Source organism: Novosphingobium sp. SG919, assembly GCF_012932495.1.
Classification (GTDB): Bacteria; Pseudomonadota; Alphaproteobacteria; order Sphingomonadales; family Sphingomonadaceae; genus Novosphingobium; species Novosphingobium rhizosphaerae.
The window spans coordinates 393,973-449,364 of the sequence record NZ_JABCNG010000006.1; the positions used below are offsets into that span (position 1 = coordinate 393,973).

52 protein-coding genes (1 of these 52 only partly in view) are annotated in these 55,392 nt (G+C 66.2%); 23 read left to right on the forward strand and 29 right to left on the reverse strand.

Features of this window, described 5'->3' with window-relative positions; all coding sequences use genetic code 11:
• Window positions 1–163 carry the 5' end (the start) of an SDR family oxidoreductase gene (locus FHT19_RS21960; RefSeq protein ID WP_169476801.1) on the reverse strand. It extends 593 nt beyond the left edge of the window, so 163 of the gene's 756 nt are visible here — the first part of the coding sequence; its start codon is at window positions 161–163; the stop codon falls past the left edge of the window.
• A 146-nt stretch (window positions 164–309) separates the two neighbouring features.
• On the opposite strand from FHT19_RS21960, the gene mtgA reads away from it, so the two are divergent.
• On the forward strand, window positions 310–1,023 hold the full coding sequence (mtgA, locus tag FHT19_RS21965) for a monofunctional biosynthetic peptidoglycan transglycosylase (protein ID WP_168556181.1): 714 nt from the start codon (window positions 310–312) through the stop codon (window positions 1,021–1,023).
• Window positions 1,024–1,381: 358 nt separating this feature from the next.
• Here mtgA and FHT19_RS21970 read toward each other — a convergent pair whose 3' ends face one another.
• The 3 genes from FHT19_RS21970 to FHT19_RS21980 all read right to left on the reverse strand — a co-directional run bounded on the left by FHT19_RS21970 (window position 1,382) and on the right by FHT19_RS21980 (window position 5,263).
• Window positions 1,382–3,994 carry a TonB-dependent receptor gene (locus FHT19_RS21970; RefSeq protein ID WP_168556180.1) on the reverse strand — a complete coding sequence of 871 codons (2,613 nt, stop codon included), beginning with the start codon at window positions 3,992–3,994 and terminating at the stop codon, window positions 1,382–1,384.
• Between the two features lie 173 nt (window positions 3,995–4,167).
• Window positions 4,168–4,401: a hypothetical protein gene (locus FHT19_RS21975; RefSeq protein ID WP_169476802.1), complete on the reverse strand. Its 234-nt coding sequence runs from the start codon at window positions 4,399–4,401 to the stop codon at window positions 4,168–4,170.
• 16 nt (window positions 4,402–4,417) lie between these two features.
• Window positions 4,418–5,263, reverse strand: coding sequence for a metallophosphoesterase family protein (locus tag FHT19_RS21980; RefSeq protein ID WP_248290605.1), 846 nt, complete (start codon window positions 5,261–5,263; stop codon window positions 4,418–4,420).
• 222 nt (window positions 5,264–5,485) lie between these two features.
• Here FHT19_RS21980 and FHT19_RS21985 point away from each other — a divergent pair, with 222 nt between their 5' ends.
• Window positions 5,486–6,280, forward strand: a complete 795-nt coding sequence (locus FHT19_RS21985; protein WP_168556178.1) for a TorF family putative porin — start codon at window positions 5,486–5,488, stop codon at window positions 6,278–6,280.
• Between the two features lie 117 nt (window positions 6,281–6,397).
• On the opposite strand, the gene FHT19_RS21990 is transcribed toward FHT19_RS21985, so the two are convergent.
• The 3 genes from FHT19_RS21990 to FHT19_RS22000 are packed head-to-tail and all read right to left on the reverse strand — an operon-like array spanning window position 6,398 to window position 12,359.
• On the reverse strand, window positions 6,398–7,969 hold the full coding sequence (locus tag FHT19_RS21990; RefSeq protein ID WP_169476803.1) for an efflux transporter outer membrane subunit: 1,572 nt from the start codon (window positions 7,967–7,969) through the stop codon (window positions 6,398–6,400).
• Window positions 7,966–11,145: a CusA/CzcA family heavy metal efflux RND transporter gene (locus tag FHT19_RS21995; protein WP_169476804.1), complete on the reverse strand. Its 3,180-nt coding sequence runs from the start codon at window positions 11,143–11,145 to the stop codon at window positions 7,966–7,968. The genes FHT19_RS21990 and FHT19_RS21995 overlap by 4 nt, the downstream gene beginning before the upstream one ends.
• Entirely contained in the window at window positions 11,145–12,359 is a 1,215-nt protein-coding gene (locus tag FHT19_RS22000; RefSeq protein ID WP_248290606.1) for an efflux RND transporter periplasmic adaptor subunit, read from the reverse strand. Before FHT19_RS22000 ends, FHT19_RS21995 begins: the two co-directional genes overlap by 1 nt.
• A 384-nt stretch (window positions 12,360–12,743) precedes the next feature.
• On the opposite strand from FHT19_RS22000, the gene FHT19_RS22005 reads away from it, so the two are divergent.
• On the forward strand, window positions 12,744–14,054 hold the full coding sequence (locus tag FHT19_RS22005) for a dicarboxylate/amino acid:cation symporter (RefSeq protein ID WP_169476805.1): 1,311 nt from the start codon (window positions 12,744–12,746) through the stop codon (window positions 14,052–14,054).
• A 3-nt stretch (window positions 14,055–14,057) separates the two neighbouring features.
• On the opposite strand, the gene FHT19_RS22010 is transcribed toward FHT19_RS22005, so the two are convergent.
• From FHT19_RS22010 to dapB, 3 genes are read right to left on the reverse strand one after another with little or no spacing between them, the layout of a single operon-like run.
• Window positions 14,058–14,483, reverse strand: coding sequence for a hypothetical protein (locus FHT19_RS22010; RefSeq protein WP_168556173.1), 426 nt, complete (start codon window positions 14,481–14,483; stop codon window positions 14,058–14,060).
• 41 nt (window positions 14,484–14,524) lie between these two features.
• The gene (nth, locus tag FHT19_RS22015) at window positions 14,525–15,214 is read right to left on the reverse strand and encodes an endonuclease III (protein WP_169476806.1); all 690 of its coding nucleotides are present in this window, start codon (window positions 15,212–15,214) and stop codon (window positions 14,525–14,527) included.
• A gap of 5 nt (window positions 15,215–15,219) precedes the next feature.
• A complete protein-coding gene (gene dapB / locus FHT19_RS22020; protein ID WP_169476807.1) occupies window positions 15,220–15,954 on the reverse strand; it encodes a 4-hydroxy-tetrahydrodipicolinate reductase in 735 nt (244 codons plus the stop codon).
• A gap of 324 nt (window positions 15,955–16,278) precedes the next feature.
• On the opposite strand from dapB, the gene FHT19_RS22025 reads away from it, so the two are divergent.
• A complete protein-coding gene (locus FHT19_RS22025; protein ID WP_248290607.1) occupies window positions 16,279–18,006 on the forward strand; it encodes a HAMP domain-containing methyl-accepting chemotaxis protein in 1,728 nt (575 codons plus the stop codon).
• On the opposite strand, the gene FHT19_RS22030 is transcribed toward FHT19_RS22025, so the two are convergent.
• Complete coding sequence (locus FHT19_RS22030) at window positions 18,007–18,900, reverse strand: LysR family transcriptional regulator (protein WP_169476809.1); 894 nt, start codon at window positions 18,898–18,900, stop codon at window positions 18,007–18,009.
• A gap of 106 nt (window positions 18,901–19,006) precedes the next feature.
• Here FHT19_RS22030 and FHT19_RS22035 point away from each other — a divergent pair, with 106 nt between their 5' ends.
• Together FHT19_RS22035 and FHT19_RS22040 are read left to right on the forward strand one after the other, a co-directional pair.
• On the forward strand, window positions 19,007–20,056 hold the full coding sequence (locus tag FHT19_RS22035; RefSeq protein WP_169476810.1) for an NAD(P)-dependent alcohol dehydrogenase: 1,050 nt from the start codon (window positions 19,007–19,009) through the stop codon (window positions 20,054–20,056).
• A 58-nt stretch (window positions 20,057–20,114) separates the two neighbouring features.
• The gene (locus FHT19_RS22040; RefSeq protein ID WP_169476811.1) at window positions 20,115–20,834 is read left to right on the forward strand and encodes an NAD-dependent deacylase; all 720 of its coding nucleotides are present in this window, start codon (window positions 20,115–20,117) and stop codon (window positions 20,832–20,834) included.
• A gap of 161 nt (window positions 20,835–20,995) precedes the next feature.
• Here FHT19_RS22040 and FHT19_RS22045 read toward each other — a convergent pair whose 3' ends face one another.
• Window positions 20,996–21,772, reverse strand: coding sequence for a HesA/MoeB/ThiF family protein (locus FHT19_RS22045; RefSeq protein ID WP_169476812.1), 777 nt, complete (start codon window positions 21,770–21,772; stop codon window positions 20,996–20,998).
• Between the two features lie 80 nt (window positions 21,773–21,852).
• On the opposite strand from FHT19_RS22045, the gene FHT19_RS22050 reads away from it, so the two are divergent.
• The gene (locus FHT19_RS22050) at window positions 21,853–22,014 is read left to right on the forward strand and encodes a hypothetical protein (protein ID WP_169476813.1); all 162 of its coding nucleotides are present in this window, start codon (window positions 21,853–21,855) and stop codon (window positions 22,012–22,014) included.
• Window positions 22,015–22,246: 232 nt separating this feature from the next.
• On the opposite strand, the gene dnaA is transcribed toward FHT19_RS22050, so the two are convergent.
• The 6 genes from dnaA to FHT19_RS22080 form a co-directional block, all read right to left on the reverse strand.
• Window positions 22,247–23,686: a chromosomal replication initiator protein DnaA gene (gene dnaA, locus FHT19_RS22055; RefSeq protein ID WP_246866114.1), complete on the reverse strand. Its 1,440-nt coding sequence runs from the start codon at window positions 23,684–23,686 to the stop codon at window positions 22,247–22,249.
• A gap of 687 nt (window positions 23,687–24,373) precedes the next feature.
• Window positions 24,374–24,634, reverse strand: a complete 261-nt coding sequence (gene rpsT, locus FHT19_RS22060; protein WP_168556163.1) for a 30S ribosomal protein S20 — start codon at window positions 24,632–24,634, stop codon at window positions 24,374–24,376.
• A 293-nt stretch (window positions 24,635–24,927) separates the two neighbouring features.
• Window positions 24,928–26,103, reverse strand: coding sequence for a cytochrome P450 (locus FHT19_RS22065; RefSeq protein ID WP_169476814.1), 1,176 nt, complete (start codon window positions 26,101–26,103; stop codon window positions 24,928–24,930).
• 95 nt (window positions 26,104–26,198) lie between these two features.
• The gene (gene hemH, locus FHT19_RS22070) at window positions 26,199–27,251 is read right to left on the reverse strand and encodes a ferrochelatase (RefSeq protein ID WP_169476815.1); all 1,053 of its coding nucleotides are present in this window, start codon (window positions 27,249–27,251) and stop codon (window positions 26,199–26,201) included.
• Window positions 27,251–29,599: a molybdopterin cofactor-binding domain-containing protein gene (locus FHT19_RS22075; protein ID WP_169476816.1), complete on the reverse strand. Its 2,349-nt coding sequence runs from the start codon at window positions 29,597–29,599 to the stop codon at window positions 27,251–27,253. The genes hemH and FHT19_RS22075 overlap by 1 nt, the downstream gene beginning before the upstream one ends.
• A 14-nt stretch (window positions 29,600–29,613) precedes the next feature.
• Window positions 29,614–30,591 (reverse strand): Mrp/NBP35 family ATP-binding protein, encoded by a 978-nt coding sequence (locus tag FHT19_RS22080; protein ID WP_169476817.1) that lies wholly within the window; start codon window positions 30,589–30,591, stop codon window positions 29,614–29,616.
• 175 nt (window positions 30,592–30,766) lie between these two features.
• Here FHT19_RS22080 and FHT19_RS22085 point away from each other — a divergent pair, with 175 nt between their 5' ends.
• The 4 genes from FHT19_RS22085 (at window position 30,767) to FHT19_RS22100 (ending at window position 35,001) form a co-directional block, all read left to right on the forward strand.
• The gene (locus tag FHT19_RS22085) at window positions 30,767–31,978 is read left to right on the forward strand and encodes a protease modulator HflK (protein ID WP_169476818.1); all 1,212 of its coding nucleotides are present in this window, start codon (window positions 30,767–30,769) and stop codon (window positions 31,976–31,978) included.
• On the forward strand, window positions 31,978–32,820 hold the full coding sequence (locus FHT19_RS22090; RefSeq protein ID WP_169476819.1) for a protease modulator HflC: 843 nt from the start codon (window positions 31,978–31,980) through the stop codon (window positions 32,818–32,820). Before FHT19_RS22085 ends, FHT19_RS22090 begins: the two co-directional genes overlap by 1 nt.
• Window positions 32,821–32,937: 117 nt before the next feature.
• A complete protein-coding gene (locus tag FHT19_RS22095; RefSeq protein WP_168556156.1) occupies window positions 32,938–34,497 on the forward strand; it encodes a Do family serine endopeptidase in 1,560 nt (519 codons plus the stop codon).
• 156 nt (window positions 34,498–34,653) lie between these two features.
• A complete protein-coding gene (locus FHT19_RS22100) occupies window positions 34,654–35,001 on the forward strand; it encodes a hypothetical protein (protein ID WP_168556155.1) in 348 nt (115 codons plus the stop codon).
• 51 nt (window positions 35,002–35,052) lie between these two features.
• Here the strand turns inward: FHT19_RS22100 and FHT19_RS22105 are convergent, their stop codons facing one another.
• The 3 genes from FHT19_RS22105 to msrB all read right to left on the reverse strand — a co-directional run bounded on the left by FHT19_RS22105 (window position 35,053) and on the right by msrB (window position 38,167).
• Entirely contained in the window at window positions 35,053–35,298 is a 246-nt protein-coding gene (locus tag FHT19_RS22105; protein WP_168556154.1) for a hypothetical protein, read from the reverse strand.
• Window positions 35,299–35,406: 108 nt separating this feature from the next.
• Window positions 35,407–37,635, reverse strand: a complete 2,229-nt coding sequence (locus FHT19_RS22110; RefSeq protein WP_169476820.1) for a PBP1A family penicillin-binding protein — start codon at window positions 37,633–37,635, stop codon at window positions 35,407–35,409.
• Between the two features lie 133 nt (window positions 37,636–37,768).
• Window positions 37,769–38,167, reverse strand: a complete 399-nt coding sequence (gene msrB / locus FHT19_RS22115; RefSeq protein ID WP_169476821.1) for a peptide-methionine (R)-S-oxide reductase MsrB — start codon at window positions 38,165–38,167, stop codon at window positions 37,769–37,771.
• 153 nt (window positions 38,168–38,320) lie between these two features.
• On the opposite strand from msrB, the gene FHT19_RS22120 reads away from it, so the two are divergent.
• Entirely contained in the window at window positions 38,321–38,824 is a 504-nt protein-coding gene (locus tag FHT19_RS22120) for a helix-turn-helix domain-containing protein (RefSeq protein ID WP_169476822.1), read from the forward strand.
• Window positions 38,825–39,067: 243 nt separating this feature from the next.
• Here the strand turns inward: FHT19_RS22120 and FHT19_RS22125 are convergent, their stop codons facing one another.
• Window positions 39,068–39,436, reverse strand: a complete 369-nt coding sequence (locus FHT19_RS22125) for a UrcA family protein (protein WP_168556150.1) — start codon at window positions 39,434–39,436, stop codon at window positions 39,068–39,070.
• Between the two features lie 341 nt (window positions 39,437–39,777).
• Between FHT19_RS22125 and FHT19_RS22130 the strand changes: the two genes are divergently transcribed.
• From FHT19_RS22130 to FHT19_RS22140, 3 genes are all read left to right on the forward strand, one after another.
• A complete protein-coding gene (locus FHT19_RS22130; RefSeq protein WP_169476823.1) occupies window positions 39,778–40,044 on the forward strand; it encodes a hypothetical protein in 267 nt (88 codons plus the stop codon).
• An 85-nt stretch (window positions 40,045–40,129) separates the two neighbouring features.
• Complete coding sequence (locus FHT19_RS22135; RefSeq protein ID WP_169476824.1) at window positions 40,130–40,981, forward strand: diacylglycerol kinase family protein; 852 nt, start codon at window positions 40,130–40,132, stop codon at window positions 40,979–40,981.
• A gap of 56 nt (window positions 40,982–41,037) precedes the next feature.
• Window positions 41,038–41,886 carry a metallophosphoesterase gene (locus tag FHT19_RS22140; protein WP_169476825.1) on the forward strand — a complete coding sequence of 283 codons (849 nt, stop codon included), beginning with the start codon at window positions 41,038–41,040 and terminating at the stop codon, window positions 41,884–41,886.
• A 68-nt stretch (window positions 41,887–41,954) separates the two neighbouring features.
• Here the strand turns inward: FHT19_RS22140 and FHT19_RS22145 are convergent, their stop codons facing one another.
• The 4 genes from FHT19_RS22145 to secB form a co-directional block, all read right to left on the reverse strand.
• Window positions 41,955–42,620, reverse strand: coding sequence for a DUF4136 domain-containing protein (locus FHT19_RS22145; RefSeq protein WP_168556147.1), 666 nt, complete (start codon window positions 42,618–42,620; stop codon window positions 41,955–41,957).
• 209 nt (window positions 42,621–42,829) lie between these two features.
• On the reverse strand, window positions 42,830–43,846 hold the full coding sequence (trpS, locus tag FHT19_RS22150; protein ID WP_168556146.1) for a tryptophan--tRNA ligase: 1,017 nt from the start codon (window positions 43,844–43,846) through the stop codon (window positions 42,830–42,832).
• 13 nt (window positions 43,847–43,859) lie between these two features.
• Window positions 43,860–45,446 (reverse strand): murein biosynthesis integral membrane protein MurJ, encoded by a 1,587-nt coding sequence (gene murJ / locus FHT19_RS22155; RefSeq protein WP_169476826.1) that lies wholly within the window; start codon window positions 45,444–45,446, stop codon window positions 43,860–43,862.
• A 50-nt stretch (window positions 45,447–45,496) separates the two neighbouring features.
• Window positions 45,497–46,024, reverse strand: a complete 528-nt coding sequence (gene secB / locus FHT19_RS22160; protein WP_168556144.1) for a protein-export chaperone SecB — start codon at window positions 46,022–46,024, stop codon at window positions 45,497–45,499.
• Between the two features lie 345 nt (window positions 46,025–46,369).
• Between secB and FHT19_RS22165 the strand changes: the two genes are divergently transcribed.
• The 3 genes from FHT19_RS22165 to FHT19_RS22175 all read left to right on the forward strand — a co-directional run bounded on the left by FHT19_RS22165 (window position 46,370) and on the right by FHT19_RS22175 (window position 48,894).
• A complete protein-coding gene (locus FHT19_RS22165; RefSeq protein WP_169476871.1) occupies window positions 46,370–47,050 on the forward strand; it encodes a Tim44/TimA family putative adaptor protein in 681 nt (226 codons plus the stop codon).
• Between the two features lie 69 nt (window positions 47,051–47,119).
• Window positions 47,120–48,310: an MltA domain-containing protein gene (locus tag FHT19_RS22170; RefSeq protein WP_168556534.1), complete on the forward strand. Its 1,191-nt coding sequence runs from the start codon at window positions 47,120–47,122 to the stop codon at window positions 48,308–48,310.
• Complete coding sequence (locus FHT19_RS22175) at window positions 48,307–48,894, forward strand: Smr/MutS family protein (RefSeq protein WP_169476827.1); 588 nt, start codon at window positions 48,307–48,309, stop codon at window positions 48,892–48,894. Before FHT19_RS22170 ends, FHT19_RS22175 begins: the two co-directional genes overlap by 4 nt.
• 274 nt (window positions 48,895–49,168) lie before the next feature.
• On the opposite strand, the gene FHT19_RS22180 is transcribed toward FHT19_RS22175, so the two are convergent.
• Window positions 49,169–49,345 carry a hypothetical protein gene (locus FHT19_RS22180; RefSeq protein ID WP_169476828.1) on the reverse strand — a complete coding sequence of 59 codons (177 nt, stop codon included), beginning with the start codon at window positions 49,343–49,345 and terminating at the stop codon, window positions 49,169–49,171.
• A 144-nt stretch (window positions 49,346–49,489) separates the two neighbouring features.
• On the opposite strand from FHT19_RS22180, the gene FHT19_RS22185 reads away from it, so the two are divergent.
• The 3 genes from FHT19_RS22185 to FHT19_RS22195 all read left to right on the forward strand — a co-directional run bounded on the left by FHT19_RS22185 (window position 49,490) and on the right by FHT19_RS22195 (window position 52,340).
• Window positions 49,490–49,972, forward strand: a complete 483-nt coding sequence (locus FHT19_RS22185; RefSeq protein ID WP_169476829.1) for a thermonuclease family protein — start codon at window positions 49,490–49,492, stop codon at window positions 49,970–49,972.
• Between the two features lie 86 nt (window positions 49,973–50,058).
• On the forward strand, window positions 50,059–51,852 hold the full coding sequence (locus tag FHT19_RS22190) for a bifunctional metallophosphatase/5'-nucleotidase (RefSeq protein WP_169476830.1): 1,794 nt from the start codon (window positions 50,059–50,061) through the stop codon (window positions 51,850–51,852).
• A 65-nt stretch (window positions 51,853–51,917) separates the two neighbouring features.
• Entirely contained in the window at window positions 51,918–52,340 is a 423-nt protein-coding gene (locus FHT19_RS22195) for a DUF983 domain-containing protein (RefSeq protein WP_169476831.1), read from the forward strand.
• A gap of 7 nt (window positions 52,341–52,347) precedes the next feature.
• Here FHT19_RS22195 and FHT19_RS24495 read toward each other — a convergent pair whose 3' ends face one another.
• Together FHT19_RS24495 and FHT19_RS22205 are read right to left on the reverse strand one after the other, a co-directional pair.
• Window positions 52,348–52,506: a hypothetical protein gene (locus tag FHT19_RS24495; protein ID WP_248290608.1), complete on the reverse strand. Its 159-nt coding sequence runs from the start codon at window positions 52,504–52,506 to the stop codon at window positions 52,348–52,350.
• 238 nt (window positions 52,507–52,744) lie between these two features.
• Complete coding sequence (locus FHT19_RS22205) at window positions 52,745–53,428, reverse strand: glutathione S-transferase family protein (protein ID WP_169476832.1); 684 nt, start codon at window positions 53,426–53,428, stop codon at window positions 52,745–52,747.
• Window positions 53,429–53,535: 107 nt separating this feature from the next.
• Between FHT19_RS22205 and FHT19_RS22210 the strand changes: the two genes are divergently transcribed.
• Both FHT19_RS22210 and FHT19_RS22215 read left to right on the forward strand, forming a co-directional pair.
• Entirely contained in the window at window positions 53,536–54,315 is a 780-nt protein-coding gene (locus tag FHT19_RS22210) for a universal stress protein (protein WP_168556137.1), read from the forward strand.
• 100 nt (window positions 54,316–54,415) lie between these two features.
• The gene (locus FHT19_RS22215) at window positions 54,416–55,177 is read left to right on the forward strand and encodes a class I SAM-dependent methyltransferase (protein ID WP_169476833.1); all 762 of its coding nucleotides are present in this window, start codon (window positions 54,416–54,418) and stop codon (window positions 55,175–55,177) included.
• The last annotated feature ends 215 nt before the right edge of the window (window positions 55,178–55,392 follow it).

The following is a 55,392-nucleotide window of genomic DNA, read 5'->3' on the forward strand; positions in this document are numbered from 1 at the left end:
TGGCATAAAGACCTTCGCGCCCGGCCACGGTTTCTTCCAGGCTGGCCAGGGTGCGACCGGTGACGATCACGGTGTTGCCCGCTGCGTGCCAGGCTTGCGCCAGCGCGCGCCCGATGCCGCTGCCACCGCCGGTGACGAGAATGGTGTTGCCGCTGGTTTTCATGGGCCATGGTTCCTTTGACTGGTGGCCGCAACGTGGGGGTTGCAACGCGGCTGCGCAACGCCATGGAAAAAAGATCATGCGCGCAGATCTGTAGATCGGCTGCGTGCGGATTGATTGCCATCCCGCAGCGCGGCATAAAGCATCCCATGTTCAAGCAACTGATGCCGTCCCGCCCCACCCAGGAACGCTCGCTGGCCTGGCGGCTGGGCTGGTGGCTGGGCCGGGCCATCATCGTGTTCCTGGTTGGCAGCGTGCTGTGGGTGCTGGTCTACAAATGGGTGCCCGTGCCGATCACCGCCACGATGGTGATGGATGGAAATGGCATCACCAAGGACTGGACGCCGCTGACGCGGATCGACCGCAGCATGGTGGATGCGGCGATAGCAGGCGAGGATTCGCGCTTTTGCAGCCACCATGGCTTCGATCAGGCCGCAATGCTCCAGGCGTTCGAGCGCAACCAGCAGGGGGGCCGTATCCGAGGCGGCTCCACCATCAGCCAGCAGACCGCCAAGAACGTGTTCCTGTGGCAGGGCGGCGGCTATTTCCGCAAGGGCCTGGAAGCCTGGTTTACCGTGCTGATCGAGCAGATCTGGGGCAAGCGGCGGATCATGGAAGTCTATCTCAACGTCGCCGAAACCGGAATCGGCACCTACGGGGTCGAGGCCGGCGCGCAGCGTTATTACAACAAGGGCGCGCTGCATCTGTCACGGATCGAGGCGGCGCGCATTGCCGCCGCCTTTCCCCAGCCCAAAGTGCGCGAGGTCACCGGCGCCAGTGGCTTCGTGCGCCGCCATGGCAATGCGATTGCCGCGCGTTCGGCCGTGGTGCGCGGGCAGTACGATACCTGCGTCTACCAATAACGTCCCACGCGAAAGGGCCGCTTCCCGTTTTGCGGGAAGCAGCCCCCTCCAGCGTGTAAGCCGAGCCGCCGGATAACGCATCGTGGCAGGCAGGGCTTGCCCCCTTCTTGCCGCATGATCACGCAATAAACCGCATCTACTATGCTGCAACGCACAATGAACGATTTCCCGTATCGTTCCCGCATATGCGCAGCTTGCAGCAACATGGCGCAACAACACGCCCGATGGATAGTGCAGCGCAGCACGGCTGGTCGCACGATCGGCGCGTCCCGGCGCACAGCGCACTGCCCCCATGAAAAAACCCGCCGCCACCCTTGAAGGTGGCGGCGGGCCATTCGGTTGCGATCTTGCCGCTGGATCAGAAGCCGAAGCTGATCGAACCCATGATCGTGCGCGGCGGGCTGATCTGCGCATAGCTGATCGGCGAGGTCGAGGTGGACTGGCTGTTCAGCGTGCCGCTGAAGCCACCCACATAGGTTTCGTCGAACACGTTGATCACGTTCAACTGCAGGAACGTGCGGTTGTTGAAGATCGGGCTGACCTTGTCGAGGCTCAGCTTCGCATCCAGGTCAACCTGGGTATAGGCCGGGGCCTTGGCGGGGAAGATTTCCTGGCGCGGCGTGGTGCCACCCACGTTGACATAGAACGGCAGGTTCTGGTCGTTCACGTAACGCGGACCGGTGCGCTTGGCCTGCACGCCCAGCGAGACCGGACCAACCGATCCATCGACGCGGCCACCGAAGGTATAGACCGGCGCGCCCGATTCGCGCTTGCCGGCGGTCTGGTAGTAAGCGGTGCCGGTCGCCGCGGTGCAGCCGTACATGTTGAGGAGCACGTTCTGCGACGAGCAGTCGCCCGCTTCCACGTTGTCGCGGATCTTGGAGTGCAGGTACGAACCATAGAGGTAGATCGCCAGGTCGCGCACCGGCGAGTACGAGATCGAGCCGTCGATGCCGTACTTGTCCACGCGGCCAAGGTTCCGATAGATCGTGGTGTTCAGGTCACGATCGAACGAGGAAGCCAGGCGGTTCTGGTAAATCGTGTACCAGGCCGAAACCTGGGCCATGACCTTGCCCGAACGATAGCGCACGCCCAGATCGAAGTTGTCGGTCGTTTCCGGGTTGGGCTTGGCGGCGTCATTGCCCATCGGGAAGTAGAACGAGTTGTAGAGGTTGTCGGTGCCCGGCACCTGCAGCCCCTTCGAATAGTTGGCAAAGATGCCGACATTCGAATTCACCGCAAAGGTCGCGCCCACGCTCGGCAGGGCCTTGCTGTAGGTGAAGATGCGCTGCTGCGGCGCGGCATAGCCGCTGGTGGGCAGCCCGGTCGTGGTGCTGACCACATAGGGGTTGGCCGCCGCAAAGGCTGCATTGGCCGCATCGCTGCCGAAGCAGGCATAGCCACCGGTACGGCTGGTAAAGCAATACTGGTTGAGGTTGCGCTTGAAGAACGGCACGCGCACGCCGGCATTGACGGTGAGGCCACCGAACTTGCCGCGGTATTCACCCGAAACCTGGTGCAGGATGGCGTAGGACAGGCGGTTGCGGCGCTGCATCACGTTTCCGTTCACATCGGTGATCGGGTCGCTGACAGGGAAGTAGGTCCCGGCCGTGCCGTTGCTGTTGTACGTGCCGAATTCCGCGGTCTGGCGATGACGGCCGCGGTCGTACGAATAGGCCAGGCGGATCGTGTTGTCGGGGTTGATGTCATAGCGCAGCGAGGCGATCAGGCCGAGGCGGATGGTCTTGGTCTGGCTCGGTGCAATCAGGCGAACGGTGTCCAGCTTGTCGCCGTCGCCGTTGAGATCCTTGCCGAAATAGTAGTTGGTGCCGTCATAGCCGGTCAGACCGCTCACACCGTTGATGGTGGTGGTCTTTTCGCTGGCCACATAACCCAGCGTACCGCCATTGGCGCTGGTCCACTGGATCGACGGATCGACCGTCAGCACCAGGCCATCGGCCAGGGTGAAGCGCGAGGAAATGCGGATGTTCGCGGTGTCGGACGGGTTGATGCGATAGTCGTAGTCCGAACCGCAGGCGCTGGCCGCGTCAGCCGCACCGGCTACCGGCGCCGCGATCGTGCAGCGGGCGGTCTGGTAAAAGCGATCGTCGCCCGAAACCGGATAACGGTTGCCCGAACCGGTGCCGACCACGCGGGTGCCGGTGTTTTCGATCCACATCGGGACCGAGCCGAACGCGTTGTTGCGGTTGCGGTTGTAGTGGCCGGCGATCGAGATGAAGTCGCCATTGCTGCCCAGCGGCTGGTACAGCTTGGCGTTGTACTGCTGCTTCTGGATCTTGCCGATGCCGCCATAGATCGTGTCGTTGCGCGAATTCGACGCGGTGGCATAGGCGCGCAGACCGCCTGCGGTGAGGTTGCCGGTGTCGATTTCGCCGAAAATGCGCATGTAGCCGTATTCACCGGCCGAACCGATCATGCGCGCGTGGAAATCCTCGGTGGGATTGCGCGAACGATAGTTGACCGTCGAACCCGAAGCGGCCGCCGTGGGCGAGTCGACGTCGGTGGTGCCCAGGTTGACGTTGACCTGGTCGATGACTTCGGGATCGAGCTGCTGGTTCGAATAGATCGAATAGCCCCCGGTGTCGTTCAGCGGGATACCGTCGAACGTCTGCGAGATGCGGGTGTTGTCAAAGCCACGGATATACAGCACGCCGCCCGACGAACCGAACGGGTCGTTGTTCTGGAAGCTCACACCCGGGACCAGGTTGATGATGTCGTTGATCGACTGGCCCGGCGCCTGGTGCGCAATGATGGTCTGGTCAAGAACCTGCTTGGCCTTGGGCGTATCGGGCAATTGAACGCCGTTCACCGACTTGGTGGTGCGGCCGCTGACCACGATGGTCTGCTGTTCGAAATCGACCGAGCCGGTGGATTGGGCCAGGGCGGGCGTGCTGGCCAGAGCCATGCCCAGCGCCAGCAGCGAGCCGGCGGTAAGGTGCGAGCGATGCATTGGTGTCCCCGTTGCGTGTCAGGTCGCCGCACTGCGGCGACACGAGATGATCCGTCCCCCGCTGCCGCCAGGCGACCCGACGCTGGCAGGGGGCCGGCACAAGGCTTCCGCGCACCGGCAGCCTTCCCTGACCGGTTTCGTGTGACACGAAAATGACAAAATTTCTGCATTTCTTACTTGATGTTGAACGCCACGACCAAATGCTTCTGACAAGCGATGAATCGCTTGCCGATCATTTCAGATGAAAGCATCCCTGCGTAATGATCGTGCGGCCTGTGGCGCCTTCGCAACAACAGCAAAGATTTTGCGCGCTTGCGAAACGTGCGCCCGGATTTGCGGTTGTTTGCAATGTTTTGCAACACAACAGGTGCAATCGTGGCGGTTGGCTGCGAAGGGCGGTCCGTCAAGGCGCCGCGCGCCGGCTCAGCCCGCTGGCGGAGCTGCCGATTCGTCCTGCGTCACCAGCAGCCAGCGCTCGGCAGCTTCAAGGCCGATGGCGGTCAATCGCCCGGAAGCATAAGCGCCGGTATCGATGCCCACCCGCCAGGGCGATAGTTCCGGCTCGTCTACGATGGTGTGGCCGTGGACGACGGCAAAATCGCGTGCCGTTCGATCCGCAATGAATTCGCCGCGAATCCATCGCATGTCGCTGGGCACCTGCTCATCGAGCGGCACGCCGGGGCGGATGCCGGCATGCACGAAGACATAGTCGCCGATGCGAATCTGGTCTTCCAGGCCGCGCAGGAATGCCAGATCCGCAGCGGGCACGAATTGCGGCATTGCAGCGCGCAATTCGTCCAGCGTCATCCGGGCATAATCGTCCGGGTCGATGGGATAGCTCAACAGCGTCTCGCGGCCGCCGTGGCGCAGGAAATGGCGCAGGGTTTCTTCGCGCTCGAATGCGCCCAGAAACATTTCTTCGTGATTGCCCGCCAGAATGCGCACGTTCCGGCGCTCTGCCCAGGCGCGCGCCGTGGCGATCACGCCAGCACTGTCAGGGCCGCGATCGATAAGATCGCCCAGCAGGATCACAGTGGTTGCGATCGGGGTTTGCAGCGCGGCTTGCGCATTGCGGGTGGCGTCGTCTGCCTCGATCAGCGCAATCATCTGCTCGAACAGATCAAGCCGGCCGTGGATATCGCCCACCGCATAGATGCGCTGACCCGGCGGAACCAGGGTTGGTGGGGCCGGCGGTTCTGCCCGCGGACCCGAAATTAGCGACTTGAGCAACTTGAGCATGCACCGGCCGTGACGAACTTCGCGGGACATATATGGCCCTCGCGCGGGCAGAGACAAGCGTCAGAAACACTATGATGCACAAAAGACACATTCCAGAACGAGAATGCCACGGCCCACGGATTGGTCTTGTGCAACGCAGCAGGCCCCGGCATCCAGACAAGCGCAAGTCGTCAACCAGCCCGCGCAAGAAAGAGGCCGGGGCGATTTGTGCAGGCGGGGCGACGCGTCAAAGACAAAACAAAGAGGTATTTCATGCGTACGTCCATCAAGTCGCGCGTGGCCAAGGCTGCCACGGCGCTCAGCCTTGTCGTCGCTGCTGGCTATGCTGTGCCCGCGATGGCCGACGAGACCGCGCCCCCAAGCGATTTCAAGGTGACCGGTTCGGCAGGCGTAATCAGCCAGTACCGGTTCCGCGGCATTTCTCAGTCGAACAACCTGCCCGCCGTCCAGGGCGCGCTCACTCTTTCGCACAGCTCGGGCTTCTATGTCTCGACCTGGGGTTCGAGCGCCTCGGCCAGCCCGGCCGTGAACATTGGCGGCACCGAAATCGACGTCTACGGCGGTTTTACCCACGCCATCGCCACCACCGGCGTGACGTTCGACGTGGGTCTCTACGGCTACCTCTATCCGGGCGCGCCGGGCCTCAACTATTATGAAGTCTATGGCTCGCTGTCCAAGGCGGTCGGTCCGGTCAACGCCAAGGCCGGCATCAACTTCGCGCCCAAGCAGAAGAACCTGGACGTCTACACCACCCACACCAACGCCTATATCTATGGCGAACTGTCGGGTGCCATTCCCAACACGCCGTTCACGATCCACACCCACCTGGGCCACACCGGCGGCGCGTTCGACTATACCAAGCAGTATCTCGACTACACCGCCGGCGTCAGCACCACGTGGAAGAACCTGACGCTGGATTTCTCGGTGGTCGGCACCAACGTCAGCCGCAACGATTCGGCCGCCAATCCCTTTGCTGGCGTCGAACCATTCCAGATGTACCGCGCCGCCAAGACGGTAGGCGTGGTCTCGCTGATGGCTACGTTCTGATCGCCTAACGACGTTCGCCCAAGGGCAACAGGGGAAAGCCCGCACCGGTTCTCCGGTGCGGGCTTTTGCCATTCAGGGCAGCGCCGCTTTGCGGAGCGGCGCTGCCCAGTGGGCCGATCAGTGACCGGATGCCACGGGTGCCGGGCCGGCCGGGCCGGTGGGCAACTGGCGCACGCCGCCACCCAGCGCGGTGAACAGGCCCACCGTGTCGGCCAGGCGCGCCGCCCGCGCCGCCACGAACTGCGCACGCGCGGTTTGCGCCGTGGCGCTGGCGTTGAGCACCTGCAACGTGCCCACCGCGCCCAGTTCCAGCTGGCGCTTGACCATGATCAGGCTGCTGGCGGCGGCATCGTCCCCGCGCTGCGCCACATCGAGGGCGGCGGTATCGTTGGCCAGGGCCGACAAAGCATTGCTGACATCGGCAAAGGCCTGGAGGGCCGTGCCCTTGTATCCCGCCTTGGCCGCATCGAGCGCGTCGCGTGCCGCCTGTTCCTGCCGCTTGAGCGTGCCGCCGTGGAAGATCGGCGCCGTGATCCCGCCCAGCAATTGCCAGAATGGATTGCCATCCACGAACATCCGGCCGAAATCCTCGGCCGTGCCGCCGGCCGTGGCCGACAGGTTGATCTGCGGCAGCCGCGCGGCCATGGCCACTTTCACATCGGCCGCGGCGCCTTCCAGCGCGGCCGCGGACGCCGCCACATCAGGACGCACCACCAGCAGGTCGGCAGGCAGCACCAGCGGCACGTCGGCGGGAACGGCCAGTTCGTCCAGCGTCGGCAATGGCGCGGATTTGACGCCCGGTGCGGTTTCCAGTGGCGCGCCCGGCGCCTCGCCCAGCAAAACAGACAGCGCCGCCAGGTTCGCCGCGTGCTGTTGCTTGAGCGGGGGCAACGCGCCTTCGACCGCGGCCACGGCTGCGGCCTGCGCGGTCACGTCTGCCCGGCCGGCGGCGCCCACTTTCTCGCGTTGCCGCAACAGCCCAAGCACTTGCTGGTTGCTGTCGATCGCCTCGCGCGTGGCCTCGATCTCGGCCGTCAGCGCGGCGTGGCGAATCACCTCCAGCACCACGTTGGCGGCCACCATGTTGCGCACGCCATCGGCCTGCGCCTGGGCCTGCGCGGCGGCCGCACGGGCGGAGCGCAGCCGTGCCGCCCCACCGCCAAACAGATCGGGGGCATAGCTCACGCTCACCTGGGCGGTATGCAGTGAAAAGACCTGCGGGTTGGGATCAGCCAGCGGGGTGGATAGCGTTGCCGAAAGGCGCTGCCGTTCGCTGGTCAGCCCGGCGTCGACCTGCGGCAGCAAGCCACCGCGCGCCGCCCCAGCCAGGGCCTGCGCCTGGGCCATGCGGGCGCGGGCCGCGGCAAGATCGGTATTGGCGGCCAGCGCCCGCGCCACGAGTGCGTTGAGCGCCGGGCTGCCAAAGGCTTCCCACCACTGGGCCGAAACGGCCATGCCGGCATGCACTTGCTGGGCGCCGGCATTGCCCTGTTGCATCGGCTGGTCCAGCACTTTGGCCGGGGCGTAGCCGGTTGGCGTTGGCGGCAGCGGCACGTCCACGCTGGCCGTCGCAGGCGGCGCCTTGGCACTGGCAAGCGGCACCGCCACGATCTGGGCGGCAGCCAGGGTAGCCAGGGCCGTCCCCAGCACCGGGCCCAAGCGCGAGCCACGCAGGGTTTGGGCGATCATGCCGGTTCTCCATCTTGAGTCGTTTCGGGCAGGGCATGGTCGGCGCCGACGCGCTTGCGCGGCCCGGCCACGCGGCTCGAAAAGCGGTTGATCAGCAGCGGCAGCACCAAGAGGATCAGCACCGGGGCCAGCGTCATGCCGCCCACCACCACCAGCGCCAGCGGCTTTTGCACCTGGCTGCCGATGCCGGTGGCAACGGCGGCCGGGGCAAGCCCGATGGCCGCCACCAGGCAGGTCATCAGCACGGGGCGCAGCGAGTTGGTGGTGGCGTGGCGCAGTGCGGCCAGCCGCTCCATGTCTTCATCCATCGCCTGGTTGAAGCTGGTCACCAGCAGGATGCCGTCCATCACCGCAATCCCGAACAGCGCGACAAAGCCGATCGCCGCAGAGATCGAAAAGGCCGTGCCCGTCAGCATCAGGCCCAACACCCCGCCGACCACCGCCATCGGGATCACCGAGAAGGCCAGCAGCGTATCGCGCAGCGAGCGGAAGTTGGCATAGAGCAGGCCCAGCATCAGCAACAGGCTGATCGGCACCACGATTTCCAACCGCGCCACGGCGTTCTTGAGGTTGCTCATCTCGCCCGCCCATTCCAGGCTATAGCCCGGCGGCAGCGGCACGTTCTTGGCAATCCGCGCCTGCGCCTCTTCCACCGCGCTGCCCAGGTCGCGATCGCGCACCGAGAACTTGATGGGAATGTAGCGCTCCTGGTGCTCGCGATAGATGAAGCTTGCCCCCGTGGTCAGGCGGATGTCCGCCAGTTCCGACAGCGGCACCGAAATCGCCGTGCCGTCGGGCGCCGTCGCCCCCACGGTGATCCGCTTGACCGCTTCAAGGCTATCGCGCTGGTCAGCCTGCAGGCGCACCATGATCGGGAAGTGGCGGTCGGTGTGCGGTTCATAAAGATCGCCCGGCGAGGTACCGCCGATCGCGGCCTGCACCGTCTGGTTCACGTCGTCCACGCTCAGGCCATAGCGCGCTGCCTTTTCGCGATCGACGTCGATCCGCACGGTCGGCTGGCCCAGCGACTGGAAGATGCCCAGGTCGGTGATGCCGCGCACTTGCGCCATCTGGTCGCGAATCTGGCCGGCAATGCGCTCCAGCGTGGCGAGGTCAGGCCCGAACAGCTTGACCGAGTTGGCGCCCTTCACGCCCGATGCGGCCTCCTCCACGTTGTCCTCGATGATCTGCGAGAACGAGAAGTCCACCCCCGGATAGCGCGCCTTAAGCTTGGCCGAGAGATCGGCCACCAGCTTTTCCTTGTTCATCCCGCTCGGCCATTGGTCGAAGGGCTTCAAGGGCACGAAGTATTCCACGTTGAAGAAGCCGGTGGCATCGGTGCCATCGTCCGGGCGGCCATGGGCGGAAAGCACCGCGGTCACTTCGGGATACTGCATGATATCGCGCCGGATCGCGCGCGCCACCGGCTCGCCCGCATCGAGCGAGATCGCCGCGGGCAGCGAAGCGCGGATATACATGTTGCCTTCTTCAAGCTGGGGCAGGAATTCCACCCCCAGCGAACGCACGCCCACGAACGCGCCGATCACCATCAGTGCGCCCGCGCCGATCGCCAGCACCTGGTTGCGGAAACAAAAGGCTGCGGCCGGCTCGTAGACCCGACGGATGCGCGAAACCAGCCAGGTTTCGGCCTCGTCCAGCTTGTCGGGCAGCATCATCGCCGAAAGCACCGGCGCCACGGTGAACGTGGCGACAAGGCCGCCGATGATGGCATAGGCATAAGTCTTGGCCATCGGGCCAAAGATGTGCCCTTCCACGCCCGTCAGCGTGAACAGCGGCAGGAAGCTGGTGATGATGATCGCGGCGGCAAAGAAGATGCCCCGGCTCACTTCGCTGCTGGCGGCCAGCACCGCGCCGATGCGGCTGGCAAAGCTGTAGCGCCCGCCTTCATGGGTTTCCACATGGTGCGATCGCTCGGCCATGTGCCTGAATATGTTTTCCACCATGATCACGGTGGCATCCACCACCAGCCCGAAATCGAGCGCGCCCACGGATAGCAGGTTGGCGCTTTCCCCCTGCACCGTCAGAATCAGCACGGCAAAGGCCAGGGCAAAGGGAATGGTCGCCGCCACGATCAGGGCGCTGCGCAAGTTGCCCAGGAACGCCCATTGCAAGAGGAAGATCAGCAGCACGCCCGCCACCAGATTTTCCATCACGGTATGCGTGGTTACCCCGATCAGGTCGGAGCGGTCGTAGATACGTTCCAGGTGCACGCCCGGGGGCAGCACGCCAGTGGTGTTGATCTTCTCGATCTCGGCCTTGACCGCCTCGATCGTGGGCATCGACTGCGCCCCACGGCGCATCAGCACGATGCCCTGGACGATGTCATCGTCCTTGTTGAGCCCGGCGATGCCGTTGCGCGGCATGTTGCCGATCTTCACCGTGGCCACGTCGCGCACCAGCACCGGGGCATTGCCGTCGCGGCCGACCGGGGTGTCTTCCAGCGCATCGACCGACTGGATCAGGCCGATCCCGCGCACGATCGCGCTCTGCGCGCCAAAGTTGATGGTCTGCCCGCCGACGTTGGCATTGGCCTTGCCCAGCGCGGCGATCACTTGCGCCACCGTCAGGTGATGGGCCTGAAGCCGGTCGTTATCGACAACCACGTCATAGGTGCGCAGCTTGCCGCCCCAGCCGGTCACGTCCACCACGCCCGGAATCGCGCGGAAGCGGCGTTGCAGAACCCAGTCCTGCAAGGTCTTGAGGTCTTCGACCGAATAGCCCTTGGGCGCAGCGATACGATAGCGATAGATTTCGCCCACCGGGCTCGTCGGCGAAATCGTCGGCACAGCGCCGCCCGGCAATTGCGGCAGCTGGGCCAGGCGATTGATCACCTGCTGCTGGGCCTGGTCATAATTGAAATCGTAGGTGAACTGGATCTTCACGTCCGAAAGGCCGAACAGCGAGATCGCGCGGATTGCCGTCATGTGCGGCAGGCCCGACATCTGCACCTCGATCGGGATCGTGATGTTGCGCTCCATCTCCTCGGCCGAAAGGCCCGAAGACTGCGTCACGATCTCCACCATCGGCGGCACCGGATCGGGATAGGCCTCGATGTTGAGGTTGTAGAAGGCGATACCGCCCGCCACCAACATCAACACGAAGAAAGCCACGATGGTCAGGCGCTGCCCCAGCGCATAGCGTACCAGCTTGACCATCAGTCGAGCCCCGCTTCGTTCACGAAGATGGCGCCCTGCGTCACCACCTTTTCACCCGGATTGAGGCCCGAAACCACGGTCACGCGGCCATCGTGGCTTTCGCCGGTCACCACGTCGCGCGCCACGACACGGCCGCGGCCCAGCCACACCCACACGCGGGCGCTGTCCCCTTCGTGGATCACCGCTTCGGTCGGCAGGCTCAGCAGGTGCGGCGTCGCCGGTGCCGGGTTCACGTCCTTTTCGGGCGTCTCGATGGTGAAGTTGGCAAACATCTGCGGCTTCAAGGCGCCATCGGGATTGGAGATCGTGGCACGCACGGCCAGGCGGTGCGACACCGGATCGATCTGCGCACCGATGTTGTTGATCGTGGCGTCAAACGTGCGGCCGGGGAAAGCCGTGGCCGTTACCACCACCTTGTCGCCCAGGTGCACCCGCGCGGCATCGCTTTCGGCCACTTGCGCCACCAGCCACACGCGCGAAAGATCGGCGATCAGGAAGGCCGGCTGGCTGCTGCCGGCGGCACTGGCGCCGCCCGCCACATACTGCCCCTGGCTGATCGAGCGCGTCACCACCACGCCGCCGATCGGCGCGCGCAGCACGGCATCACTGCCCCCGCCATTCCCGGCGCCGAACACGCCCAGCTTGGCGCGCGCGGCGGTGACGGCGGCATCGGCAATGCCCTGCTGCGATTGCGCCGCCACCAGGTCGCTGCGCGCCTGTTGCAGGTCCTTCAGCGCGCCACCGGCGGTGCGATAGATTTCCTCGGCCCGCTGCGCGTTTTCGGTGGCCACGCGCACTTGGGCGGCGGCGGCGGTGCGCTGCGCCAAGGCCGCGGCCAGGGCATTGCGCGCATCGGCAATGTCGGTGGTGTGCACCGAAAGCAGCGCGCTGCCGGCCTGGACGCGATCGCCGTTCTGCACGAAGACCTGCTGCACTTGGCCCGAATAGGGCAGGAACACCGGGGTGGAGCGGGTTTCATCCACCGTGATCTGGCCGCTGGCGCCGGTGCGGGCAAAGCCATCGTCGGCCCCCACGGTTTCGATCTTGAGGCTGGCCACCTGGCTGTCGGTCAATTGCACTTGCCCCGCAGGCAGGGCAGCGGCGACCGGCTCGGGCTGGTGCAACCAGGCGCGAACGGCAGTCGCCCCGGTCGCCACCAAAGCCACCGCGGCAACGGACAAGGCAAGCACCCGGATCTGCCGGGCACGGGACATTTGCGGCACAGCGTGTTCAAAATTCATGGCGCGCAGTCTTCTCTTCGGTCCAAAAGATGGCAGCCCGTCTGTGAACCGTTGCAGGTGCACGCCAGGCCGATGCTGCCCCTCTGGCCCACCGCGCCTGTCCGCGCCCCTAGCGGCCGCGTTAAATTACCGTAATGCAGCGCAGAGCCGACCGGGGCGACGGGCCTGGCCAATGTACTGCCGCGACCATGGCAAACATCGCCTCACCACACCCTTGCCCAAAGTTGCGTGCCGCCCTTGGCCCGCCTGCAGGGCTCCGGCATGGCTCAGGCCAATCCAAGGGGTGCATTTGCCCCGTTTCCCGCCTAGGGTTCGCGGCTGACCGTCACACCTGAAACAAAACGAGCGGAGCATCCCTTGGCCCGGCGCCTTACGCTTTACATTCTCATCGCCATGATCCTGGGCATCGCCACGGGCTATGCACTCAACCAAACGCTACCCGCCGACAGCGCCACGCTGGCCACCACGGCGGAAACGCTCAAGTTGCTGCCTGATGTGTTCCTGCGCCTGATCAAGATGATTATCGCGCCGTTGATCCTGGCCACGCTGGTTTCGGGCATTGCCGGGATGGGTGATAGCACTGCGCTTGGCCGCATCGGCGGGCGCGCGCTCGGCTGGTTCATCACCGCCAGCCTGATTTCGATCAGCCTTGGCCTCCTGCTGGTCAACCTGTTCGAACCGGGCAAGGGCCTGCAATTTGCGGCCAATGCCAAAGTGGGCGATCTCGCCACGGCCGATTTCACCGTGCACCACTTCGTGCTGCAGATCGTGCCGACCAGCCTGCTCGATGCCATGGCGCAGAACAACGTGCTGCAGATCCTGGTCTTTTCGCTGTTTGCCGGCCTCGCGCTATCGGCCATCGGCGAAAAGGGTGCGCCGCTCCTCCGCGCGAGCGAGGCCTTGGCCAGTCTCATGCTGACGATGACCGACTATGTGATGAAGGCCGCCCCGCTTGCCGTGTTCGGCGCGCTTGCCGCGGTGGTTGCCACCAAGGGTCTGGGCATCATCGTCACTTATGGCGTGTTCGTGTCGGAATTCTATTTCGCGCTGCTGGTGCTGTGGGGCCTGCTGCTGGGGCTGGGCGGGATTTTCCTGGGGCGGCGTATCCTGCTGCTGGCGCGCTATATCCGCGAACCCGTGCTGCTGGCCTTTTCCACCGCCAGTTCGGAAAGCGCGCTGCCGCGCCTGTTCGAACAGCTCGACCGCTTCGGCGTGCCGCGCCGCATTTCGGGCTTCGTCCTGCCGCTGGGCTATTCGTTCAATCTCGATGGCTCGATGATGTATACCAGCTTTGCCACGATGTTCATCGCGCAGGCGTACAACATCCCGCTGTCCTGGCAGCAGCAGATCGCCATGCTGCTCACGCTGATGGTCACGTCCAAGGGAATCGCCGGCGTGCCGCGCGCCAGCCTGGTGGTGATTGCCGCCACGCTCACCCAGTTCGGTCTGCCGGTGGAAGGGATCGCCCTGCTGCTCGGCGTCGACACGTTCCTCGACATGGGCCGCACCGCCACCAACGTGGTCGGCAATGCGGTGGCCACGGCGGTCATCACCCGCTGGGAAGGCATGCTGCAAGTGCCGCTCGATCCCGATGCCCCCGCTCCGGTGCCGCCGCACGACACGGCCGAGCACGGGCGGCGCGGGCTGCACCTCGATGAGGGGCAATAACGGCTATTTCGCCGGCGTCACCGGCTGGAGCGTCACCGGCTGGAATTGGCCCAGCCCGCACGATCCGCGCGGGCCGCCGCCGGCGCCGGTCTGCAACACGGTGATGATGTCCACGCTGCACAGCTGCGCCTGGCTGGTGGCATAGCCGAAGGTCTGCTGGAACCCCAGCCCGCTGCAGCGCTGGGGCAGGACGTTGCGATACCACCGCGTGCCCACGCGAAAATCGATGGTCCAATCGTCACGCACGCGGCTTTCGCTGATCTGGCCCAGCGGGATGCAGCTTTGCGCCGGGCCGATTGGCGTGGCGGCCGGAGTCTTGGGTGAATGGCCATCGGCATAAGCCGATCGGGGCCCGCCATCCGGCCCTGCAGCGGGCGCGCAGGCGGCAAGGGCAACAAGGCAGGCGGCAGCAGCGATCGAACGAACCATGGCATCCTCTCCATCGGGGCCGTGTTCAGAGCAGCGCCGGATCAGGCCTTCTTCTTGCGCGCAGCACCCTTCTTGGCAACCGGCGGCTTGGCGCCCTGTTCCAGCACTTTGCTCTTGAACGCGCAGAGGTCAACCACCGCGCAACGCCAGCATTCCGGGGTACGTGCCTTGCACACATAGCGTCCGTGCAGGATCAGCCAGTGATGCGCGCCCAGCCGAAAGGGCCCGGGCACTTTCTTGTCGAGCTGGGCCTCCACCGCCTCGGGCGTCTTGCCCTTGGCCAGGCCGGTGCGATTGCCCACGCGAAAGATGTGCGTGTCCACCGCAAAGGTTTCCATGCCGAACGCGGTGTTGAGCACGACATTGGCGGTCTTGCGGCCCACGCCGGGCAGCGCGGTCAGCGCGTCGCGGTCGGCCGGCACTTCGCCGCCATGATCGCGGACCAGCATTTCCGACAGGGCGATCACGTTCTTGGCCTTGGTGTTGAACAGGCCGATCGACTTGATGTGCTCTTTCAGGCCTTCCTCGCCCAGCGCCACCATCTGTGCCGGGGTCTTGACCTCTTCGAACAGGCGCCGTGTCGCCTTGTTCACGCCCACGTCGGTCGCCTGCGCCGAAATCGTCACCGCCACCAGCAACTGATAGGTGTTGCCATAGGCCAGCTCGGTCTCGGGCGAAGGGTTGGCTTCGGCCAGGCGGCGAAAGAACTCGAAGATCTGGTCCGTCTTCAAGGCCGTCAGCCTCCCAGCCCCAGCACTTGCGGCATGGTATAGCGCCCCGGCCCCTGCACCAGCAGCCATTCGCCAGCGCGAATCGCCCCCTTGGCAAAGATGCCCCGGTTTTCCGCCAGGTGCGACAGGCTGAGCCGCTCGCTATCGGCCAGGAAATGCACGCTGTGGTCGCCCGCCACGCTGCCGCCGCGCAGTGCGGCAAAGCCGATCGTGCCCGCCTCGCGCTTGCCGGTAATGCCATCGCGCCCGCGCACGGCCACGTCCTTGAGGCCCACCTGCCGCCCGCGCGCCGCGGCTTCACCCAGCAGCAGCGCCGTGCCCGAGGGGGCATCAACCTTCATGCGGTGGTGCGTCTCGACGATCTCGATGTCCCAATCCTCGCCCAGCCGCGCGGCCGCTTCCTGCACCAGGTGCGCCAACAGCGTGACGCCCAGCGAGGTATTGCCGGTCTGCAGTACGGGAATCGAAACCGCCGCCGCATCGATCAACCAGTGGTGCCGTTCTTCCAGGCCGGTGGTGCCCACCACGATCGGCTTGCCCGCGCCGATCGCGGCATCGAGGTTGAATTCCAGTGCGGCGGGTGCGGAAAAATCCACCAGCACGTCGCTCGCCTGGGCCAGCGCGACAGGATCACCCTCGCGGTCGATGCCCCCGGCCAGTTCGTGACCGGCGGCCACCACCGCTGCCTGCAGCGCCTGCCCCATGCGCCCTGCGCTGCCGATGATGCCGATGCGTGCCATGTCTTCTGCCCTTGCGCTGTTTGCGCGCCTCCATAAGACCGCGCCCTTGCCCGGTCGAGCCGGAAAGCGGCTATGCCAGCGCCCACCCCATCGGGCCATGGTGCAGGCCAGGTCCGAGGCTGCGATGAATCCCGTAAATTGCCAACCACGCTAATTTCATAAGCGACATCTAAATCAGGCAGCATTGACGCATTGTGCCAATGCACAGCACGAATTCAGATGGAGTCCGCAATGGTGATTCTGGGCCGTTTGAAGATCACGACCATTTCGCTTAGCTGCAATACGGTGTTGGCGGCCATGGCCGTCGCTTGCGCCGTGGTGCCCATGCAATCGGCCATTCAGGCCAATGTCCAGACCGAAGAACTCGAACGCCGGATCATTCCAGGCATTGCCGAATGGAGCGGCCTGAAAAGCCTGATGATCGCCGTGCGCATCAGCTCGGTAAAGACGCTGGTGCCGCTGAGCGACGAAAACCGCGTCGCCAACTACAACAAGATGGGCCGCCAGATCGCCGAGATCGACCAGCGCATCGCCGCCTTGCGCGGCCGTTCCCGCGACGAGGAACGCCGCGCGGTGGACGAGATCGCCCGCCAGTGGACCGAGTGGAAAGCCGCATCGGCCGCCGTCCGCGCGCAAGTGCAAGCCAACCGCGAAAACGCCATCGTGCTCTATGAAGAACACCTCAGTCCGCTGGGCCCCAAGCTGGAAAAGACCATTTCCGCCCACGTCGATGCGCTGCAGGCGCGCGGCCAGGAATTGAGCCAGAACGGCGCGTCCTCGATCGCGGCATCGATTCGAAGTTCCACCACGCTGTGCGTCCTGGCGGCCCTGGCCGCGCTCGGCGTGGTCATGCTGCTGCGCCACCGTGTTACCGGCCCGCTGCGCCGCCTGGCCCACGCCATGCGCGAAATGGCCGGCGGCAATCTCGATCGGCCGGTACCCTGCACCGAGCTGACCGACGAAGTGGGCGCGATCAGCCATGCCCTGCTCGACATCAAGGACGGCGTGGAGCGCCGCACGCGCGAGATGGCGGACCGCGATCTGGCGGTCCAGCGCCAAGTGGTGTCGGAATTGAGCATCGGCCTGCAACGCCTGGCCGCGCAAGACCTGGAATATCGCATCCACACCCCGTTCCCCGATCAGTACGAGGAACTGCGCAGCAACTACAACCAGGCCAGCACGGCCCTGGCCAAGGCCATCGGCGCGGCCCGCATCGGCGCGCGGCGCCTGCTCACCACGATTCGCGAAATCAACGCTGCGGCCGACGATCTTTCCCAGCGCAACACCCGCCAGGCCGCCACCGTGGAGGAAACCACCGCTGCGCTGCGCCAGGTAAATGGCGCGATCCAGGGCACGGCAACCCGCGCGGGGATCATGCGCGATTGCGTCACGCAAACACACGATCAGGCTACGCGCGGCGAAATGGTGGTCGGCAACGCGGTCAGCGCGATGGAAGCGATCGAGCGATCGGCGCAAGAGATCAACCAGATCATCGGCGTGATCGACGGCATCGCATTCCAGACCAACTTGCTCGCGCTCAACGCCGGGGTGGAAGCCGCGCGCGCCGGCGACGCCGGCAAGGGCTTTGCCGTGGTCGCCACCGAAGTGCGCGCGCTGGCCCAGCGCAGCGCCGACGCGGCCAAAAACATCAAGGAATTGATCGCCACATCCACCGCCCACGTGGGCGACGGGGTCGATCTGGTGCAGCAGACGGGCGACGTTCTGGGCCATATCCTGGTCCAGGTGGCCGAATTGACCGGCATGGTCGACGAGATCGCCGCCGGCACCGCCGATCAGGCCACGGCCATCGGCGAAGTCAGCAATTCGGTGGTGGAGATCGACCGCGTTACCCAGCAGAATGCCGCGATGGTGGAACAGACCAGCGCCGCCACTGCCGATCTCACCGCCGAAGCCGCCGCACTCGACTCGCTCGTCGCCCAGTTCCGCACGCGTGACCCGGACCGCCGCCCGCAAGTGGGCGGGGCACATCTGCGCAAGGCCTCGCTCGCTGGCGCAGTAGCACCGCTTGCCGCAGGATCACTGGTCGCCTGATCACCCGCGCCAGCGCAAACCGTCGATTACCACGCGCAAGGCCGGGGAAACGTGGGCGCGGCTGGGGTAATAGAGGTGATAGCCGGGATAGGGCTCACACCAGTCTTCCAGCACCTGCACCAGGCGGCCGGCAGCAATGTCGGCCGCCACGATGCTTTCCGGCAGGATGGCAAAGCCCAGGCCATCGCGCATCGCCTGCTCGGCCATGGCCAGGGTGTTGACGGTCACCGGTCCTTCCACCCGCATGCGCAGCGCTTCCCTGCCGCGGGAAAACTCCCAGGCATAGATCGCCCCGCGCGTGGGCAGGCGAAAGTTGATGCAGGGGTGTGCGGCAAGATCGCGCGGATGGCGGGGCAGATCGCGCCCGGCACAGAATGCCGGCGTTGCCACCACCACCATGCGCAAGGCCGGGCCGATCGGCACGGCCACCATGTCGCGCGCCAGGATATCGCCCGACCGCACCCCGGCGTCGAGCCCGGCCGCCACAATATCGACCAGGCCGTTGTCCACCAGCACTTCCACCTGGATATCAGGCCAGGCCCGCAGGATGCGACGCAGCCCCGGCCACACCACGGTGTTGGCCGAACCTTCGTCCACGGTCAGCCGCACCAGGCCGGCGGGCCGCGCCAGGCTCTCCCCCAAGGCGTCCACTGCCGCGTCGATCGCGGCAAAATGGCGTGCCACGCCTTGCGCCAGCCGCTCCCCTTCGGACGTGGGCGCCACGGCGCGGGTCGTGCGGTTGAGCAGGCGCACGCCGATCTGCGCTTCGAGCCCGGCAATCGTGCGGCTCAACGCCGATTGCGACGTGCCCAGCTGCGCCGCCGCGCGGGTAAAGCTGCGTTCGCGCACCACGGCCAGCAAGGCGCGCAGGTCGTCATGATCGGGCCGGGCCATTTATGCATTCCTGATATCAGTTCATGCAGGATTTAGCCGATTATCAGATTAATGGCGATGGCCTAGAACGCGGCCACGTCCCTCCCCTGTTGAAAGGATCTGCTGCATGACCGTCATGGCCTATGCCGCGCCCGCGGCCGACCAGCCGCTTGCCCCTCTTGCCATTTCCCGCCGCGAACCCGGCCCCAATGATGTGGCCATCACCATCGCCTGGTGCGGGGTCTGCCATTCCGACCTGCACACCACCCGCAATGAATGGAACAACGCGGTCTATCCGGTAGTCCCCGGCCACGAGATCGTCGGCCACGTCACCGCCGTGGGCGCCGACGTGACGAAGTTCAAGGTGGGTGACACCGTGGGCGTGGGCTGCATGGTCGATTCGTGCGGCCATTGCGGCTCGTGCCACGATGGGCTGGAACAGTTCTGCGAAGAAGGCATGGTCCAGACCTACAATTCGCCCACGGCCGATGCTCCCGGCCACACCCTGGGCGGCTACAGCCAGTCGATCGTCGTGAACCAGGGCTTCGTCCTCCATGTGCGCCACGCGCCCGAACAGCTTGCCGCGGTGGCACCGCTGCTTTGCGCCGGCATCACCACGTGGTCGCCCCTGCGCCACTGGAACGTGGGGCCGGGCAAGAAAGTCGGCATCGTCGGCATCGGCGGCCTGGGCCACATGGGGGTGAAGCTCGCCCGTGCGCTCGGCGCCCATGTCGTGGCGTTCACCACCAGCCCTTCCAAGCGCGAGGAAGCCCTGGCCCTTGGCGCGCACGAAGTGGTCGTCTCGCGCAACGAGGATGAAATGGCCGCGCAAGCCGGCAGCCTCGATTTCATTCTCGATACCGTGGCCGCAAGCCACAACCTCGATGCCTTCGTCACGCTGCTCAAGCGCGATGGCACGCTGTGCCTGGTTGGCGCGCCCGAGCACCCGCACCCCAGCCCAACGGTGTTCAACCTGATCTTTGGCCGCCGCTCGATCGCCGGTTCGCTGATCGGTGGCATCGCCGAAACCCAGGAGATGCTCGATTTCTGCGCCGAGCATGGCATCGTCTCGGAAATCGAAACCATCGCCGTCCAGGATATCAACCAGGCCTGGGACCGCATGGAAAAGGGTGACGTGCGCTATCGCTTCGTGATCGATTCCAGCACGTTCGCCTGATTGTACTGACCCTCATGCCGGATTGGCACGCCCGTGCCGATCCGGCATGATCGCGGGCATGACCTTGCCCCAGCATATCGTGATCCTCACCGGTGCCGGCGTTTCGGCGGAAAGCGGCATCGACACCTTTCGTGATGGCGGCGGCCTGTGGGAACAGCACCGCGTCGAAGACGTCGCCACGCCCGAGGCGTTCGCGCGTGATCCCGACCTCGTCCTTCGCTTCTACGACTTGCGGCGCGCTGCGATCCAGGAAAAGGCGCCCAACGCCGCCCATCGTGCGCTGGCCCGGCTCGAACACGAATGGCCGGCAAAAGTACCCGGCGGCAGCGTCACGCTCGTTACCCAGAATGTCGACGACCTGCACCTGCGGGCCGGCTCGCGCCATCTCATCGCCATGCACGGGCAGCACCTGTCGGCCTGGTGCACCGCATGCGACACGCGCCACGCCTGGACCGGCCCGCTGATCGACCGTCCGCCCTGCCCGGCGTGCGGCGCAGCCAGCCTTCGGCCTGATATCGTGTGGTTCGGCGAAGTGCCCTATCGCATGGACGATATCCACGATGCCATGCAGCGCGCGGACCTGTTCGTGTCGATCGGCACTTCCGGCGCGGTCTATCCGGCAGCAGGCTTCGTCCGCCTGGCGCGCGAGTTGGGGGCCGAAACGGTCGAACTCAATCTGGAACGCAGCCAGGGCTCGGCATGGTTCCACGATACGCGGCTGGGCCCGGCCACGCAGGTCGTACCTGGATGGGTAGACGAACTGCTCAAGACGCCCTGACAGCAAATGCGAAAAAGCCCGGCCAAGGTTTACGAAGAAGCCTCGGTCCGGGCCAAGTCCCAGGTTCATGGCTTGCACCACGCGCCTGTCGGGTCGCCCGATAATTCTACGCTTCCGCCGTCCGCCCGCCATCCCCCGAACGCGGTATATTGCTTATTTTGTCAGGCCGCCGGGGCGGCGTGGCCGCACGTGGCGCAGCCGGGATCCTGCGCGATGCGCATGGTGCGCAGCGATGGCTTGAGCCCGTCGAGCACATGCAATTCACCCCATTGCGGATCGCCCAGGCTGGCGACGCCTTCCAGCAGAACGCGCAAGGCTGCCATGGCGCCAAAGGTGCCTACCATGCCCACCATCGCCCCCAGCACGCCTTGTGCCGCGCAAGTGTCGCAATCCTCCGCGTCAAACGCATCGCCCACGAAGCAGCGATAGCAGGCATGCCCCGGCCGATGCCCGGCAAAGTTGGCCACCTGCCCCTGGAACCGGCCCAGCGCCGCGCTGGTCAACGGCACGCCGGCCGCCACGCAGGCATCCGATACGGCAAGGCGAGTGGCAAAATTGTCCGATCCATCCAGCACCACATCGGCGCCTGCCACCAAGCCGGCGGCATTGTCGCGCGCGATGCGCGTGCGCTGCGCCGTCACCGTCAAGGCGGGGTCGAAGCGCGTCACCCAGTCGGCCGCCGCATCGGCCTTGGGCCGACCCACATCGGCCAGCGTGAAGATCGTCTGCCGCTGGAGATTCGATGGCTCGATCACGTCATCGTCGATCAGGGTCAGCCGCCCCACGCCCGCCCCGGCCAGGTATTGCAGCGCCGGGGCGCCGATCCCGCCCACGCCCACCAGCACCACATGGCTTCCCATGATCCGCGCCTGGCCGGCGCCTCCCACTTCAGGCAGCACGATGTGTCGGGCAAAGCGATCGAGGCGTTCTGGCGTCATGGTGGTGGAGGTAGGCGCACGAACGCCAAAAGGCGAGAGGGCCATTTGCAAAGGCGCCTTGCTGGGCCACAAGCACGCGCATGAAAGATCGCATCTGGATCGTGCTGGTGCTGGCCCTGCTACTGGGCGTGGTAATCGGCTGGTGGGGCAAGGGGCATTGGGCCGAACGGGAATGCCGCGCCGGTGGCGGCACCTGGTTCGATACCGCCAGCACCTGTGGAAAAGTCAGCGTAAAACCCTGAGCACACGCGGTGGATCGGGGGTGGGCAACCCGGTGCAAAACCGCAGCATAACACTGTCGACAAGCTGGGCATAAACCTGTGCCCAGCGCGTGGACAAGGCTGCGGACAACCGCGCGCGCAACCCTGTGCATAACCACGGGATGGTCGGCGGATAACCTTGGGCAAATCCCGGCAAACGCCGGGGACAGTCCGGGATGCCCCGGCGCCGTTGGGCGCCGGGATCATGCCGCGATCAGTCTTCCAGCTGGCGCAGCAAGGTGCGCACGTCGCCATCCATGTCGGCGTCGCGGCTGCGCAGGTCTTCGATCAGGCGCACGGCGTGGATCACGGTGGAGTGATCACGCCCGCCAAACTTGCGGCCGATCTCGGGATAGGACCGGGGGGTCAGCACCTTGGCCAGGTACATCGCCACCTGGCGCGGACGCACCACCGCGCGGGCGCGGCGCTTGGACGCCATTTCCGAGCGATCGACGCGATAGAACTGGCACACCGTGCGCTGGATCTCGTCGATCGTGATGCGGCGGCGGTTGGCCGACAATATGTCGGTCAGCTGCTCTTCGGCCAGTTGCAGGCTGACCTGCTGGCCGGTGAGCTGGGCAAAGGCGATCAGCTTGTTGAGGCCGCCAACCAGTTCACGCACGTTGCGATTGATCGTGCGGGCCAGGAATTCGACCACGTCCTGCGGCACCTGGGCGCTGGTGAAGCGCGACAGGCGGTGCTCCAGGATCTGGCGCCGCAGCTCGATGTCAGCAGCCTGTATATCGGCGACGAGCCCCATCGACAGGCGGGAGAGCAGGCGCTGTTCGACACCGTCGAGCGCCTGGGGCGCGCGATCGGCCGCCACTACCAAGCGCTTGCCGGCGCTGAGCAGGGCATCGATGGTGTGCAGGAATTCTTCCTGCGTGCTGGCCTTGCCGATGATGAACTGGATGTCGTCCACCAGCAGCATGTCGAAGCTGCGCAGGCGCGACTTGAACTCGATCATCTCGTTCTGGCGCATGGCCTGGACGAATTCGATCATGAACCGTTCGGCCGAGCAGTAGAACACCCGCGCGCCGGGGCGCGCCGCCATAAAGCCATTGGCAATGGCGTGCAGCAGGTGGGTCTTGCCCTGGCCGGTGGAGCCCTTGAGATAGAGCGGCGAGAACTGCGGCGTTTCGGCCGCGGCCATGCGCTGCGCCGCGTTGAGCGCCAGGACATTGGCACTGCCGGTGACGAAATCGCCAAAGGTCAGCGACGGGTCGATGCCCGAAGCGGCGGTATCGAATCCTGCCACGGTCGGCGCCGGGGCCGGCGCCGGACGGCTGGCCGGGGCCAGCACCGGGGCGCTTTCGTTGGCAGCCGCCACGCGCAGCTCGGGTGCTGCCCGGCCACCCACGCGCAACTCGGGCATGGCCCGGCGGCGGGGGTGCACGGTGATGCGCACCTGGCGCACTTCGGCCCGGGCGATCTTCCACGCCAGGGACAGGCGATCGGCAAAGCGATCGGCCACCCAGTTGGCCGAGAATTCGGTGGGCAGGAACAAGTCCAGCGTGCCGGTTTCCTTGCAGAAACTGCCCAGCTGGATCGGCTTGATCCACTGCGTGTGCAGCTGCGGCCCCAGGTCCTTCTTGAGGCCCTGGCTGATGTCGGCCCAATCGGCCGCCAGGTCGAGCGCTTCCTGGTCCTCCATTCCCCCGTCACGTCCTTTCCGTGGCGCTGCGGCCTGCGCGGCGCGTCCACTGGCTGCCACAAGCGCAGCTGCCCCATTGGGGGAGCCGCCGCCTTGGGAACCGATTGCGGCCGTGCCACCCGCACCGCCACTTGCACCGCCGAACTGATCCATCTTCACGCTTCGCCGTCCCACGTAAATAATCCAGGCCTGCGGCCAGATGCCCCCGCGTTGCAGGCAAACGCCCACGGGCATGGCGTATCGGCAAAGACCGAACCGCCAGGGTCCCGCGGACACAGCCTACCTGTCCGCCAGTGCCGCAGTGGGCACGGCAGATTGCCGTATCGAGCGATGTTCCGTGACACCGTGCCCCGATCGATCCGTGTCGTAACGGACCGGCCAACGCGCGGCGTGGTCTCTGTCTATGAGCCACTGCGGGGGCTGTGCAAGCCCATCAGGCGCAAAATTTCTGAAATAATTAGCCTTGACTCAACAACTGCGCGAAAATCGCTTAAGTCATTGAAATTTGGCTAATTAACAAAATGCGCATCATGCGAATCGCCACAAATCCGTCACTTGCACGTCCGTGCCGTGTCATCGAACCGTCGCATATCGCGCAGACGAAAATGGCCGGCGTTCATCACGCCGGCCAAAGCCGTATTTGTGCGCAGTGCGTCCCCTAACAAAAAAGGGCGCAAAGCGGCCGAATCAGAGAGCGGCGACTCGCTTGCTCAAGCGCGAGAGCTTGCGGGCCACGGTGTTCTTGTGGACCACGCCGCGGGCAACGCCACGGGCCAGTTCAGGCTGAGCAGCCTTGAGCGCTTCGGCCGCGACGGCCTTGTCACCACCGGCGATCGCGGTTTCCACCTTCTTCACGAAGGTACGGATGCGCGAAAGGCGGTTGCCGTTGATTTCGGCGCGGCGTTCGTTGCGACGGATGCGCTTGCGGGCTTGCGGCGTATTGGCCATGTCTGTCCTGTTTCTGTCCTCTGGCGGGCCACCCCGGGGGGCAGACCGGAAAATGTCCTGGTCTTGCTCGACTTGGTCGTTCGACAAGGCGGGCAAGCCCGCTGGAAAGCGGCGCCCATACCGGGCTGTGGACGAATCGTCAAGGCGATGCTTGCACCCCGCGTTCGTCCGGCCAACCCGGCCTGCCCGTTTCCGACGGGCGCGATGTCGGATCGCCAAGTCGCGCGATTCGATGGGCGGCCATAGCCGCTGTTGGCCCCGCGCTCAATCGGGCAAGCTCAATCGGCCAAAGCTCAATCGACCAGCCGCAGCGCCACCTTGCCGCCCTCGCCAGCGGGCGCCAGGGCAAAACGATCGAGCACATGCGCCACGGCCTGGCGCGCGACCAGTTCCACGCCCTGCGCCACCGCAGGCGCCAGCAAGGCCTTGGCCAGCCAAGCCCCGCCGGGCCGGTCGTGCAGGCGCGCCTTCGAAAAGCGCAGCGGGTCGAACCGCGCCGGCTCGGGCCACAGCGTCGCATCGACATGGGTTGCCGCCGGGCTGATCGCCACGACCGCGCCCGCTTCCAGGCAATGCTCGCCCAGCGGCAGCGGCGCGACCAGGCGCCGCTCTACCAGCAGTGGGGCAGGCATCAGGCGCCACGCCTCGTGCGTGGCCATTTCGACCAGTTCGAGTGCCACCGGTGCGGTGCGGCCTGCCGCGCGCGCGCTGCGCACTTCGGCGCGCAAGGTATCCTGCCAGTCCGGCGTTTCGGCCAGGTGCCGCGCCAGGGTACACAGCAGGCGCAAGCCCACCGCATGGCATTCCTGCAGCGTTTCCAGCATCACCGGATCGGTATGCCCGGCCTGGGCCAGGCCACGCGCCATGGCCTGGCGCGCGCCCATCGCCGAGGACGGCAACCCGCGCGGCATGGCGCGGCGCAGCAGGCTGCCGCCATCATCCAGGGTGGCCAGCGCCCCGGCCAACCGCTCGGCCGCGCCCGATCCTGCGGCCAGCCCGGTCATCGCCGGCACCAGCGCGCGCGCCAGCATCATCGCCAGGGCCGGCTGGACACGAACCGTGCCCGCCCGCCAGCGCGCCAGTTCGGCATGGAATACCGCGCCCAGCACTGCTTCTTGAACGGCTGGCGCCTGCCCCGCCGCATCCCGCGCGGCCGCGGCGCGATCGGCCCCCAGGGCTGCAAACTGCGTGCCGTCATCGTCCAGCACCAGCCGGTTGAACCTCGCATCCAGCAGCATCACGCGCTTGCCCTGGCGAAAGACCGGGCCAAGGCGCGCCTTGTCGCGCAGCAGGCGTGCCAGCGGATCGCCCCAGCCCAGCCCGCCACTGGTTTCCGGAACGGGCAGCGGCGCGTTCGCCAGCGTGGTGTCAACCAGGGACTCGCCATCGCCCGCCAGGGGCAATGCATGGCCCTCTGGAAGGGGGGCACGGGGATTCAGGTTCTGCAAATCGTTCGCCGGCGTCAGCATGCTCTCTCCATCTGGCCGAACCTGTTGCCGGTTCTGGCCGTGACCGAGAGAATGCCACGCCACGCGGGCGTGTCAAATGCGCAAAACCGGCAGGATCAGGGCGCGATCCAGCCCGCCAGTTCGCGCCGCACGATCGCTTCGAGCAGATCCATGCCCGCGCCCGAGGTATTGAGGCACGACAGCGCAGCAAAATCAGTGCCGCCCGCCGCGATGAAATCGTCTTTCCCGCGCAAGGCCAGTTCCTCCAGCGTTTCCAGGCAATCGGCCGAAAAGCCCGGCGCCGCGATCGCCACTTTGCGCGTGCCGCCCCGGGCCAGTTCGACCAGCGTGGTGTCGGTGGCCGGCTCCAGCCACTTGGCCCGGCCGAAGCGCGACTGGAAACTGGTTTCCACGCGCAGCCCCGGATGGCTTTGGGCAAAGGCCGCGGCGAGAAGGCGCGAGGTCTTGCGGCAATGACAATGATAGGGATCGCCCAGATGCAGCGTGCGCTCGGGCATGCCGTGATAGCTCAGCAGCAGCACATCGGGCACGAACGAGAGGGCGCCGATCTGGCCGGCAAGATCGGCATGCAGCGCGCCGATCGCAGCAGCGTCGTCATGATAGGGCGGCAGTGTCCGCAGCGCGGGCAAGCGGCGCCGCGCCTTGATCCAGTCTGCCAGGGCATCGAGCGCGCTGGCCGTGGTCGCCCCGGAATATTGCGGATAGAGCGGTGCCACCAGGATGCGCTCGCACCCGGCGGCCAGCAGCGCGTCCAGCTCTGCCCCCATCGCCGGGTTCTGATAGCGCATGGCATGGCGCACGATCACGCTCTCGCCCAGCCGTGCCCGCAGCGCCCGCGCCTGGCCCGCGGTGATCGCGGCCAGCGGAGACCCTTCCGGGCCCCACACCTGGGCATAGGCATGGGCCGATTTCTTGGGCCTGGTCCGCAGGATGATGCCGCGCAGGATCGGCTGCCACAGCAGCGTGGGGATTTCCACCACGCGCTTGTCCGACAGGAATTCCTTGAGATAGCGCCGCACCGATTGCACGTCGGGCCCATCCGGCGTGCCAAGGTTGACCAGCAGCACGCCGATGCGCCCCGTGGCCACCGGCGGATGGTCTGCCGGCAGGTGCGCAGGGCAGGAATGGGGGGCAGCAGCAGCGGTCATCAAACGCCTTCAGACAAGAGGGGCAGGCGGCGCAGCCGCAACCCGGTGGCCGAGAACAACGCATTGGCAATGGCCGGCGCCACCGCCACCACGCCCAGATCGCCGGGATCGAACGGCATATCGAGCGATGGCGGGTCTTGCCGCTGGGCGCTGCTGTCAACAAACACAACATCGACCTTGGGGCAATCGGCCAGCAGCGGCAGGCCCAGTTGGCTGAAATGCCCAGCCAGCGGCCGCCCGGCGGCATAGCCGGTACTGCCCCCCACCGCCAGTCCCAGCCCGAAGAACAGCCCGCCTTCGATCTGCTGGCGCGCGATGTCGGCATTGATCACCCGGCCGATATCGACGCAGGCGCTTAGGGTCTCCACCCGGATCGCGCCATCGGCCTGGCGCGCCGTGGCCACCACCGCGATATAGCCTTGGCGCGGGCCATCGGGGCCGGCCAGTTCCATCGCGTGGCAGGCGATTCCCTGGCCCGAGGCATCGGCCCCGCCCCCCCACATCGCCAGGTGCGCCACCCCTTGCAGGCAGGCCGCCAGGCGCGGTTGGCCGCCCAGCATGGCCATGCGGAACGCCAGTGGCTCGCTGCTACCGAAATGCGCGCATTCGTCGATGAAGCTTTCGGTGAGGAACGCGGTGATCGCCGCGCCGCCGCCGCGCATGCGGGCCGTGGCCAGCGACAGCGCGACCGGCACATGATCGACTGCGCATTCGGGAATGGCATAAGGCGGCATCGCCCCTTCCAGGGCCAGCGGATCGGCACTGCCCTGCCAGCGGCGCGCACTGGCCGCGCTTTCCCCGTCCAGCACGCGCGCGGCCGTTTCACGCAGCGATGCCGGCATGGCAATACGGCTGCGCCAGCCCAGCAATTGCTGCTTGTCGGGGCTCATGCCCGCTTCCAGCAGGGCCGAAACCGGTGCACGCGGCAGGCTCGCCAGTGATTCCTGCCAGCGCGACCAGGTCAGTTGCACCGGTTTGCCGGTGGCCCGCGCCAAGGCCGCCGCCTCGCCCGCAATCCGCGCATCGAGCCGCGCATCGAAACTGCCGCCCGCCGCCATGGGATAGACCACCACGTCGCCCTCGCCAAGGCCTGCGGCGCGGGCGCCCTCGCGCCGGGCCGCCTCGGGCGCCTGGGTCGCCAGCCACAGTTCCAGCCGGCCATGCTCGATCCGCGCCGTGCATGTCGCCGGCTCAAGCGGGGCATGCAGGGCCGGCTCGATGTCGTAGCGCGCCGAAAGACTGGGTTTTTCCAGCAAGGCGGTGGGATCGCCCCGGCCCCATAGCCGCTTGGGGCTACCCTTGGCGAGCGCGGTGTCGAGCGCGGCATCGATCGCATTGCCATCGGCCACGGCACCTCGGGCGCGAAAGCGCGGCTCCATCGCCGCCACCGCGCGATCGGCCGCATGCCAGGTCACCCCGATCGCCGCGAGCCAGCCCTTGGCATGGACCACGCCCAGGCACCCCGGCACGCGGGCGGCGGCCTGGGCGTCCCAGGTAGACAGCACGCAATCGCCCTGGGGCCCGTGGGCAATGGCCGCATGGACCATGCCCGGCAGGCGCACGTCGGCGGCAAAGACGAAACTGCCATCCACCTTGGCCGGCAAGTCCAGCCGCGGAAAAGGGAGCCGGCTGCCGGCCGGGAAGCGGCTGGGCGCCTCGCGCGCCGGGCTGGCGCGCAAAGGAGCCTCGCCTGGCGGATCGAGATCGAGCGCGGCATCGACCAGGCGCGCAAAGGGCAGGCGCTTGCCCTCGCCCACCACGGCATGGCCTTGCGTGTCCAGCCCGTCGGCCGCCACGCCCCATTGCGCTGCAGCGGCTGCGATCAATTGCGCGCGGAGCGTGGCCGCCGCTTCGCGCAAGGGCTGTTCGAACGCGGCCAGGCTCGTGCCCGCCACGGTCAGCATCATCGGCCCCCGCTCGGCTTTCAGCCGGGTCAGGCCATTGGCCGGATCGTCCAGCACATCGGGCAGGATCGGCAGCCAGGTGGGCAGCCAGAGCGGCGCCCAATGCGCCGCCAGCACCGCATCGGCATAGGCGGGGCTGAGCGGCGCGGGCTCCACCGCCACTTGGGCCCAGTCCGCGCCCAATTCCACCGCCACGATCTGCGCCATGAGCGTGGTTACGCCCTGGCCCATTTCGCAGGCCGGCACCGCCACGGTCAGCGTGCCATCGCGCGCCAGCTTGAGAAAGGCATTGGCCACGCGGCCATCCTTGCCGGCCACCAGCGGCGAGGCATAATGGCGCGGCACCAGGGCAAAGGCGGCAATCAGCGCGCCGCCCGCCCCAGCCCCGATCAGCACGCCGCGCCGGGTGGGCTTCAATCGTCGCAGGGCTGATGACCGAGCCATGGCGCGCGCAGGGATCAGGCCAGCTGGTCGAGCGCTGCCAGCACCGAGCGGGCAATGGCGGAGAACGCCTGCGCCTGCGGGCCTTCGCCGGCAGCCGGCGGTTCGCCCGCGTCGCTTTTCTGGCGGATGGCAATATCCAGCGGCACCCGGCCCAGGAACGGCAGGTCCAGTTCGCGCGCCGTCACTTCCGCGCCACCATGGCCAAACGGATCGCTCACCTGGCCGCAATGCGGGCAGAGGTAGCCGGCCATGTTTTCCACCACGCCCAGCACCGGCACTTTGCCCTGGTCGAACAGGCCGATGGCGCGCGTGGCGTCGATCAGCGCCAGGTCCTGCGGGGTGGAGACGATCACCGCCGCCGTGGGCTTGTATTTCTGCAGCATGGTCAACTGCACGTCGCCCGTGCCGGGCGGCAGGTCGACCACCAGGATTTCCGTATCACCCCAATCGGCCTCGATCAGCTGGCCCAGCGCGCTGCCGGCCATCGGCCCGCGCCAGGCGATTGCTTGGCCCGGCTGCACCAGATGCCCCATGGAAAGCATCGGCACGCCCCATGGGCTCTGCACCGGGATCATCGTCTTGTCGCGCGCTTCGGGCTTGCGCCCCTCGGTACCGAGCAGGCGCGGCTGCGACGGACCATAGATATCGGCATCGACCAGGCCCACCTTGCGCCCCAGCCGGGCCATGGCCACGGCCAGGTTCGCCGAAAGGGTGGACTTGCCCACGCCCCCCTTGCCCGAACCCACGGCCAGGATGCGCCGGTTCCGCTTTTCGGCGGTAAGCGCCACGCGCAGTTCAGCCAGGCCCGCGCCGCGTGCGGCATCCTTGGCGGCCTGTTCCACGGCGGATCGGGCCGGCGCATCCAGCCCGGCAACATCGATCACCGCCGTGCCGCTCTCGCCCGTCACGCGCAGAACCTGGAGCCTTGCAGCCCCCACGGCATCGGCAATGGCCTGGCGCACGGCCGCTTCATCGATCGTCACTGCTTTCATCCTGCTCGTTGTTCGCTGGCCCCGGCGCAACCGGCAGCCTGTCAGAAAGGCCCTAGCAGACGAATTTTGGGAACGAGACACTGTTTTTCACGCGATCCCTTCCTATAAGACTGGACATGACTGCTTTTCGTGGACTGGCCCTGCGCCCTCTCGCGCCCCTTTCGGAAACCTGGTCATGACAGACCGCAAAAGCCCGTGGGGCCATAATGGTGAGCCTGACCGGCCCGCCCGGGACGATGGCAACACCCCACCAGAAGATTCACCCAACGGCGAAGACACGCCCGAGCGCGCATCGCCCGAGGCGGGCCCGCAATCCAGCGGCAGCCCGAGCGGCTCTGAAAAGCCTGGCGCCAAGCCGGAAGGCCCGCGCAATCCCTGGTTGCCGCCCGCAGGCGATAGCCGCCGTCCGCCCAGCATCGAAGACATCTTTCGCGCACGCAGCGGCAAGGGCGGCAGCGGCAATGGCGGCGGCGGGGGCGGCGGCAATCCGCTGCTCGGCGGGCGCGGTCCCAACTTGCGCCTGCCGCAACGCCCCGATGGCAAGTCTTGGTGGCCGCTGGGCATTGCCGCGCTGGCGCTGCTGTGGCTGTGCGGATCGAGCACGCATCGCCTCGCGCCCCAGGAACAGGGTCTGGTCACCACTTTCGGCGCCTATTCGCGCACTTTGGGGCCGGGTGTTTCCTTCACTGCGCCCTGGCCGATCCAGCAAGTCGAAACGCGGGACGTCACCTCGATCCAGCGCGAAACCATCCCCGAAGGCGATGGCGAACGCCTGATGCTGACCGGCGACCAGAATCTGGTCAACGTCAACTATTTGGTGCGCTGGAACATCAAGGATCTCAAGCTCTACGCATTCCAGTTGGCCGATCCCGACCAGTCGGTGCGCGAAGTGGCCGAAGCGGCGATGCGTGCGGCGATTGCCGAAGTGGGCTTCAACGATGCCATGGGCTCTGGCCGCGCCACGATCGAGCAGAACGTGCGCGACCGCATGCAGCGCGTGCTCGATGCCTATCGTTCGGGCGTGCGCATCCAGGGCGTGGAAATCACCAAGATCGACCCGCCGGCCAAAGTGGTTGATGCGTTCAAGGAAGTACTTGCCGCCCAGCAGAAAGCGCAGGGCGACGTGAACGAGGCACAAGGCTGGGCGCAGAAGAAACTGGCCGCCGCGCAAGGCGAAGCGGCCGCTTTCGACAAGGTCTATGAACAATACAAGCTGGCCCCAGAAGTGACCAAGCGGCGCATGTATTACGAAACGATGGAGCGCGTGCTGGGCCAGAACGACAAGGTCATCGTCGAAGCGCCGGGCACCGTGCCCTATCTGCCTCTGCCCGCAATGCGCCAGACGCCGCCGCCATCCGACGATACGCGCCAGGGAGGGCAGCGCTGATGGAAACGCTTCTCCTGCAGTACAAGCGCGTGCTGATCGGCGCTGCGATCGCCCTCGTGGCGCTGCTTTCGTGCCTCATCGTGGTGCCCGAAACCCAGCAGGTCGTAATCGTGCGGCTGGGCCAGCCGGTGCGTGTGGTCAACCGCTATACCCCGCACGGCGATTTCGGCCGCAGCGGGGCGGGCCTGGTCTGGCGCCTGCCGTTCTTCGAACAGGCGGTGCGCATCGACCGCCGCGTGCTCGATGTCGATATGGAGCGCCAGCAGGTCACCTCGCTCGACCAGCGCCGCCTGGAAGTGGATGCCTATGCCCGCTTCCGCGTGATTGATCCGATCAAGATGTATGAAACCGCCGGCACGGTGGATCGCGTGGCGCAGCAACTGCAGCCGATCCTCAATTCCGTGCTGCGCCAGGAACTGGGCAACCGCACGTTCGCGTCGCTGCTCACCCCCGAACGCGGCGAGGCCATGGCGCGCATTCGCGAAGGGCTGGATCGCGAGGCGCGCGAATATGGCGCCCAGGTGATCGACGTGCGGATCAAGCGCGCCGATCTGCCCGATGGCACGCCGCTGGAATCCGCCTTTGCCCGCATGGCCACGGCGCGCGCGCAGGAAGCGGCCACGATTGCCGCACAAGGGCAAAAGAACGCGCAGATCATTCGTGCCCAGGCCGAAGCGGAAGCCGCCCGTATTTATGCGGCCAGCTTTGGCAAGGATCCTGAATTCTATGACTTTTACCGCGCGATGCAGAGTTATGACTACACTTTCACCCAGAAAGGCAGCAATACCAGCATCATCCTCTCGCCCGACAACCGCTATCTGAAGCAATTCAGGGGGCCGTAATCGGAACCTGTTCCATTCAAAGTCCGTTCATGCGACGAAGCGTGAAACGGCACCCGGATCGGGCGCGGTTTTCCCTCACGCCGCGTCAAGCAACAAGCGAATAAAGGATCAACCCTCGTGCGATACGCTTATGGAGTGACTACGGCACTGCTTCTCGCCGGCAGCGCGCTCACGCTGGCAACGGGCTTCCCGGCCGGCGCCCAGGTGGCGCAGAATGACAGCTCGCAGATTCAGGCGATCACCCCGCGCCAGGGCGCGCCATCCAGCTTCGCCGACCTCACTGCCCAGTTGCAGCCGGCCGTGGTCAACATCTCGACCCGCCAGCGGGTCAAGGTCCAGAACAACAATCCCTTTGCCGGCACGCCGTTCGGCGATCTGTTCGGCGGCGGCCAGGGTGGCCAGGGCGGCGGCACGCGTGAAGCGCAGTCGCTGGGTTCGGGCTTCATCATCTCGGCCGATGGCTATGTGGTCACCAACAATCACGTGATCACCGCCGATGGCCAGGGCGAAGTGGAATCGATCTCGGTTACCACGCCCGATGGCACCGAATACCCGGCCAAGCTGGTGGGCAAGGATGCCGCGTCCGACCTCGCCGTGCTCAAGATCACCGGTACCAAGCCGTTCCCGTTCGTGAAGTTCGGGGATTCGCGCAAGGCGCGCGTGGGGGATTGGGTCATTGCCATCGGCAACCCCTTTGGCCTGGGTGGCACGGTGACGCAGGGCATCATCTCGGCGGTCTATCGCGCCACCGGTTCGGGCAGCGCCTATGACCGCTATCTGCAGACCGATGCCTCGATCAACCGCGGCAACTCGGGCGGTCCGATGTTCGACATGGCCGGCAACGTGATCGGCATCAACAACGCGATCTATTCGCCCACCGGCGGCAGCGTCGGCATCGGCTTTGCGATCCCTGCCGAAATCGCCGCCCCGATCGTGGAAAAGCTCAAGAACGGCCAGACCATCGAGCGTGGTTACCTGGGCGTGCGCATCCAGCCGATCAACGATGATCTCGCCGCCTCGCTGGGCCTGCCCAAGAATCGCGGCGAATTCATCCAGTCGGTCGAACCCGGCGCCGGTGCGGCCAAGGCCGGCATCCAGGCGGGCGACGTGGTCACCCGCGTCGATGGCAAGGAAGTCAAGCCCGACCAGACGCTCTCGTTCATCGTCGCCAACACCGCCCCGGGCAAGACCGTGGCGATCGACCTGGTGCGCAACGGCAAGCCGATGACGGTCAACGCCGTGGTGGGCAAGCGCCCGACCGAGGAAGAACTGGCCAACCAGAGCTTCGACCCCGACCAGCAAGACGATGGCGGCTTTGGTGACAACAGCGATGGCCAGCAGCAGCAACAGCAAAAGCAGGCTCAGGCAGGTGGCCTGATCCAGAAGTCGCTGGGCGTGGCTGCCGTGCCGCTGACCCCGCAGATCGCCCGCCAGCTGGGCGTGAGCGAGGATACGCGCGGCGTGGTGGTCACCGGGGTGGACAGCTCGTCCGATGCCGGTGCCAAGGGTCTTCAGCGTCGCGACATCATCCTCTCGGCCAACTATCGCGTCCTGGCGACAGTGGCCGATCTGGAAGCCGTGGTGCGCCAGGCCAAGGCCGAGAATCGCGAAGCTGTGCTGCTGCGCGTGCAGCGCGCGGGCCAGCCTGCCATCTACCTGCCGATCCGCCTGCGCTGATCGCGCCCGCCACAAGGGGCAAATACAACAAGGGCCGGCATCCCACCTGGGGTGCCGGCCCGTGTTGCGTTCGGACTGTCTCGTTCTGGCACAAACACGGTCTTGTCTCGGCAGCCGTTGCGCGTATGCTGCCCTGCGATTGCGAGGAGGGCGACGATGCAGGCCAACTATGTGATCGAACAGCAGCTGGCGCTGGACCACGGCCATGATTCGCTGGTGCAGGACATCGCGATCGACACTCTGGCCAAGACGGTCGCGATCCGGCTGCTCTCGTGCCCCGATCGCCGCACCCACCGCCGCGTTGCGCTGGAATTGCTGTTTCAACAGGTCGAAGCGGTCACCGTCGATGCCGACATGATCGAATTGCGGGCAGAGGCTGGTGCCGGCGCCGTCGAACACTGGCACCTGGCCGAGGCAGCCGGCGCGTCGCATATCCACATGGCCAAGGGCCACGTCTCGGTCGCGGCGCGGCAGCCGCCCGAATTGATCCGCGTGCGCAACTGATCTGCCCTTGCCCGGCACCGATCCACTCGGCACCGGGCTGGGTAAGCTACTTCAGTAGTTCGACGGCGGATCGCTGGCTGGGAAGCTTTCGTCCACCACGTCGTCCTGCTTGTCCCACTTGGGCGGATCCGAACGCATGCCCTGGGTGCCGGCCGAACGCACCTTGGAAAAGTTCTCGCCCGGCGTTTCGCCAGGCGCGAACGCGGCCGGGCTGGTTGCTTCATCGCCCTTTTTGCGAACGGCGCGATAGATGACATAACCTGCCGCCGCTGCGGCGGCCCATTGGAATAGGCTCATGTTTCAAGCTCCATCGATGGCAGCGCATTAGCCGCCAGTCATGGGCGAGAAACGAACCGGGGCGCGAATGGTTCGCGCCCCGGCTGCATTTTCATCATATCACAGGTTTCAATAACCCTGCCAATCCTGCGCCCTACGGTCCGCAGGGCTCTTGGCCGGTGGCTTGCCCGCCGGTTGCGCTGGCCTCGGGGCCTGGCGCGTGCGCCCCGTCGCTCGATCGAGCAGGTCATCGCTTGCGGCAGGCTGGGCATTGCGCGGCGCCTGGCGCGCCGGCGCGGCTGGCCCGGTGCCCAGGCCATCCTGGTCCACGGGAATGGCGTCATCGGGCGTGCGGCCCTGCGGCCCGTTGCCCTGTGGCCCGTTGCCCTGTGCACCTTCCAGGCCATCGCCCTGCTGGCCGTTGACCGTGTTGCCGTTCTCGTCGGTATAGTAATAGTCGTTGGGATTGTTGAGCAGGGCTTCGTCATCGGGCTCAAGCTGCCATTCCGGCAACTTGAGCTGGTTGTCGAACTGCTCCACCGGGCGTTTGGCCGTGGCCACGCGCATATAGGCGGCAAAGGCGCGCGCCGGGGCGGTCCCACCCTGCAGGCCGGGCACAGGGTGCGCATCGTCGCGCCCCATCCACACGCCCGTGGTCACGCCGCTGGAAAAGCCCAGGAACCAGCCGTCCTTGTTGGAACTGGTGGTGCCGGTCTTGCCCGCCACCGGGCGGCCGATCTGCGCCGCGCGGCCGGTGCCGATGTTCACCGCGGTTTGCAGCAGGTCGGTGATCTCGGCCGCGACGTAATCGGGCACAAGCTGCTGCTGCGCATCGGGGCGGTGGCTGTACAGCACTTCCCCGTCCGTCGTCGTCACCTTGCGGATGCCATAGGGCGTCACCAGGCGGCCCTTGGCTTCTACCGAGGCGAAAGCACGCACCATGTCGATCACGCGCACGTCGCTGGTGCCCAGCACCATCGAGGGCATCGTGTTGATCGGGGTGGTGATGCCAAACCGGCGGGCCATGTTGGCTACTGCGCTAAAGCCCACTTCGTTGCCGAGCTGCGCGGCCACCGTATTCTTGGAATAGGCAAAGGCGGTGCGCACGTCGATCTGCCCGGCATAGCTGCCGCCCGAATTGCGCGGGCTCCACCCATCGATCGTAACGGGCTCGTCCACCACGCGGTCTTCTGGGCGATAGCCGCGTTCCAGCGCGGCGAGATAGACGAACAGCTTCCACGCCGAACCGGGCTGGCGCACGGCATTGGTCGCGCGGTTGTAGTTCGAGGTGACGTAATCGGTCCCGCCTACCATGGCGAGCACGGCACCATCGCGGTCCACGCTCACCAGGGCGCCTTGCGCGCCCTTGGGCACCTGGCTGGTGATGGCATCGGTGGCCGCGCGCTGCGCCACGGGATCGAGCGTGGTCCACACTTCGATCGGCTGGTCGTTGTCGGGCACCAGCACGTCAAGCTGCGGCAGCACCCAATCGGTGAAATAGCGGGCCGAATTCTGGCCCTGCTCGGCAGCCAGGTGCACGGCCTTGAGATCGACCGCCGCCGCCTGCGCCGGGGTAAGCGTGCCGGCATCGACCATGGTTTCCAGCACGACCTTGGCGCGGTCCACCGCGGCTTGCGCATCGGCCGTGGGCGAATAATGCGAAGGCGCCTTGACCAGGCCGGCGATGATCGCTGCCTCGCCCAGCGAGAGTTCCTCGCCCGAATGGCCGAAGAACTTGCGCGCGGCCGAATCCACGCCATAGGCGCCGCCGCCGAAATAGACCTTGTTGAGGTACAGCTCGAGGATCTGGTCCTTGGAAAACTTGCTTTCCAAAGCCAGCGACAGGATCGCCTCGCGAATCTTGCGATCGAACGTGCGGCTGTTGTTGAGGAAGATGTTGCGCGCCAACTGCTGGGTGATGGTCGATCCGCCCTGGCGCCACCGCCCGCTTTGCGCACGCACCATGACCGAGCGGACAATGCCCACCGGGTCCACGCCCCAATGTTCGCGGAAGCGGCGGTCTTCCACCGAAACCAGCGCATCCTTCATCGGCTGGGGAATGCGGTTATAGGGAATCCACTTGCCGTAGCTGGGCCCGAGCGTGACGATTTCCGAACCGTCGTTGGCTCGCACCACGATCATCTGGCCAGCCTGGCTGGACTTGAGCTTGTCGTAGCTGGGCAGCGAACGGGCCGTCACCAGCACCGCGCCAGTGATGCCCAACGCCACCAGCAGCACGATGCCGATGCCCCACACCGCAAGGCGGCGCAGCCATCGGCCGATCGTGGAAGGCGCGCGGCTGCGCTGCGCGGGGTCTTCGCCGTCTTGTCCGCGGCGGGGCACGTCCCGTCTGGCCATCAGTGGTTACCGGTTTCCTCGAAAGCGCAACACTGCGCCAAGTTTGCGAGCCATCAGCCGCCCTTGCACAGGCGATCCGTAACGCAGGGTTAATGGATGCCTGCCAGGGCGCCCTGGCTCGCTCCCTAGCCGATCATTCTTCCGGCGTGAAGTCGAGCGCGGCAGAGTTCATGCAATAGCGCAGCCCGGTCGGCGCGGGCCCATCGGGAAACACGTGGCCCAGGTGCCCGTCGCAGCGGGCACAACGCACTTCGGTGCGAATCATCCCGTGCGACGTGTCGCGCTTTTCCTCCACCGCGGTTTCGTCCATCGGGTGGGTAAAGCTGGGCCAGCCGCACCCGCTGTCGAACTTGGTGGCCGAGGTGAACAGCGGCTGCCCGCACCCGGCGCAGGTGTAATCGCCGCTGGCCTTGTTCTTGTCGTACTTGCCGGTAAACGCCCGCTCGGTGCCGGCCTGGCGCAGGATGTGATACTGCTCCGGGCTCAGGCGTTCGCGCCATTCCGCCTCGGTCAGGTTCAGTTTTTCGCTCATGGATGGGATCTCCTTTGCCGCCCATATGGGGTCGCGGGCGCCACGCCACAACATCGCCGCGGCGCCCCCGTTCGAGCCTTCGCAGACCATACTGGCACTTCCTGTCGCACATCGCTTAAAAAGCGGCGCACAATGCGCTATGACGGCCTCGTGATGGAAAAATTGCAAGAACCTCTGGCAGACATTGCCCAGTGCAGCCTTCCTGTGGCGTTGGAGGTGATGGGTGAGCGCTGGTCGTTCATGATCCTGCGCGCCGCGTTCAACGGCATCTACCATTTCGAGGAGTTCCTCACCCAGTTGGGCATTGCGCGCAACATCTTGTCCAACCGGCTGTCGCGCCTGGTCGATCACGGCATCCTGGCGCGCATCCCCTGTTCCGACGATCGGCGGCGGGTGGAATACCGGCTGACTCCCAAGGGATTCGATCTGCTGCCGGCGATGCTGGCCTTGCGCCAATGGGGCGAGAAGTGGGGCGCTGGCATTTCCTGCAACCCGGTGCTGTGCGATGCGCGCGATGGCCAGCCGATCGCGCCGATCGTCTTGCGTGCGCACGATGGGCGTCCGCTGGGCCCGGCAGACCTTGCCTGGCGCCGCCGCGAAGAAATCGCGCCGCCTGCCCCTGCCCCGGCCAAGGAACCGGCCGGAACGCTCGCCTGATCCAGCAGGTTCGCGCGTCGACGGGCTTGTGATTCGCTGAAAAGTATTCGGGGCAGGATCGCCGGTGGAAACGGCGACCCTGCCCCGCCAACCGCACGGGGGACTGCGCGTGCGGCAAGCTCTTGTCTGGGCTTTGTTTCATGAATGGGGCCAAAACGGTTTCGTTCGCGCAAATTCATCGATGATGAGATTGCGCACTGCGCCTGGGATCCCCACTCGCGGCAGGCAGGACCCGCCACGATCTCAGCGGCTGGCCAGAACCTGCTCGCGCGCCAGCGCGACCTGAACCTTGCCCTGGCGCAGCGCGGCGCTGAAGCAGTTGCGCTGGTCCTGGGCCTGTTCCAGAGTTACCTTGCCCAAGCCGATGGCACAGGCCTGGCGTGCGGCGGCACGCACCCTGCGATCGGCCGCCGCGCGGCCTTCCACGCTCATCAGGTTGAGATCGGAAATCTTCACCGGCACGCGGGTGACGGTCATCGTCATGCCGCTCGGCGCGTCGATCATCGAGTCGGCCGGGGCCTGGGCGAAAGCGGGCATGCTGCTGCCGGCCAGGGCACCGGCGGCGGCAAGGGAAAGGGCAAGCGGGCGGAAGGCGGGGCTGAAGACGGACATCGGTCGTTTCCTTTTGCGTGGTGGGACAAAAGCACGGATCGAAATGGGTTCGGGCTTGGTCTCGTTGGACTGGCCGCCGGGCGGTTCAGGCCTTGCGGTATGTCGCTGGTTTAACCGCATCTTCGAGGGTCGGCGCGCGCCCCTCGACCAGGCACGGCCCCACGCCGACCAGCGCCGCCTGTCCCCGACGAACCGCCATGCCGCATCGGCGGACGACACATTTCGACATCGCCACCGCCCGACGAACCACCCGCACCGCGTGCTCGATTCGTCGATGGCTGCGCATCAATGCGCAGCAAACCCTTTGCCCGGCGGCAAGAAAGGCGCACTATGACATGCTCATGGCAGTGGCAGTCATCTTTGTGCTGGGCATCGTCAACTTCGCGCTCAACCGCGCGGTGATGGCGTGCAACCACCCGCTGATGCGGCAGATGCCGCCCGTGCTCAAGGCGATGAACCGTCGCTTCTCGCTGCTGATCGAATACCTGATGCTGGTGGCCGGCATGCTGCTCGCCGCGCAAGGCTGGGCCTGGGGGGCGATCGGCTATGGCGTCTACAGCATGATGAACGGCTTTTCCGCCTGGCTCATCCTGTCGGGCCGGGTCTGAACCCCGATCGGGGGCTTGGTCGCGGTTCTGCCGGCGGGAACCGCCAACACCCCCGCGCATTGGCCCGGGGGAGGACCTTTCGCGCATGACCACCATTCCCCTTTGGCTCGTCGTCAATCCGGCCAGCGGCAGCAATTCCGAAGCGGCGGTTGCCGCGCTTACCGCCGCCTTGGCCGAAGGCGGCCACGCGCCCACGCGGGTGCTGCGCTTGCCGGCCGATGAACTGCCCACCCGCGCTGCGCTGGAAGCGGCCAACGTTGCCACGCTGGCGATCTTCACCGGCGATGGCACCGTCAACGCGCAAGTTGCGCTGCTGCACGGGTGGGAAGGCGCGGTGCTGGTCCTGCCGGGTGGCACGCAAAACCTGCTGGCCAAGGCGCTGCATGGCGATGCCGATGCCCCCGCTATTGCCGCGCGCCTGGGCCGTGGCGAATTGCGCCGCACGCGCCGCAGCGCCGTCAAGACGTCGGCCGGCGACGCGCTGGTCGAAGTGCTGGCCGGCCCTGGCGCGACGTGGGCCGACGTGCGTGAAGGCGTGCGCGACATGGACTTGTCGAGCATTGCCAGCGCCTTGGGCGAAGCGGTGCGCAGTACTGCGGGCGGTGCTGCCGTCAGCGTCAGCCAGCCGCCACTGGGCAAGCCGGAAGGCTATCGTGCGGTGCGCATGGATGCCGATGACGGCACGCTCACGCTCGATGGCTATGATGCGCAGGATTGGGCAGACTTGGCGGCCCATGGTGTTTCCATGCTGGTAAAGCGCGATTTCCGCCAGGGTCCACACGAAGAACTGGGCCAGGCTGACGCCGTGGTCTGCACCAGCCGCGAGCCGATCGCTCTGATGATCGATGGCGAACGCCGCGACGGCGCCACGCAGGAAGAGTTCCGCTGCATAACCCTGCCGGTCGAATTCCTGGCCAGCGCGGTGGCGCCCTCTTGACCGCGCAAGCGCCTGAGGGGAAAGCGCAGCGCGCATCCCCAAGGAATTGGCCCGGCATGACCCGCATCTTTCACATCAGCGACATTCACTTCGGACTGGAAGATCCCCGTGCCCTGGCATGGCTGGTCGATTGCGTGGCGCGCGAACGCCCCGATGCCGTGGCCATCACCGGCGACCTGACCATGCGCGCGCGGCACCGCGAATTTGCTGCCGCATGCCGCTGGATCCAGGGATTGGACGTGCCGGTCACGGTGGAAGTGGGCAACCACGACTTGCCCTATTTCAACCCGGTCGAACGGTTCTTCGATCCTTATCGGCGTTTCCGCGCCATCGAGCACTTGGTGGAGCGGCCGCTCGATCTCCCGGGCGTGGCAATCGTGCCGCTCAAGACCACGGCGCGGGCGCAGTGGCGCTTCAACTGGTCCAAGGGCCATGTGGGGCGCAAAGCGCTGGCCGATTGCCTCGCCCGGATCGACGCCCTGCCCCCCGGCACCCGTGCCTTGGTGGCCTGCCACCATCCCCTGGTCGAAGCCGGCACGCGCGGCAACGCCATGACCCGCCACGGCAATGCCGCCCTGGCCGAGCTTGCGCGGCGCAATGTCCTGGCCGTGCTGTCGGGCCATGTGCATGACGCATTCGACCTTATCCGCCCCACGCCGCATGGCCCGGTGCGGATGATCGGCGCCGGCACGCTCTCGCTGCGCACGCGCTCCACCCCGCCCAGCTTCAACGATCTCGTGCTGGGCAATGGCGATTTAAATGTCACCGTGCGCAACCTCGACGCCGTGCCGACGCCGGCGATGCAGATCGAGGATGTGCCCGAAAATGCGCTGCCCCCGCGCCAGCCCGACGAACCGGTCGCCCCTATCGCTGCCGTACCCGAAGTCGATCCGCCGGTGCATTGAGCCGAGCCATGAAAAAAGCCCCCGCCCGACAAGGGCGAGGGCCTTTTTTGCAAGCCAAGCAGGCCGGATTACTTCTTCTTTTCGGGCGCCACCGAGATGCGCACGGTTTCCCCGTTGTGGCCGGGGAAATCGGTGAACATCGCATCGACCAGATTGGGCACCAGATAGGGCAGGCGATTGGAGGTGGAGGCCGCTTCGGCCTTGCCTTCGAACACGCGCTTGCCATCGGCCCGGCGCTCGATCTTCAGGTCGATGCCGCTGGTGTAGACGGTCACCACGTCCACGCCGCCGTAACCGGCGCCCCAGAACGGATCGTACCAGCCATAGCCCCAGCCACGCCGGCCCCAGAAGCCGCCATAGGGCCGGCCATAGAAGCCGGGGCCATACCACGGCCCCCAGAACGGATCGGCCATGCCGGTGGAGCGCACGTGCTCGCGCCCGCGATCGACGCCGTAATTGAACTTGACCACGAGGTCAGAGGTCTGCGGATCACCCGGAACATAGCCCAGGCTAGCCATCTTGGCCGACACCAGGCTGGCATATTGCGAGAATTCCAGGCCGCCATTGTCACGTGGGTCTTCGGCGACCACGGCGAAGGTCTGCCCGGCCGGAGCCGGCAGTTCGCGCTGGAAACGGGAAACCTTGGCATCGAAGCTGGTCGCACAGCCCGAGAGTGCCAGGAGAAGGGGAGCAGCCAGCAGGGCAAGTCGGCCGGCCCGAAGCATCTTGGTCATTTATTTCGACTCCTCATGCGCACCGGTGTCCCCAATCCCCGGCGCCGGTCGTGTGTTAGCACGACGAAATGATGCCTGCGAGGGGCTGAATGGAGCTTGAATGATAACGCACGAGGCGCCGAAATGCTCCGCAATCCAAGGCGCTTGCACAAAAGGGCGCCCCTTGCCGGAGCGCCCTTTTGCCGGTCATCATCGCGTGTAGGCGGCGCTCAACGCACCAGGCCCAATGCGGCATAGGCCGCGTTCAGCGTGGGCACGGCAAGGCTTCGCGCCTTTTCCGCGCCGCGCGCAAGGATCGCATCCAGCGCCGCGCGGTCTTCGCGCAATTCGCGATAGCGCGCGGCCATCGGCGCCAGCTTGCTCACCAGCAGATCGCCCAGTGCCGGCTTGAACTGGCCAAAGCCCTGCCCGCCGAACTGCGCCAGCACGCCGGCCACATCGGTGCCTGCCATCGTTGCATAGATGCCCACGAGGTTGCGTGCCTCGGGCCGCCCTTCCAGGCCGGCCGCCTCGCTCGGCAGCGGCTCAGGATCGGTCTTGGCCTTCTTCACCTTCTGCATGATGGTATCGGCATCATCCACCAGGTTGATCCGGCTCATGTCCGAAGGATCGGACTTGCTCATCTTGGCGCTGCCATCGCGCAGGCTCATGATGCGCGCCGCTTCGGGCGGGATGATCGGATCGGGCTGGGTGAACACCGGCGCATCTTCGCTGGCGAAGTCGTTGTTGAACTTCTGCGCGATGTCGCGCGCCAGTTCCAGGTGCTGCTTCTGGTCCTCGCCCACCGGCACGTGTGTGGCCTGATAGAGCAACACGTCGGCCGCCTGGAGCACGGGATAAGTGAACAGCGCCACCGAGGCACCTTCGCGGTTCTTGCCGGCCTTGTCCTTCCACTGCGTCATGCGGTTCAGCCAGCCCATCCGCGCCGTGCCGTTGAGCAGCCATTGCAGTTCCGCATGGGCCGGCACTTGCGCCTGGTTGAACAGGATCGAACGATCCGGATCGATCCCGCAGGACACCAGCGCCGCCACCATCTCGCGCGTGTTGGCGGCAAGCTGCGCGGGCTCATGCGGCATCGAGATGGCGTGGAGGTCGGCCAGGAAATAGAGGCAGGTGGCGCCTTTGGCGGTCCACTCGTCCTGCATCGCCACCCAGTTGCGGATCGCACCCAGGTAATTGCCAAGGTGAAGATTGCCGGTGGGCTGAATGCCGGAAACGATACGCATGAAACGTCTTGCCTTACGATTTGTTGGCGGGTGCCGCCCTGCGGCGGCGGGTGAGCAGCGCGAGGTCTTCGCGCGTGAACGCCCCCATGACGAGGGTGGCGAGGCCATAGACCACGATTCCAACGCTGACCAGCGCGGCCAGTGCGGCGATGCGCAGCGCCCAGGTGCCGTGAACATAGGGCGTCAACAGCCCCTGCCCGGCCCACAGCACCAGGCCCATGGCCAGAGCGGCCAGCGCCAGGCGCGGGGCCCGGCGCTTCAATTGGGCATCGGGGGTGAAATGCCCGCGCTTGCGCAGTGTGCGATAGAGCATGGCGACATTGACCGTCGAGGCAATGGCAGTGGCAAGCGGCGGCCCCATGTGCTGCAGCGGTACGATCAGCACCAGGTTGCCCACCAGGTTCACCACCATCGAGATCGTGGCATAGCGCACCGGCGTCTTGGTATCATGCCGCGCGTAGAAACCGGGCGTGAGCACCTTGACCAGGATATAGCTCGGCAGGCCGATGGAAAACGCCGCCAGGGCCTGCGCGGTAAAATGCGTGTCGGCCGCGGTATAGCGGCCATAGCCGAACAGCGCGGCGGCAATCGGTTCCCCGCACAGCACCAGCGCCATGGTGGCGGGCAGCGTCAGCAAGAGCGCCAGTTCCATGCCGCGATTCTGCGTGTCCTGCGCGGCGGCATCTTCGCCCGCGCCCAATTGGCGCGAGATCGTGGGCAGCAGTACGGTGCCGAGCCCGATGCCGATCAGGCCCAGCGGCAACTGGTTCAGCCGGTCGGCCATGTAGATATAGGTGACGCTGCCATGGGCCAGCAGCTTGGCGGCCAGCGCCGTGGAAATGACCAGGTTGATCTGCACCGCGCCGGCCCCGGCGGCGGCAGGCCAGATCAGGCCGATCAGCTTCTTCACTTCGGGATTGAGACGCGGGCGCCGCAGCTTGAGGCTTACCCCATTCTGCCGGCACGCCCAGGCCAACCAGCCCAGTTGCAGCGCGCCCGAAACCGAAACCGCGATCGACTGGATCCGCGCCGTTGCCAGCGGATCGGCGCTGTGGAAGCCCAGCAGCGCCGCGATCAGCGTCAGGTTGAGCAGGATCGGCGCGGCGGCGTTGACCCAGAACTTGTGCAGCGAATTGAGAATCCCGCCAAACAGCGAAACCAGGCTGATCAGCATGAGATAGGGGATCGTCAGCCGCGACAGCGAAACCGCAAAGGCGAACTGTTCGGGCGAAACGCCGTTGAACCCACCCGAAAGCAGCAGCGTGACCGGCCAGGCCAGCACTTCGAGCACGACCGTCATCACGATCAGCGCGGGCAGCAGCACCGCCAGTGCCTCTTCGGCAAAGCGCAGGCCATCGGGCAGGCCCTGCCCTTGCGGATCGCCGACCTTCTTGTTGAACATCGGGATGAACGCCGAAGAGAACGCCCCTTCGGCAAACAGCGCCCGGAACATGTTGGGCAACCGGAACGCGATCAGGAATGCGTCGGAGGCAAAGCCCGCGCCCACGTAGCGGGCAAACAGGCTGTCGCGCACCAAGCCCAGCACGCGGCTGGCCAAAGTGAGGCCGCCGATCGTCCCGGTCGCCTTGAGGAGGTTCATGCGGTGTCCTTCAGGCGACCGGTGCGAATCGGCGAATCAGGCCAAACCGATCAGGCGTGGCCGGCCGGTTCGGCCGTGGCGGTCTGCTGCGCCTGTGCCAACTGGGCCAGGTAAAGGCCATTGAAGTCGATCGGATCGAGCAGCAGCGGCGGATAACCGGCGTCACGCACGGCATCGGCCACGATGCGGCGGGCAAACGGGAAGACCAGGCGCGGGCCTTCGGCAAACAGGAACGGATGGGCCTGTTCCTCGGTCACGTTGCGCATGCCGATCAGCGCGCCATAGGCCAGCTCGACGATGAACGCAGTGCCCTGCGCGCCCTTGGACGTGACGTTGATCTTCAGTTCGATCTCGTGGACTTCGGGTGCCAGCGCACGTGCCGCGATGTTGAAATCGACATGGATTTCGGGCGCCTCGGTCCACTGATAGCTTTCCGGCGCGTTGGGATTTTCGACCGACAGGTCCTTGATATATTGCGAAATCAGGCCGATCGCGGGCGAGGTGTCTTCGCCATTGGCGGGCACGCCTTCGACGCCATCGAGAGAGAGATTGCTGATGATGTTGCCTTCGTCGGCCATGGTCGCATGCTTTCGTTCGGGTGGGGCGCGCGGCGGCGCCGTGTAAACGTGCCCGGCGCCTAGCATTGTGCGCAACGCCCGGCAACCGACTGGATGGCGCCGCGCCAGCGGCCGCCTTGCGCGTCTTTGCCCGAAAGGACGGGAACCGGCAGCCGCCGGGGGAATTACCCGGTGTGGCACGAATTTGCACCAACGGTAACGTCACGACGCGGGAATCCGCCATTGTGCCGTCCACGCGTTGTTCATTTGTAATTCGTACCTACTTAAGGCACGATCAACCGGCAGCGAGCCGAGCTGCGAAAACGTGGATCGGCACCCAGAGCTACCTTTGCGGGACATGTGCGTGTGATTGTTGAGATCGTCATCCTGGCCATGATCGCGGCCTTCCTGGGCCTGAGGCTCTATTCGGTTCTGGGCCGTCGCCCCGAGCAGAACGAAGAGCCGGTCCGCCGCCGCATCGAACAACCCGATCCGCAGGGTGCGCCCCGCCCGATGGCGCCGCGCCTGCCCGAAACGATCGCTGCCCCGGCCAATCGCCTGGCGCCCCCCGCACCGGAAACCCGTGATTTCGACCCTGCGGCCGAACCTGGCATCCGCGCGATCATCGCCGCCGATCGCCGCTTCGACGTGGGCCTGTTCATGGCCGGCGCCAAAAGCGCCTATGGCATGGTGCTCGATGCATTCTGGCGCGGCAATCGCCAGGAACTCAAGGCGCTGTGCGATGCCGATGTTTATGCCGGCTTTGCCGACGCGCTCGATGCGCGCGAGGCAGCGGGCGAAACGCTCGACGCGCGCCTGATCCGCATCGAAGAAGCGCGCATCATCACGGCCGAACTGGTGGGCACCACTGCCCGCGTCAGCGTGCGCTTTGTGGCGGACATCGCCACGGTTACCCGCAACGCGCAGGGCCAGGTCGTGGCCGGTTCGCTCAACGATGCGATCGAAAGCCGCGACTTGTGGACGTTCTCGCGCGATCTCACTTCGCGTGATCCAGACTGGCTGCTCGACGAAACCGATGAAGCCTGAAGCCTGCAAGGGCTGACCGGTTTGGCCAATGATCCCGTGGCCAGCGCCGGTCTCCCCCACTCTTCTCGTCTGCTTGCACAAAGGGCCGGTCTTGCACTGGCCCTTTCGCTGCTGGCTGCCTGCGTGCCTACCACCACGCCGCCCGGCAGGCCCGGCATGCCGCCAACCACGCGCCCGCCAGCGGCCACCGCCAGCGCACTCACCGCGGGATTGGCGCGCGGACCGGCCCCTTCTGCGCTGGGCATGGCGCCGGGCAATGCCGGGGCTGCACTTAACGCGTTCATTCTGTCATGCCCGGGCCTTGTTCGCCGCGCCGATGGCAGCGGGCTGACCCAGCCGCAGGACTGGGCACTGGCCTGCGCGGCGGCACGGACCTGGCCGCGCGAATCGGCTGCCACTTTTTTCGACGGCTATTTCGAAACCGCACGCGTCGGTGACGGCAGCACTTTCGTGACCGGCTATTTCGAGCCGGAGATTGCCGGCGTGCGCACGCACCAGCCCGGGTTCGATGTGCCGGTCTATGGTGTTCCCACCGATCTGGTCCGCGCCCGGCCTGGCGACGCCACGCCGCTGCCCGATGGCCGCCAGCCGCTGGGCCGCTATGATGAAACCGGGCATTTCGTGCCCTACTTCGATCGTGGGCAGATCGAGGACGGCGCGCTCGCCGGCAAGGGGCTGGAAATCGCCTGGGTGGCCGATCCGGCCGAACTGTTCTTCCTCCAGGTCCAGGGCTCTGGCCGGTTGCGCGCGCCCGATGGCAGCGTGATCCGCCTGGGTTACGGCGCGGTCAACGGCTGGGATTACACCGGCATCGGCACGATCATGGCCCAGCAGGGATTGATCGGCACCGGGCCCGGCCAGTATCCCGGATCGATGCAGGGCATCCTGCGCTACATCCACGATCACCCGGCCGAGGGCGACGCGCTGATGCGGCAGAACCGCAGCTACGTGTTCTTTCGAGAAAACCCGCAGCCCAGCGCCGTGGGCGCCATGGGCGTGCCTGTCAGCCCGCGCACCACCGTGGCGGCGGATCCGGCCTTCGTGCCGCTGGGGGCACCGGTATGGCTCCAGGTCGATCGCCCCAACGTCAGCGGGCTGTGGGTGGCGCAAGATACCGGCGGGGCGATCAAGGGCCCCAACCGGTTCGACAGTTTCTGGGGCGCGGGCGCCGATGCCCGCCTTACCGCGGGCGGGATGAGCGCGCGTGGCCAGGCGCTGGTGCTGCTGCCCAAAGGCGCGCTGGCCCGGCTCGGCCTATGAGGCGCACGCCCCGTGGTCTGAGCGCCGAGGAAATGGCGCTGTGGCGCAAGGTCGCCGACACCGTGACCCCCTTGCACCCCGCCCCGCGTGCCCGCGCCGCCGCGCCCGTAGCCATGCCTGCCCCGGTCGATCCGACGCCCGCCACGCCGGCGCGCAAGGTCAAGGGTCGTGTGCCGCCGCCGCGCCCGGCGTCGCCACCGCCAGTGCCGGTTGCGCGTCCCTTGCAGGCGAGTGGGCAAGGGCTCGATGCCAGTTGGGACCGCAAGCTGGCGCGTGGCACGGTGTCGCCCGACGTGGCGATCGACCTGCACGGGCTGAACCTGGATCTGGCACACGGGCGCTTGCTGGCCAGCCTTGCCCAGGCGCTTGCCATCGGCGCGCGGGTGATCCTGCTCGTTACCGGCAAGCCGCGTCCGCATGGCGATCACGATCTGCGTGGCGAGCGGCGCGGGGCCATTCGCGCCAAGCTGCTCGATTGGCTGGCCGCCAGCCCCTATGCCGATCGCATCGCCGCGGTGCGCCCGGCCCAGCCGCGGCACGGCGGCGCCGGCGCTGTCTATATCGTTTTGCGCCGTCCTCGCTGAGGCTCCTCGCGCTACGTATTTAACCTAAGATACGGTACGAATTGCCTCCCTCTCGGCGGCAAGGGACAACGAGCTTGCTCCGCGTGTCCCCCAGCGCACCCCATTGCCCGTCGCCAACGGACGCGCGGAGTACCCTTCCTACCGCACCCTCTCTGATGACCGCGCTGTATGCCGTGCCAGGCAAATTATGTCTGCCATGCCAAGCCGCTTGGCTGCGGTCACCTTGCTCGCGTGATCGAGGCGGTGCTTATCCCATCATTCGGCCGTGGCGCGATTAGCCGCTCGATTTGGCCCAGGGATTGCTGCTGGCAGGCGCGCTTGCCGTAGCCTCAGCACCATCGTCATCGTCCGGCGCCGGCGTCAATTGCCAGGCCAGGAACAACACAGCCGCAGCCCACCACAGCGCTTTCCACCGGCTGGCAAAGATCGTGATGAGTCGGGGCCCAAACATTCTTCCATTTTGGATCGATTGTGTTAACACGATCCTTGCAGTGCTGCACTGCACCACAATCTTATCCGCAATGCCACTAAGCGCCTGCACTATAAGTAGTATCCGGCCTTCGTTACGGCACAATCACGGGTTCATGATCCCCCCATGAAACGCCCCATGCCCCCGCTCGCCACCGCTTCGGCCGCCGCCCTGCTGCTCTGCGCCACTGCTCCCACAATTGCTGCCCCCACGCCCTTTGCCATGCCAGCCGAAACGGCCATGCCCCGCGTGGATGATGAAGCGGCGCGCTTTGCCCTATGCGGCGCGGACAAGCGGGTGACCTGCGTGGTCGATGGTGACACGTTCTGGTACCAAGGCACCAAGATTCGCATCGCCGATATCAATGCCCCGGAAGTGAGCCATCCCGGCTGCCCGCAAGAAGCCCAACTCGGGGCCAAGGCCACCCAGCGTCTCACGCAATTGCTCAACGCCGGGCATTTCTCGCTCGTCACCCAAGGCCGCCCGGTCGATCGCTATGGCCGCGCCTTGCGCGTGGTGGTGCGCCAAGGGCAAAGCCTGGGCGCCACGCTCGAGGCAGAGGGCCTGGCCGAACACTGGCAGGGCCGCCGCGGAAATTGGTGCAGATGAAACCGGTATCGTTGCCGGCTGCCTTTTCGATGTAACCGCAACAGGCTATGGGCGGGCACCTTCCGCTGACGAAAGCTGCCCTGCCGATGAAGCCGCTTTTTCCATTGTTTCCGCGTGTTGCAAGACGCGGCGCAATTCTTCCTGCCCTGCTTGCCCTTGCCGCCTGCGCCACCCAGCCAACGCACCTTGCCCAGGCCCCCACGGCACCGCCAGCGCCGCACCTGGTCACTGTCGGCATTGCCGCATTCAACGATTTTCACGGCCAGCTTGAACCGCCGCACCAATCGGTGCTGGTCCCCGATGGCCATGGCGGAACGGCGCAAGTGCCGGCGGGCGGCGCGGCCTGGCTCGCCTCGGCCGTCGATGCGGTGCGCGGACATTATCCCAACCATCTCACGCTTTCGGCCGGCGACATGATCAGCGCCAGCCAGGTGGCCTCCTCGCTCTATCTCGACGAGCCTTCGATCGGGGTGATGAATCGCATCGGAGTGGATTTCAACGCCGTCGGGAACCACGAATTCGATCGCGGCCGCGACGAATTGCTGCGCATGCAGAACGGCGGCTGCGCCCAGTTCACCGCGCACAAACCCTGCCAGCTCGAACCCTTTCCCGGCGCGAGCTTCCGCTATCTGGCGGCCAGCACGGTGGACAAGGACGGCCACACGCTGTTCCCCGCTACTGGCCTGAAAACCTTTGGCACCGGGCCCGACAAGGTAACCGTGGGCGTGATCGGGCTGACCACGCGGACCACGCCCACGCTGGTCAGTCCGGGGGGCATTGCCGGGCTGACGTTCGAAGATGAAGCCGCCACGATCAATGCCGCAGTCCCCGCGCTCAAGGCCCAGGGCGCCGACGCCATCGTGGTGCTGATCCACGAAGGCGGCAAGCAGCAGGGCGCTCCCGATCCGCAAGGCTGCGATGGCATGTCTGGCGCCATTCTCGACATCATCAAGCGGCTTGATCCCGGCGTGGACCTGATCATTTCGGGCCACACCCATGCGTCCTATATCTGCCAGTTTCCTGCGGCCGGCAGCGCGCATCCGCTGCTGCTCACCAGCGCCGGGCTCTATGGCGAAATGGTCACCGACATCGCGCTGCAGATCGATCCGGCGACGCACAAGGTGGTTTCTGCCCAGGCGCACAACGTGATCGTGCAATCCGATCCCTATCAATCGTCCACGCGGCTGATCCCGCACGACGATCGCTTCCCGGTCTTCACCCCGCGGCCGGACGTGGCCAGCTATGTTCAGCGCTATGTCGATGCGGCCAAGGTCTATTCCAGCAGGCCCGTGGGCCGGCTGTCGGGGCCGGCACTGCGCGGCGACAATCCCGCGCTGCCCATCGGCGGGCCGCTGGGCAACCTCATCGCCGATTCGCAACTGGCGGCCACGCGCGGCGCCGGTGCGCAATTGGCGCTGATGAACCGGTTTGGCATCCGCACCGACCTGGTCCCGGCGGCCGACGGCACGGTGACGTTTGGTGACATCTATCGCGTGCAGCCGTTCAGCAACGTGCTGATCACGGAAACGCTGACCGGCGCCCAGCTCAAGGCCGTGCTGGAACAGGGATTGGACGAGCAGGGACCGAACCAGGGCCTGGCTGCATCGGCCAACGTGCGCTTCACTGCCGATCTAACCCGCCCGGTGGGCAGCCGCGTGACCAGGCTGCTGGTCGATGGCAGGCCCGTGGCGGCAGACGCGAAATACCGCGTGACCGTCAACAACTTCCTGGCCCAGGGTGGTGACACGTTCACCTTCCTCGCCGACAAGCCCGATGCCGTGGTGGGCATGACCGATCTTGATGCCCTGCAGGCCTGGATCGGCGCCGTGCCGGTGCGTCAGGTGCCGATGGAAGAGCGGATCAACGTCATCGCGCACTGATCACGCACGGCAAGGTTGCAGCGCCATCGCCTGGCCCCTACCGTCGGGGGAGAGAGGACCTGTTGATGGCGCTGCTGGCTAACCCTAAGTTCCGATGGATTGCGCATTGCGGGTGGAAAGGGCTTTGCCCGCGCTGCGGCAAGGCCAGCATGTTTGCCGGCTGGCTCAAGCTGGCGCGCAGTTGCCCGGCCTGCGGTCTCGACCTGGGCTTTGCCCGCGCAGACGATGGCCCGGCCTTCTTTGCCCTGTGCCTGACAGCCTTTCCGCTGACCTTTTTCGCGGTCTGGCTGGAAGTCGCTTACAGCCCGCCATGGTGGGTGCACCTGCTTACTTCGGTGCCGATCCTCGCCATCGGCTGCCTGGGTTCGCTGCGCCCGTTCAAGGGTTGGCTGGTGGCCTCGCAATATATGAATCGTGCGACGGAGGCTGGCACCGAAGGGCTGTGGGCCAAGCTGGAAGAACGTCCCGACAAGCAAGACGCCGAATAAGGCGCGCTCAATGCCCCGCCGCCCGGTCGGGCAGGCGGCACGCGGTGCAGCGCCGCCAACATACCAGGCCCGGCATCATCTCGCGCGGCGCCTTGCCCGGTTCGGGATAGAGGCCCGCCATGATCTCGGGCGCGATCCCTTCGGGCGCGGCACGGTTGTGGCACATCAGACAATTGCGCCTAAATCGCTCACGCGTCAGGCCGGAATGGTCCTCCGCCGATGGCGGGGCAGGCTGGCTCGCGCCCTGGGCCACACCACCAGCCAGCGTCAACGCCAGCGCCGCCCCAAAAAACCAAGCCCCCTGCCGCATTGCTGCCCCCTTCAGAGCGGAGCGCACTGTCCGCCAGAGCGGCATCCTTTCATCGTGGGCCTGCGCAATCAAGCGGCTGGTGGTGCGGGATATCTCACCCCTGCCGATAATCGGCCGTGATCATGCCCGCTGCAGCCAGTTCGGCTTCGTGACTTTCCTCGCGCCAGGTTTCCGCCAGGGCCCGGCGCTCCCATTCCACCATTGCCGGGTGGGCCAGCACATGGTCTACCCAAGCCTGGCCACGCCCGACATCGAGACCATAGGTGCGGATGCGAAAGGCCACGGGCGCAAAGAACGCGTCGAGCAGGCTGAACGCCCCACCGGCCAACCATGGCCCGCCAAACCGGTCCAGTCCCTGCTCGAACAGCTCACGCAAGCGCGCAACGTCGCGCAGCAATGCCGCCCGCATCGGCACCGGTTGGACGCGCACGCCCACATTCATCGTGCAATCGTTGCGCAGCGCGGAAAAGCCGCCATGCATTTCGCACACCGCGCTTTGGGCAAAGGCGCGCGCCGCATCGTCGGCCGGCCAGACGCCGGAATGGCGATCGGCCAGATAGAGCGCGATGCCCAGGGAATCCCAGATCGTGGTGTCGCCATCGATCAGCACCGGCACCTGGCCCGTGGGCGAAAAGGCGCGGAACGCGTCATAGTTGACCGGCTTGGCAAAGGGTTCGACGCGATCGACGAAATCCAGGCCCAACGCCTTCATCAGCAGCCACGGCCGCAGCGACCAGCTCGAATAGTTCCGGTTGGCGGTGATAAGGGTATAAGTCATCGTCGAGCCGCCTCTTTTTTGCGTTTCCGCCAACCATTGATCCAGGTCATGGCTTTCTTCTGCGTGGGTGCCACAATGCGATCATTGTTGGAAGAAGGAGGATCCCCATGCGCTCCATTCTCTGCCCGATCGACGGCGCCAAGACCTTGGACGACCGCCTCGAAACCGCCCTTGCCCTGGCCCGCGCCACCGATGGCCACGTCAGCGTGCAAATCGCCAGCCCCTTTGCCGAACTCGCGGTTTGGGAGCCGTTCGGCGGCGCCGCGCTTACGGCCGAAGTGATCGAACAGGTCCGCCAGGAAGACACCGTGCTGGCGCAAAAGGTCGACACCCGCCTTGCCGGGCAGGACGTACCATTCGACGTGGCGCAAACCGCCCAGGCGCCGATTCCCGCCGCTTATGCCGGTGCACGCTTTGCCGATGTGGTGGTCACCAGCCTCGCTGATCCCCTGGTCGAGGAACTGGTGCTGGGCGTGCGCAGCCCGGTCCTTGCCGTGCCCAAGGGCGCCCCACTGACCGACTTTACCGGGCCGGTAATGATTGCCTGGGACGGCGGGATCGAGGCGGCCCATGCCCTGCGCGCTGCCCTGCCGCTGTTGGTCCGCGCCAGTGCGGTACATCTCGTGGCGGTGGAGGAAAAGCCCGACGCCCTGCCAGCGATCGATGCCGCAGCCTATCTTTCGCGCCACGGCATCCATGCCGAAACCCACGCCATCCCCGCCAGCGGGCCGATCGCTGCCACCTTGGTCGAGACTGCACGCCGACTGGGCGCCGGCCTGATCGTGATGGGCCTGTTCGGGCGCAGCCGGCTGCGCGAATTGCTGCTGGGCGGCGTATCGCGCGCGATGCTCGACAATTCCAGCCTGCCGTTGCTGCTGGCGCATTGAACGCCGCATCGGGTAAGTCCTTGCCCGCAAACGTGGCTCTGGCATGATCACATCCCAGGCGGGGCACAGGGGCTGCCGCCTGACCTGGGAGTGATTGCCGATGCGACGCCGCCTGTTCCTGCCCTTTTCCGCCGTTGTCCTGGCCATGGCCGGTACGGCCGCCCACGCCGCGCCAACACCGGCGGGGACCATTGCCCACGCCTTGGCCGATCCCGCGCGCAGCGCGGCCAACCGCGCCTTGGACGAAAGCCGCAAACCGGGAGAAATTCTCGCTTTTGCCGGTTTCAAGCCTGGCCAGGTGGTCGCTGACTGGGGTGCCGGTGGCGGCTATTATTCCGAATTGATCGCCGATGTGGTCGGGCCCAAGGGCCGCGTCTATGCCTTGGCAAACCCCGCCTATCTGAAACCAGGTACGCTCGATGGGGTGGCCAAGGCCCACACCAATGTGCTGGTGCTCGCGGCCTCACCTGCGGCCATGGCCCTTGCGCCCGCCAGCCTCGATACGATTTTCGCCCATCTCGAATTTCACGATCTCTATCTGCCTGCGGCCCACGGCGGCAGCACCCCGGCGCGCCCGGTTGCCGCTACGCTGGCCAACTGGTTTGCCGCGCTGCGCCCGGGCGGCACGGTGGTGATCGTCGATCACGTCGGCCCCGCAGGCCAACCCGCGACCGTCGCTGATACGCTGCATCGGATTGACCCCGCCCAGGTCAAGGCCGATATGCTCGCCGCAGGGTTTGTGCTGGACAGCGAAAGCGCTGTTTTGCAACGCAATGATGATCCCCACACTGCAATCGTTTTCGATCCGGCGTTGCGCGGAAAGACCGATCGCTTTGCATTGCGATTCCGCCGGCCAGCCTGACTTTCCATAGGCAGTTGCGTTAAACGCAATTCATATTCCGTCTTTCGCATTTGCACAAATTAGGCATGCAAGGCATACAAAAACTGCCTTTCAGGCATCCTCTCCCAAAACTTCCAAGGCCTGGCCGGCAACGGTCGGGCCCTTTTTTTGCCCTGGCTTTGCGTGTCGCTTGCCACCCCCGGCAAAGCCTCGCACTATCGCGATCGCAGCGGCGG

What these genes read in the sequence shown, in the direction of transcription:
- mtgA (WP_168556181.1), top strand. Translation starts at nt 310, where the DNA reads ATGTTCAAGCAACTGATGCCGTCCCGCCCCACCCAGGAACGCTCGCTG.
- FHT19_RS21970 (WP_168556180.1), bottom strand. Translation starts at nt 3,994, where the DNA reads ATGCATCGCTCGCACCTTACCGCCGGCTCGCTGCTGGCGCTGGGCATG.
- FHT19_RS21980 (WP_248290605.1), bottom strand. Translation starts at nt 5,263, where the DNA reads ATGTCCCGCGAAGTTCGTCACGGCCGGTGCATGCTCAAGTTGCTCAAG.
- FHT19_RS21985 (WP_168556178.1), top strand. Translation starts at nt 5,486, where the DNA reads ATGCGTACGTCCATCAAGTCGCGCGTGGCCAAGGCTGCCACGGCGCTC.
- FHT19_RS21990 (WP_169476803.1), bottom strand. Translation starts at nt 7,969, where the DNA reads ATGATCGCCCAAACCCTGCGTGGCTCGCGCTTGGGCCCGGTGCTGGGG.
- FHT19_RS21995 (WP_169476804.1), bottom strand. Translation starts at nt 11,145, where the DNA reads ATGGTCAAGCTGGTACGCTATGCGCTGGGGCAGCGCCTGACCATCGTG.
- FHT19_RS22000 (WP_248290606.1), bottom strand. Translation starts at nt 12,359, where the DNA reads ATGTCCCGTGCCCGGCAGATCCGGGTGCTTGCCTTGTCCGTTGCCGCG.
- FHT19_RS22010 (WP_168556173.1), bottom strand. Translation starts at nt 14,483, where the DNA reads ATGGTTCGTTCGATCGCTGCTGCCGCCTGCCTTGTTGCCCTTGCCGCC.
- dapB (WP_169476807.1), bottom strand. Translation starts at nt 15,954, where the DNA reads ATGGCACGCATCGGCATCATCGGCAGCGCAGGGCGCATGGGGCAGGCG.
- FHT19_RS22025 (WP_248290607.1), top strand. Translation starts at nt 16,279, where the DNA reads ATGCAATCGGCCATTCAGGCCAATGTCCAGACCGAAGAACTCGAACGC.
- FHT19_RS22030 (WP_169476809.1), bottom strand. Translation starts at nt 18,900, where the DNA reads ATGGCCCGGCCCGATCATGACGACCTGCGCGCCTTGCTGGCCGTGGTG.
- FHT19_RS22035 (WP_169476810.1), top strand. Translation starts at nt 19,007, where the DNA reads ATGACCGTCATGGCCTATGCCGCGCCCGCGGCCGACCAGCCGCTTGCC.
- FHT19_RS22040 (WP_169476811.1), top strand. Translation starts at nt 20,115, where the DNA reads ATGACCTTGCCCCAGCATATCGTGATCCTCACCGGTGCCGGCGTTTCG.
- FHT19_RS22045 (WP_169476812.1), bottom strand. Translation starts at nt 21,772, where the DNA reads ATGACGCCAGAACGCCTCGATCGCTTTGCCCGACACATCGTGCTGCCT.
- FHT19_RS22050 (WP_169476813.1), top strand. Translation starts at nt 21,853, where the DNA reads ATGAAAGATCGCATCTGGATCGTGCTGGTGCTGGCCCTGCTACTGGGC.
- dnaA (WP_246866114.1), bottom strand. Translation starts at nt 23,686, where the DNA reads ATGGAGGACCAGGAAGCGCTCGACCTGGCGGCCGATTGGGCCGACATC.
- rpsT (WP_168556163.1), bottom strand. Translation starts at nt 24,634, where the DNA reads ATGGCCAATACGCCGCAAGCCCGCAAGCGCATCCGTCGCAACGAACGC.
- FHT19_RS22065 (WP_169476814.1), bottom strand. Translation starts at nt 26,103, where the DNA reads ATGCTGACGCCGGCGAACGATTTGCAGAACCTGAATCCCCGTGCCCCC.
- hemH (WP_169476815.1), bottom strand. Translation starts at nt 27,251, where the DNA reads ATGACCGCTGCTGCTGCCCCCCATTCCTGCCCTGCGCACCTGCCGGCA.
- FHT19_RS22075 (WP_169476816.1), bottom strand. Translation starts at nt 29,599, where the DNA reads ATGGCTCGGTCATCAGCCCTGCGACGATTGAAGCCCACCCGGCGCGGC.
- FHT19_RS22080 (WP_169476817.1), bottom strand. Translation starts at nt 30,591, where the DNA reads ATGAAAGCAGTGACGATCGATGAAGCGGCCGTGCGCCAGGCCATTGCC.
- FHT19_RS22085 (WP_169476818.1), top strand. Translation starts at nt 30,767, where the DNA reads ATGACAGACCGCAAAAGCCCGTGGGGCCATAATGGTGAGCCTGACCGG.
- FHT19_RS22090 (WP_169476819.1), top strand. Translation starts at nt 31,978, where the DNA reads ATGGAAACGCTTCTCCTGCAGTACAAGCGCGTGCTGATCGGCGCTGCG.
- FHT19_RS22100 (WP_168556155.1), top strand. Translation starts at nt 34,654, where the DNA reads ATGCAGGCCAACTATGTGATCGAACAGCAGCTGGCGCTGGACCACGGC.
- FHT19_RS22105 (WP_168556154.1), bottom strand. Translation starts at nt 35,298, where the DNA reads ATGAGCCTATTCCAATGGGCCGCCGCAGCGGCGGCAGGTTATGTCATC.
- FHT19_RS22110 (WP_169476820.1), bottom strand. Translation starts at nt 37,635, where the DNA reads ATGGCCAGACGGGACGTGCCCCGCCGCGGACAAGACGGCGAAGACCCC.
- msrB (WP_169476821.1), bottom strand. Translation starts at nt 38,167, where the DNA reads ATGAGCGAAAAACTGAACCTGACCGAGGCGGAATGGCGCGAACGCCTG.
- FHT19_RS22120 (WP_169476822.1), top strand. Translation starts at nt 38,321, where the DNA reads ATGGAAAAATTGCAAGAACCTCTGGCAGACATTGCCCAGTGCAGCCTT.
- FHT19_RS22125 (WP_168556150.1), bottom strand. Translation starts at nt 39,436, where the DNA reads ATGTCCGTCTTCAGCCCCGCCTTCCGCCCGCTTGCCCTTTCCCTTGCC.
- FHT19_RS22130 (WP_169476823.1), top strand. Translation starts at nt 39,778, where the DNA reads ATGGCAGTGGCAGTCATCTTTGTGCTGGGCATCGTCAACTTCGCGCTC.
- FHT19_RS22135 (WP_169476824.1), top strand. Translation starts at nt 40,130, where the DNA reads ATGACCACCATTCCCCTTTGGCTCGTCGTCAATCCGGCCAGCGGCAGC.
- FHT19_RS22140 (WP_169476825.1), top strand. Translation starts at nt 41,038, where the DNA reads ATGACCCGCATCTTTCACATCAGCGACATTCACTTCGGACTGGAAGAT.
- FHT19_RS22145 (WP_168556147.1), bottom strand. Translation starts at nt 42,620, where the DNA reads ATGACCAAGATGCTTCGGGCCGGCCGACTTGCCCTGCTGGCTGCTCCC.
- trpS (WP_168556146.1), bottom strand. Translation starts at nt 43,846, where the DNA reads ATGCGTATCGTTTCCGGCATTCAGCCCACCGGCAATCTTCACCTTGGC.
- murJ (WP_169476826.1), bottom strand. Translation starts at nt 45,446, where the DNA reads ATGAACCTCCTCAAGGCGACCGGGACGATCGGCGGCCTCACTTTGGCC.
- secB (WP_168556144.1), bottom strand. Translation starts at nt 46,024, where the DNA reads ATGGCCGACGAAGGCAACATCATCAGCAATCTCTCTCTCGATGGCGTC.
- FHT19_RS22175 (WP_169476827.1), top strand. Translation starts at nt 48,307, where the DNA reads ATGAGGCGCACGCCCCGTGGTCTGAGCGCCGAGGAAATGGCGCTGTGG.
- FHT19_RS22180 (WP_169476828.1), bottom strand. Translation starts at nt 49,345, where the DNA reads ATGTTTGGGCCCCGACTCATCACGATCTTTGCCAGCCGGTGGAAAGCG.
- FHT19_RS22185 (WP_169476829.1), top strand. Translation starts at nt 49,490, where the DNA reads ATGAAACGCCCCATGCCCCCGCTCGCCACCGCTTCGGCCGCCGCCCTG.
- FHT19_RS22190 (WP_169476830.1), top strand. Translation starts at nt 50,059, where the DNA reads ATGAAGCCGCTTTTTCCATTGTTTCCGCGTGTTGCAAGACGCGGCGCA.
- FHT19_RS22195 (WP_169476831.1), top strand. Translation starts at nt 51,918, where the DNA reads ATGGCGCTGCTGGCTAACCCTAAGTTCCGATGGATTGCGCATTGCGGG.
- FHT19_RS24495 (WP_248290608.1), bottom strand. Translation starts at nt 52,506, where the DNA reads ATGTGCCACAACCGTGCCGCGCCCGAAGGGATCGCGCCCGAGATCATG.
- FHT19_RS22205 (WP_169476832.1), bottom strand. Translation starts at nt 53,428, where the DNA reads ATGACTTATACCCTTATCACCGCCAACCGGAACTATTCGAGCTGGTCG.
- FHT19_RS22210 (WP_168556137.1), top strand. Translation starts at nt 53,536, where the DNA reads ATGCGCTCCATTCTCTGCCCGATCGACGGCGCCAAGACCTTGGACGAC.
- FHT19_RS22215 (WP_169476833.1), top strand. Translation starts at nt 54,416, where the DNA reads ATGCGACGCCGCCTGTTCCTGCCCTTTTCCGCCGTTGTCCTGGCCATG.